Raw genomic sequence first — 57,671 nt, 5'->3', positions numbered from 1 at the left:
ACCCAGCAAAACAAATACGAAAAAGAGAATAGACTAATGAAAGTTTCAATAATCACCGCTACATATAATAGTGAAAAAACTATAGAGGATTGTTTAAAATCTGTTTTAAATCAGGATTATGATAGTATAGAATATATTATAATAGATGGTGCATCTACAGATGACACGTTAAATATTATTGAAAAATTTAAACAAAAGCATGACAACGTAATTAGCATATCAGAGCCGGATAAAGGTATTTATGATGCCTTAAACAAAGGAATAGAAAAAGCGACTGGAGACGTTGTAGGCTTTTTGCATTCTGATGATTTTTTTGCTTCCAATGAGACTATTAGTCATATCGTTGAAGCTTTTGGTACGACTAAAGTAGATGGTGTTTATGGTGATTTACATTATATAAACTCTACAAACTCAGATAAGATTGTTCGTAATTGGAAGAGTAAACCTTTTTCAGATAAATTATTAAAGCAAGGTTGGATGCCAGCTCATCCAACTTTGTTTTTAAAGAAAAAAGTTTATAATACACATGGCTTGTTTAATATAAAATTTAAAATAGCAGCAGATTATGATTTGATGTTAAGGATATTTAAAGACAAAAAATTACACTTTAATTATTTGCCGGAAGTGATTACTAAAATGCGTGTTGGTGGTGCAAGTAATAGAAGTTTAAAGAATATTTGGTTAAAAACTAGGGAAGACTATATGGCTGTAAAAGGCAATAATATTAGTCATCCAGCCTTAGTTATTTGTTCCAAAAACTTATCTAAAATTCCTCAGTTATTTAAAAAGTAAAAACTATTTTTACAACTTGAACATATATAGGGGGTTATATTAAACCTAGTTCTTGAATCTATTTATATCACGCTATTTTTTAGTAATGTAATTGTTTCATAACCCTATAATTGTTCCTGTTTTTATTATACATTTTGACCCAAAATCGCTATTAATGAATTTAATCAACCAAATTATTCAAAATGGGAACGGAACTGCGTTATTGTTTTTTCCTTTTCTTCTAGCTTTAGTTACTGCTTTTTTAGCTTTTCCTACAATTATTTTTATTGCTCATGCAAAGCAATTAGTAGATGTCCCGGATAAACGAAGTGTGCACTCTAAAACAGTTCCTACCTTAGGAGGAATTGGAATCTTCTTTGCCGTGGCCATAGTGCTAACTTTATGTGGTGCTTTTTTAGATGCAAAATTATTAATGCCGGTAGTTGGGGCTCTAATAATTCTATTCTTTTTAGGCGTTAAGGATGATATTTTAATTCTTTCACCCAAGAAAAAAATGTTAGGACAGATCATCGCTGCGCTTATGGTTATTCTAATAACCGATATAAGAATTACCACTTTTTCCGGCATTCTAGGCCTAGAAGATTTGCCATATTTTATTTCTATAGGATTTACTTTATTTGTTTTTATATTAATTATTAATGCCTACAATTTAATTGACGGCTTGGATGGTTTAGCCGGTTCTGTAGGGTTATTAGTTTCGATGTTTTATGGATTCTTGTTTTTTAATATGCAAGAAATGTCATTAACAGTAGTGTCTTTAGCACTTGTAGGTTCTTTAATTGCTTTTTTGTATTTTAATTTTTCCAAGGTCAGAAAAATATTTATGGGGGATACAGGTTCTATGGTTGTTGGCTTTTTACTGGCTTTCCAATCCGTTGCTTTTATTAGTATTAACCAACTAAATCCGATGGCTCAATTTCATTTGAACGCTCCTATAATTGTATTAGCTATATTGTTTTTTCCGCTTTTAGATACACTTAGAATTTTTTATGTTCGGGTTGTTATTCTTAAAAAACATCCGTTTAGTCCTGATAAGAATCACATACATCACCATATGTTACAACTTGGGTTAAAGCATTGGCAAGTTACTTTAGTGATTTCAATAGCGTCTACATCTGTTTTAATTAGTGCTTTATTATCACAAAGTTTTAATGTTAATCTTCAATTAGTAATTGTGATTTTTGCAGGACTTGTCATGTTTTCTTTGCCGTTTTTTATAAATTATAGCGTGTTTAAGCAACGCATTAAAATGAATAAATTTTTAAAAAAATTACACCTAATTAATTAATAAAAAGTAAATTATAAAAGTATTCAATACAATTGTAGTTGTCTATATTCAACTTATATTTGTAAATTAAATAAAAACATATTTTAATGAAGTTATTTAGATTATTGGGTTTGATATTATTTTTGGGAATATTAAATTCTTGTTCTACTAAGAAGGAAATACTTTATTTTCAAGATTACGAGAATATACCAAAAGATGTTATTAACATTTCACCCGAAATACAAATTAATGATATTCTGACTATTAATGTAAATTCATTAATTCCTGAGGCTGCCACTCCGTATAATAGAAATGTTACGACTGGTAGATCTCAAGTTGCTGTGTCCTTGAAATCTATGGGATATTTAGTGTCTAGTGATGGAACTATTACTTTTCCAATATTAGGTAGTATTGTTGCGACAAATAAAACGACTAAGGAGTTAGAATCCTATATCACGAGAATTTTAGTAGATGAGGGGCATTTAAAAGATCCAACTGTTATTGTGAGTATTATTAATGCAAAAATTACGGTTCTTGGAGAAGTTGGAAATCCTGGTACAATAACCTTTGAAGAAGAAACGATTACTTTGCCTCAAGCATTAGGTTTGGCAGGAGATTTAACTTATAATGGGGTTCGTGAGGACATAATAATAATAAGAGAGGTTAATGGCGTTAGGACGGTTGGTCATGTAGATATGACAAAAACCGATTGGTTTACAAGTCCTTTTTATACTGTAAAACAAAATGATATAATACTTGTTAATCCAAATGGCCCAGCTGTTAAAAAAGCTGGTTATATTACAAATATTGCAGGGGTATTTGGTGTAGTATCTTTTATTCTTACCCTTGTATTATTATTAAAGAGCTAAACTAATGAGTGAAGAATTTTTAGACAATAATACCGAAAATGATGCTTCTGGTATTAACATAAAAGATGAGATTTTAAAATATTTACACTATTGGAAATGGTTTTTCCTTTCGGTTAGTATAGCATTATTAGCCGTATTCTTATATTTGAGATATACTCCGGAAACTTTCATGTCTAATGCTAAAATTAAAATTTTAGACGAATCCAAAGGACTTGAAATATCAACTCAAAGAGGTGGTTTGTTTAGGGATTCTAAGAATCTTGATAATGAAATAGCTATAATTAAATCTAACCGTTTATTAGAAAAAGTGGTAGATAGTTTAGATCTTCATATAAGATATTTTGTAAAAGGTCAGTTTACCGAGAAGGAGTTGTGGAAAAGTCCATTAAAACTTGTTTATTTAAAACCGAATAATCAAATCCCTTATTTAAGTTTTAGTATTGAGATTACTGAGGATGGCTTGGTTGTAAGTAAAGATGATAGTGAAGATATTATGTTTACGGTAAAGGGGTATAGTTTAAATTCTCCAAAACCAGATTTTCCTTTTTTAATTCAATCAGAATCATGGATTAAAAAATATATTGGATTATCTTTTAAGGTCACTGTAAAACCATTATCAGCAGAAGCTGGTAGTCTTTCTAATTCTATTTCTGTAAGTAGATCGGGAACTACTGACATTTTAATTTTGTCTATGGTTGGAGAAAATAGAAAGAGGTCAGAAGATGCTTTAAATAAGATTGTAGAACAATTTAATCTTGATGGTGTAACAGATAGACAGTTAGTTTTTCAGCGTACAATTGATTTCGTTAATGAGCGATTCATGTATCTCGCTAATGAACTTGATTCTATAGAAGTTGACAAGAAAGAATTTCAGCAAAATAATAATTTAGTGTCTTTTAGTTCTGATGCGGCTTATAGTATGTCTAAGAGAAGCAGTTCTGAAAACGCAGTTTTACAGCTAGAAAATCAAATCGCCTTATCTAAATTACTGGATAGCCCTTTATCAAATAATGATTTAGGGACTTTGATGCCTGAAAATGTAGGACTTGAAAGCGCTAGTACCAATGGTGTTATTTCTGATTATAATAGTATAGTATTAGAGAGAGAAAATTTAATAGCAGGTGCGGGTGAAAATAATCCGATGGTCGTTGCTCTTGATAAGACACTTATAGATCTTAGAAGCAATTTAAAAAGTTCTCTTGATGCTTATTATGAACAATTAAATTTGTCTCTAAACCGATTGGTTAATGAAGAAAATTCTGCTAAAGAATTAGTGAGGAGAATGCCTCAAAAAGAAAAAATATTAAGATCAATTGAACGTCAGCAAAATATAAAAGAAAATTTATATTTATTATTTATGCAGAAAAGAGAAGAAGCAGCTATTAATCTAGCAATTACTTCTCCATCTGTTAAAGTGGTAGAGTATGCAGCAAGTTCTAGTTTACCCGTAAGTCCCGATTCGAAAGGGATGTATATTAAGGGACTATTAGCGGGATTACTTGTTCCATTTGGAATTTTATTTTTGATGTTTAAATCAGATAATAAAATTCATGATAAATCGGATATTTTAAACTTTACGAGAAGAGTTCCTATCGTTGGTGAGGTTCCTGAAGTAAAGACTGAAGATAAATTTTTCCAAAATCCACATGATCGAACAATTCTAGCAGAGTCCTTTAGAATATTAAGTACAAATTTAAAATATATTTTAAATCCCCATACGGGTAAATCTGGTCATGTTATATATGTAACTTCTACAATAAAAGGTGAAGGGAAAACATTTGTTTCTATTAATTTGGCTTTAGCATTTTCAAGTATAAATAAGAAAGTTTTATTAGTTGGTGCGGATTTAAGAAATCCTAAAATTACTATCTCAGGCGGTGACAAGAAAGCAAAAGGTTTATCCGATTTTCTTTTCCAGTCGTCTCTTAACTGGAAAGATTATTTACAAAAAAGTAAATTTAATGGTGATTTTTTAGATGTTTTAACTGCGGGTAATATACCTCCAAATCCCTCTGAATTATTATCAAATGGTAAATTGGAGCAACTTCTGGAGGATGCAAAACAGGTTTATGATTATATTATCGTTGATACCGCTCCTATAATACTTGTCACGGATACGTTATTAATTTCGCAATATGCAGATGCTACTGTTTATGTTACACGAGCAGGGTTTACAGATAAAAAGTTATTAGGATTTTCAAGTGAATTGTATCGTGATAAAAAACTTAATAACATGGTCTATGTCGTTAATAATATTACCGATGCTAAAACGTCTAAAGGTTATGGTTATAATTATGGATATGGATATGGATATAATAATGAAAAAGTGACCTTAAAAAAGTATTCTTGGGGTTGGTTTAAAGATTCGATAAAACAAACCATTAGAAAATTTTAATTATAGTATTTCATTATATTATAAAAGCTCAGGTTATAAATAATAATCTGAGCTTTTTAATTTTTCACTCTCTTGAAACATACTGTTTATTTAGAGGAAAAACTTTTGTTGAAAGTTAACAATGTGATGGAGTATATCTTCCATTTAGAGTGTTACGAAAAAATTGGTGTCGAAATATTCCATTTAAAGCATTGTAATTAATCGTGTAGATTGATGATACTGTATTTAAGATTAGTTAAAGTTTAAAAATAATTTACAAGGAGTTCTATTTCGTTGGTATGATTATCGAGTGTGTAATATAGTCCATGGTCTATGGTGCTGTATAATTTGATCCTTGGCCTTTTGGATAAGGGGTTTTAGTCTTTAGGGTATGAAAAAACATATGACCACCGAATCACGACTACTGGTGATTAAAATGGTTGTGTAGAAATTAATCCCTTACTCTATCAAATTACCGCGTATTGTTTTTTCAATTGGAAGAACCTTGTTACTACGCGATCTTAATGGCTAAAATGAATTAACTCACTATAAGAGTAATTAGTTACTACGCTCCAAAAAGAAGTTGTTAAACAATGCTTAAAGGTGTTCAAAATCAGATATTAGTCTTGTTATGTTATCAGAAGTTTAGAAATTAATTATGCTCTCATTAAATTGGTATTACTACTAATTCGCTAAAATGCTAACGAACAGATAATTCCTTTCATCAATTGAGTAGGTGTCTTATATAACATATTTGATACTAAGTTATAATCTATAATTAACTTAACCTCGAAGTTTTGAATCCACATACTTTCTGGGGTATGGTTATAAAAAAAGAGCCGAATTATAAATTCGGCTCTTTTTCTTATAATCTTGGTATATTTTGCTATTGCGTATTAAAATCTATATAATACCTCTAAACTATGTATAAAATTATTATTAGCGTATACTTTATCATCGTCAAATGCAAATTTAGCTAAACTTTGCAGTCTAAGCCCCCATTGACTCGAAAACCAATATCTTAAACCTAGAGCTACGTTTCCTGATCCGTTAGATTCATCGGCAACATTGAAGTATCCAGCACCTAAACCTACATAAGCATCTATTTTGTCATTTTCAGCAATGTATTTATCAAAATAAAATTTTGCATTCACATCAAATGAAAAGTAAGTTCCTCCTTCTATTATTCCTCTTCCGCCATGAGCTTCGTCCTCATAAACTTCATCAACACTGTTAAAGCTTAACATTGGACTAATAGTGAAATCTTCATCAAATCGATATTCGGCACCGAAAGTAAAAGGGGTATTAAAACTCCACTTTTCAGTTCCTTTTAATGGATCTTGAAATGCACTATTGTCTAATACATTAATACCTGCACTAAAGACCCAAGTTTCACGACCTCTAAATTGGCTGTAGGCTAATGTGCTAAACATTAGAAAAAAAAGTATAAAAGTAGTTTTTTTCATAATCAAAATTTTTATTAAAAATAATATTTAAATGTTTATAATTGGGGTTAATTTATTTTTTATTGATTACTTGCTTGTTTTTTATTTTAATTACAATTATACAATTGTAGAGCTAACATAATCAAAATTTATTTATCGTTAAACTATCAATTCAATAATTAAATATTAAGAATTAATATCTGTTTTTAATTCAGATATTGTTTTTAATTGATCTTTGCTTTTAAACACATAACTTCCTGCTACTAAAACATCTGCACCACTTTCAATTAATCCTTTAGCATTCTTATCTGTCACTCCACCGTCTATTTCAATTAGTGTTGTGGCTCCTTTTGTGCGTATAAGTTGCTTTAATTGTTTAATTTTATTATAGGTGTTTTCTATAAAGCTTTGCCCCCCAAATCCTGGGTTAACACTCATTATTAAAACAAGGTCGAGGTCATTAATTATATCTTCTAAAACATTAATGTTGGTATGCGGATTTAACGCGACACCAGCTTTCATTCCTTCAGCTTTTATAGCTTGTATTGTGCGATGAAGATGTGTACAAGCTTCATAATGTACAGTTAGAATATCACTCCCTAATTCTGCGAAGGTTTTAATATATCTGTCCGGGTCTACAATCATTAAATGGACATCTATAGTTTTTTTTGCATGTTTAGATATGGCTTCTAATACAGGCATTCCGTAAGATATATTTGGTACAAATACACCATCCATTATGTCAATATGAAACCAGTCTGCTTCGCTATTATTAACCATTTCAACATCACGTTGTAGGTTTCCAAAATCGGCGGCTAAAATAGAGGGAGCAATTAATTTTGAAGTCATTATGCTTATTTTTTTGGTAAATGTAATACAAAAAAATGAACCTTCGGTAATCAGCCGAAGGTTCTTTCATCAATCAAAAAACGAACAGTTTTTATGCTCCTTAAGAGCTTTAACTGTTTGTTGCTTTCTTTAGGTTAACCTAAATATGTTTTTAATATTTTGCTACGAGACGTATGTTTCAATCTTCGGATAGCTTTTTCTTTAATTTGTCTTACGCGTTCACGAGTTAAATCGAATGTTTCACCAATTTCTTCCAAGGTCATTGGGTGTTGGTTTGCTAGTCCGAAATATAAACGAATAACATCAGCTTCACGTGGTGTTAAGGTCTCTAATGCACGTTCTATTTCAGTACGTAAAGATTCGTGTAATAATTCACGATCAGGGTTTGGAGACTCTCCACTGTTTAATACATCGTATAAGTTGGAATCTTCACCTTGAACAAGTGGTGCGTCCATACTAACGTGACGGCCAGAATTTTTCAATGACTCTTTAACATCGTTAATCGTCATATCTAATTCTTTGGCAATTTCTTCAGGACTTGGCGGACGCTCATGAGATTGTTCTAAAAAAGCAAAAGTCTTATTGATTTTGTTAATAGAACCAATCTTGTTTAATGGTAAACGCACAATTCTAGATTGTTCTGCTAATGCTTGTAAGATCGATTGACGAATCCACCATACGGCATAAGAGATGAATTTAAACCCACGTGTCTCATCAAAACGTTGTCCTGCTTTTATCAGCCCTAAGTTACCTTCATTAATTAAATCGGGTAATGTTAAGCCTTGATTTTGATATTGCTTTGCTACCGAAACCACAAAACGTAGGTTAGCTTTTGTCAATTTCTCTAAAGCCAATTGATCTCCAGCCTTTATACGTTGTGCTAATTCTACTTCTTCGTCTGCGGTAATTAAGTCAACTTTTCCAATTTCTTGAAGATATTTATCTAGCGAAGCTGTTTCTCTGTTTGTAACCTGCTTCGTAATTTTAAGTTGTCTCATTGTAAAGTTCTCCTGTAAATTAAGTGAATACTCCTTTGTCTTTAGTTATACGTAAGGTCGATTATAAATGTTACAAAAGTTTTGAATTATTTTAAATATTAAGATCTTTTTATATCTTAATTAATTTTCAGGTTGGATGTCTATCTTATATTTTTATAGATGATGCGTTATTATTTATATACATCAAACTGATTGTAAGTTTTGAAATACCTTTCTGATTTTAGATTATTATGTTTAGTTTCTTTCAAACTTAAATTCAAATTTTCTAGTGTTTCCAAAAGAAAAAGCCAACCTTGAATACACAAGGTTGGCTTTTTATATGATTAAAAAAACTGAAATTAATCGTCTTTTCTTTCTCTAGGTTTTCTATCGTCACGTCTGTTGTCGCGACCTCTACTATCTCTAGGTTTTCTATCATCACGATCGCGTGGTGGTCTTGCTACATAACCTTCTGGTTTTGGCAAAATCGCTTTACGAGATACTTTTTCTTTACGTGTTTTTGGATCTGTACCGAAATATTTCACATCGAAAACATCACCCATATTTACAACATCAGATACATTTTCTGTGCGTTCCCAAGCTAATTCGCTTACGTGTAATAAAACTTCGTTTCCTGGTGCGTCCATATATTCTACAACAGCTCCAAAATCCAACATTTTAATAACCTTTACTTCGTAAACGCTACCAACTGTTGGTTTAAATAATAAAGAATCAATTTTTGCCATTACAGCATCAATACCTTCACTACCTACACCTAAAATTTCAACAATACCTTCTTCAGTTACTGGATCTTCGTTAATTACGATAGTCGTTCCAGTTTCTTTTTGCATTTCCTGAATAACTTTTCCTCCAGGTCCGATTAATGCACCAATAAATTCGTTAGGAACTCTACGCGTTACCATTGTAGGCGCATGTTCTTTAACACTTTCATTAGGAGTCGCGATAGTATCGGTAATTTTACCTAAGATATGTAAACGACCATCACGTGCTTGTTTTAGTGCATTCACTAAGATCTCGTATGATAATCCTTTAATTTTAATATCCATTTGGCAAGCTGTAATCCCTTCAGTAGTACCAGTTACTTTAAAATCCATATCTCCTAAATGATCTTCATCACCTAAAATATCAGATAATACTGCATAACGGTCACCATCAGAAATTAATCCCATAGCAATACCAGAAACAGGTCTTGTCATTTTAACACCAGCATCCATCATTGCCATTGTACCAGCACAAACAGTTGCCATAGAAGACGAACCGTTAGATTCTAATACTTCAGATACCACACGTACTGTGTAAGGGCAATCTGCAGGAATCATACCCTTTAAAGCACGTTGCGCTAAGTTACCATGACCAACTTCTCTACGAGATGTTCCTCTTAATGGTCTAGCTTCACCTGTACAAAAAGGTGGGAAGTTGTAGTGTAAATAGAAATTTTCTTCGCCTTCGTAAGATGGCATATCTATTTTGTTAGCGTCTCTAGATGTTCCTAAAGTTACTGTAGCTAAAGCTTGAGTTTCTCCACGAGTAAAGATTGCAGAACCATGAGTAGATGGTAAATAATCTACCTCACACCAAATTGGTCTAATTTCGTCAGTCTTTCTTCCGTCTAAACGTAAACCTTCGCTTAAAGTTAATTCACGAACAGCTTCTTTTTCTGCTTTGCTGTAGTATCCGCCAACAAGATGACCAAATTCAGCCATTTCTTCTTCTGTAAAAGATGCTTTAACTTCTTCTTTTACTTCAGCAAATGCTGTAGTACGCTCTACTTTAGAAGTTCCCTTCTTAGCAATAGCGTAACATTTATCGTAAGCTAAATCGTGTATTCTTTTTTCTAATTCTTCGTTAACTTCTGCAGGTGCATATTCGCGAGTTTCTTTTTTACCAAAAGCCTCTGCTAAACGCACTTGAGCTTCAATCTGAAGTTTAATCGCTTCGTGAGCAAATTTGATAGCGTCTGCCATCTCTTCCTCAGAAATTTCATCCATTTCACCTTCAACCATCATTACAGAATCGTAAGACGCTCCAATCATCATTTCGATGTCAGATTCTGCTAATTGTGCACGGGTTGGGTTAATAACAAATTCACCATTTACACGACCAACTCTAGCTTCAGAGATAGGGCATTCAAAAGGGAAGTCTGATAATTGTATAGCAGCAGAAGCAGCTAATCCAGCCATAGCTTCTGGCATAACATCATCGTCATGAGACATTAACTGAATCATAACTTGAGTTTCTGCGTGATAATCTTTTGGGAATAACGGACGTAAAACACGGTCTACTAAACGCATAGTTAATACTTCTCCGTCACTTGGTCTTGCTTCTCTCTTAAAGAAACCACCTGGATAACGTCCAGCAGCAGCAAATTTTTCACGATAATCTACCGTTAATGGTAAGAAGTCGACATCTGATTGTTTGTAATTTGAAACAACTGTACATAATAACATACATTTTCCAGATTGTACAACAACGGATCCATGAGCTTGTTTAGCTAATTTTCCGGTTTCGATGGTAATTTCTCTTCCATCACCAAGGTCTATAACCTCTTTAAAAACTTTTGGAATCATAAATTTTTTTATTCTAATTAAACAATGGTCGTTGTGTTGTAGTTGTTGTGTGGGTGACCAATGAAAAACTAAGTATAGCTTTTTATCTTATCTCTTACGAGACGTGTAAACTAAAAAAAGAGGCATAAAGCCTCTCTTTTCTTATTTTCTTAATCCTAATTCTTTAACAATAGCACGATATCTTAAGACATCTTTCTTTGTTAAATAATCTAGTAAGCTTCTTCTCTTACCTACTAACATTACTAAAGAACGCTCAGTATTATAATCTTTACGATTCTTTTTTAAGTGTTCTGTTAAGTGATTAATTCTTTGCGTAAACAAAGCAATTTGTCCTTCTGCTGAACCAGTATCGTTTTTCCCTTTACCGTGTTTAGCAAACATCTCTTGCTTTTCTTCTTTTGATAAATACATTCTAATATTATTGTAAATGATTGTTATGTACACGAAAGCTTATCTTTCGAGCTGCAAATATAACAATATTATATAATTTAATACTGTATTTGTTATCTTTTATGAAGACGCTAAAAAAAGGAGCGGGCTCCTCGCTTTCTCGTTATTAAGCTCTTATAGGCTGATTTGTGATTAAATCGATATATAAGTTTACTCTGTTTTTTAATTCTTTACGGTGTGTTATGAAGTCTAGGAAACCATGTTCTAATAAGAATTCTGCAGTTTGAAATCCTTCAGGAAGTTCTTTTCCTGTCGTATCTCTTACAATTCTTGGTCCTGCAAAACCGATTAAGGCTCCTGGTTCACTAATATTTATATCTCCTAGCATGGCAAAAGAAGCAGTTGTTCCTCCTGTTGTAGGATCTGTACATAAAGAAATATAAGGAATTCCAGCTTCGGCTAATTGTGCCAATTTTACAGATGTTTTTGCTAGTTGCATTAAAGATAATGCGGCTTCCATCATACGAGCTCCTCCTGATTTTGAAATAATCATTAAAGGAATTTTGTTTTTGATAGAATAATTGGCGGCACGTGCAATTTTTTCTCCAACGACACTTCCCATAGATCCTCCAATAAAGCTGAAGTCCATACAGGCAATAACTATATCTTTACCTTTAGATTTACCAACACCTGTTCTAACAGCATCTTTAAGATGTGTTTTGTCTTGGGCGGCTTTTAAACGATCAGGATATTTTTTTGTGTCCTCGAATTTTAGAGGGTCTTTAGATGTCAGATTTGCATCTAATTCTTTAAAAGTATTATCGTCGAAAAGAATTTCGAAGTATTCTTTACTCCCTATTCTAACGTGATATCCATCTTCTGGACTCACATAAAAATTCTCTTCTAATTCATCGGTATCTACAATTTTACCTGTTGGAGATTTGTACCAGAGCCCTTTAGGGATGTCCTTTTTCTCGTTGGTTGTGGTCGTAATACCTTTTGTTTTTCTTTTAAACCAAGACATATTGATTTTATTTTATTTATTCGGAGGATATATACTTCCGAATTGTTTTGTTTAGCGTTAGTCTAAAAGACATAGAAATATAGGTTCCTATGTCTTTTAGAGAGAATAATGTGTAAATATAACAGAAAAATAAACAAGAATAGTATTTGGTTAATTCCGTTTTTACTAAGCTATATTCTTGCCAAAATTAAAATTTTGTTTTTAATAATAGCAAAACGCTACGATTTTTTTATAATGTATTTACATTATTTAAATCCTCAAATGCCTTTTTTAAGCGTGCTACAAAGGTTTCTTCTCCTTTTCTTAGCCATACTCTAGGGTCATAATATTTTTTGTTTGGAGAGTCAGATCCATCAGGACTTCCAATTTGAGTCTGTAAATAGTCCTCTTTTTCTTTCATGTAATCACGAATACCTGTCATAAATGCATATTGCATATCTGTATCGATATTCATTTTAATTACACCGTAGCTAATTCCTTCTCTAATTTCTTCAACTGTAGAACCTGATCCACCATGGAATACAAAATCGATATGGTTATCTTCTACACCGTATTTTTTAGAAATGTATTCTTGAGAATTTTTTAAGATTTTTGGAGTTAATTTTACGTTACCTGGTTTGTAAACACCATGTACATTTCCAAAAGCCGCTGCAATTGTAAATTGGTCACTAACTTTACTTAATTCTTCGTAGGCATATGCTACTTCTTCTGGTTGTGTATATAATTTAGAATCGTCTACATCTGTATTGTCAACACCGTCTTCTTCTCCTCCAGTAATACCTAATTCAATTTCTAAAGTCATACCCATTTTACTCATACGTTCTAGGTAAGATTTACAAATCTCCATGTTCTCTTCTAAAGATTCTTCAGAAAGGTCAATCATATGCGAACTGAATAATGGTTTTCCTGTTTCAGCAAAATGTTTTTCACTCGCATCTAACATACCGTCTATCCAAGGTAATAATTTTTTAGCACAATGGTCTGTATGTAAAATTACAGGTACTCCATAAGCTACAGATAGTTCGTGTACGTGTTTTGCACCTGCAACGGCACCTGCTACTGCTGCTTTTTGATTTTCATTACTTAACGCTTTTCCTGCATTAAAAACAGCACCTCCATTAGAGAACTGAATAATTACTGGAGCATTTAATGCTGCTGCAGTTTCTAAAACACCATTAATAGTATCAGATCCAATTACATTTACAGCTGGAAGAGCAAATCCCTTTTCTTTAGCAAGTTTAAAAATTTCTTGTACTTCTTTCCCAGTTGCAACTCCAGGTTTAATATTATGTCCCATAGTAATTATTTTTAATTATTGTGATTGTTGATTATTACCAAATGTAATACTTTTATGTGTTTTTTTTTAGTTTTGAAGTCTTTAACTAGGCGAAAATCTCCGAAAACGATGTATATTTTAATATTTTAAAATGGATAGTTAATTCCCACATTATAGACTGCATTCCCAAAATTATAATCTTTAAACCATCTATCGCCTTCAGAATATGAAGGGTCGTAAGTTTTAAAACCAACATCGAATCTAAAGACTAAAAAACTAAAATCGTAACGCAGTCCTATTCCTGATCCTATAGCCGCGTCTTTTAGTGAATTGAAACTATCGAAAGTAGAAGCTTCGTCTTCAATATTATCATACACATTCCAAATGTTTCCAATATCCACAAATAGTGCACCGTATAAATCTTCAAAAACATTAAATCGATGTTCAATATTTAAAGCTAATTTTAGGTTGGCTTCATTAAAGTCGTCATTGCTTTGTGAGCTACCTGGCCCTAAGTCGTAGGCCGTCCATGCCCTGTTATCGTTAGCTCCACCGGCAAAGAAACTCTTCGCAAACGGTATGTTGTCTGAGTTTCCATAGGGTATAGCAATTCCAAAAAAGCTACGGACAGCTAATATGTTTTGATGTCCTAAATCCCAATGCTTTGTGAAGTCTAATTCCGTTTTAATATATTGAGAGTATGCAACATTAAATAGCTCGTATTGGTCGTCTTCATTTTTCGGGGCGTTAGCAAGTTTAGAACCGAAGGCCGTTAAGTTACCAGCAGATTCAAGTTTAAATCTGAAAATAAAAAAATCTTCATCAGAGACATTTCTACGGCTGTCTTTAATAAAGGTATAAGCTGTGGATATTATTAAGTTGTTTTCGGTTAGACGAATCATACGTTCATCAATGTTATTAACCGTTTGTATGTCGTCGTCCGAAATGTTATTCGGAGGGTTTGACCCCAGAACTTCATCTATAAATTCATTTGTGCCATCAGGAATAGATAAGTCTTCGTCGTCTTGTATATAGTCAATATCGTGAGCGATGTCGTCTAGAGTATCATAAGACGTACTATAGACATTAAAATAATTATCCGGATTTAAATTTCGTACGTATTGTACGTTAAATATATCTAGAGCTTGAGTTATACCGCGCTTAGGCCTCCAATTGTAATTTAGTGTTCCTGTAAAGGACCGTTTGTCTAAACCTACGTTTTTCTGACTCGCGATAGATAACCCCACACGCGTGGTAGGAGACATGGTTTTAGGTATAAGACTATCTGTTTTTATTGGAAAAAAGATTCTTGGTATTGTAAGTTTTAAATCTGCTCCTATTTCATTAATATCAAAAAATACATCTTTATCATTACTTGCATCTTTAGAAGCGCCTATCGAAGCAAATCCAGAAAGTTCTAGAGTTTCTGCTCCTTTAAAAATATTTCTAGCCAATAAACTAGGGTTTACCGAAAACCCAATAACCTGAATATTACTTGTCGATACTTCGGTCGCAAATCCTAAATTAAACTTCTTTAAAGGCGTTAAATAGATATTTGTGGTAAGGGTAGAGTCTGGGTTTTCTACATATTTAATATCTGGATATTTAAATGTTTTTAATTCACTTAAATGCTTATATGTACGCGTTCTGTCGATGTCCCTAAACACATTTCCAGGATTTATAAAAACGGCATCAGTAAGTGCTTTTGGTCTAAAAACAATTTTATCTGTACTGTACAAATTAAAGCCATTATAGGTAGTTGAATCCTGAATTGTAGAATTTCTGTTTTCATGAGATGAATCGGTGAAAATGTTTACATCTTTAATTTTATAAACTTTGAACGGTTCTCGGTACGTTGAATCTGTTCCTTGATTGCTGAAATTTTTAATCTGAACTTCAACATTCATTTTTTTATTTGTGTTTATAGTATCTACCTGAAAAATAACATAATCCTGACTAAACTGATAGATTCCTTGATTTCTTAAGCTTGAAGTAATTCGGTCACGTTCAGCTTCGAAATTATCGGTAGTATAACGTTCGCCTTTTTTTATAAAAGATCTTCTTTTAAACTGATTGTAGATCGTATCTACAACTGGTGACATTATTTTAGTAGAAATACTGTCGATTTTATATGGAGTACCTAGGTTTACCTGATAGTTAACTTCTACCTTATTTTTCGGTTTTATAATCGTGTCGTAACTTGCGGTTACATCGAACCAACCGTTATTAATATAATAATCTTCTAATCGTTTTACCGATTTAAGAGCGCGGGGTTCGCTAATTAGTGTAGGCGATTCTCCAGTAGTTTTTAACCAAGAATTTAAATTTTTTCTAGAATTTATATATTGAAACAATTGCTTTTTAGATAAAAAGCGTTCCAAACGTTCTCGATGCTTTGCGGTTTTATTTAGTCGGGCATCTATTATAGAGTCTATATTTGGACGCGCTAAATTATAAATATATAAACGAATAGGTAATCCAAGCATGGTCTTGTTTGGATCTTGATAAATAAGGTTGTCTATCTGTTCTGAAGTGTTTTTAACGCTGTCTACATAAATGGTGTTATTCACCAAAAGCAGATCGTTATCTCCGACGTTCTTAACCGAGTTACAAGCCGTAATTAAACCTGTTATTAAAATAAATAATACTATTTTTGAGAACCTTTGTTTCAAGTATATTCTAGAAATTAAAAACATTTAAAAGACTTGTGTTATGTTTGCAATCGCATAAGGCAAACACAAATAAGTTGCTTACGAAATCAAAAATACATTATTTGAATGTTATCGAAAAATCAAATAAAACTAATTAATAAATTAAAACTTAAAAAGCACAGGTTAGAGTCGAATGTGTTTGTTGCTGAAGGGATTAAAACAATTAAAGAATTGTTGCAATCCGACTTAAAACTACAGCATTTATATACAACAGAATCCTTTAATTTAGAATTGCCTTTAGAAACACTTGTTTCTGAAATCGATTTAAAGCGCATTAGCTTTTTAACGAATCCTAATCAGGCGCTCGCTGTTTTCGAAATTCCCAAAACAAAACAAATAGATGTGTCTCAATTATGTGTGGCATTAGACGATGTGCGAGATCCAGGGAATTTAGGAACAATTATTAGATTATGTGATTGGTTTGGTATTAGCGATTTGATATGTAATATTGGTACTGTAGATTGTTATAATCCTAAAGTGGTACAAGCTACAATGGGATCTATTACACGCGTAAATATTAGTTATTTAGATTTAGAGGTGTTTTTAAAGGAATCAAATGTCCCGGTTTACGGTGCTTTTATGGAAGGCGAAAACGTGTACACGCATGGCGAACTTTTAGATTCTGGTATTTTGGTAATGGGAAATGAAGCAAATGGAGTATCTAAAAATATTGAAGCTTTAATTACCGAAAAAATATCGATACCAAGATTTGGTGAATTAAAAGCTACCGAAAGTTTAAATGTGGCTACTGCAACTTCAATTCTGTTAAGCGAGTTTAAACGCCGAACTATTGAAACGTAAAGTTTATAAAAATCCCTTGTGTCTTCATACTCGCAATGTTATCGGTCCACGGACTAGGACCATTTAAAGGGTCGTCTCGAACGAGCTCATCATTCATGGCGAATACACCTCGAATAGATGGCGTGAATTTAAAGTATGGTAAATAGAAATCTATGCCAACACCTACTTCATAATAATAGGTATATCTCTTCATTCTAAATTGTCCATTACTATTATCTTCAGTATTTTCTTCGTTACTGTTTAGGTTTATAGACATCGAAGCACCACCCATAATAAAAGGTTTAAAGTTGTTTAAACGCTTAGCCGAAAATTTCACCAATAACGGTAAATGTATGTAGGTTGATCTTATTTCGCGTTCTAATACATTCTTTGGGTCATCTTGGAAATCATATGCTGTAGTAGTTGATGTTCCGAAATAGGGAACACTATTACCATCTGAGTCAATATAGTTATAGCCTTCAAAGTGATAGGCATTGTAATGTAAAACTCTGTTGGTAATATATAGTCCAGGCTCAAAGCGTAAATCTATGTAATCGTTAATCCGCATATTTCCTAATAGACCAACACTAAAACCAATACTTTTATCTATTTGTATGTCTGTTCTGTCAGCTTCTCCGGTATCGGTAGTCGCACTAATAGAATTGTTATAATCAAAATCAAATCCGTAATTATTAAAACCTAAATAATAGCCATAACTAAATCGGTCTTTATCAAAATTCTCATTGTGTAAAATCCGTTCGCGACTAAATAATTGAGCAAAACTAGATTGGGAAATCAGGATAAAAAATATAATTACAACTAATTTTCTCATATTACTGTTTAGATGATGTATAAATGGTAGCGACTCCAAATGTTTGTGGGAAATCTTTAACATTAATAAACCCAACTTTCTTTAAAATATTGTTCAAAGCTTCTCCATGTGGAAAAACAGCAGCAGAATCGCTTAGATATTTATAGGCGCTTTTGTCTTTAGAAAATAGTTTTCCAATAGCTGGCATGATGTTATTGGTGTATAATTTATACCCTTGTTTGAAAGGTGTTTTTACAGGAACCGATGTTTCTAAAATAACAAAAATTCCATTTGGTTTTAAAACGCGTAGAATTTCAGCTAACCCTTTTTCTAAAGTTTCAAAATTTCGAACACCAAAAGCAACTGTAATCGCATCGAAAGCATTGTCTTCAAAAGGCATGTTTTCAGAATCTCCCAAAATCATTTCAATTGTACCTTCTAATTTTTTGGCGTTAACTTTTTGTACTCCAACTTCAAGCATTCCAGGGCTAATGTCTAGTCCTACAATTTTCTCAGCATCAGTTTCTGCTAAATTGATTGCCAGATCACCAGTTCCTGTAGCGATATCTAAAATCGAATTAGGATTGGTGCTTTTAACCAATTCAACTACTTTTTTACGCCATTTAATATCAATACCAAAAGAAATTACACGGTTTAAATCGTCGTAAGTGCCTGAAATATTATCAAACATTTTAGTGACTTGCTCCTTTTTACCAAGGTCGCTGTCTTTATATGGGTTTACTTTTGTCAAATCAAAAATTTTGAACAAATATAAGTTATTCACTATGCATTAGGAAACTTGGAAACAAATAATTATATTAATTGTAAAAGCATACAAGAATTATAAATTCTAGTATCTTTGTTTTACTTTTTACGATAGACTACACATGAAAATTATCATTGCAGGCGCTGGTGAAGTTGGGTTTCATTTAGCTAAACTTTTATCTTACGAAGCTCAAGAAATTACTTTAATAGATGTAAATAAGGAAAGCTTAACTAAAGCCGATACTCATTTAGACATAAAAGTAATTAAAGGAGATTCTACATCCATTTCAATTTTGAAAGATGCTAGAGTTGCCGAAAGCGACCTTGTTATTGCGGTTACTTCTTCCGAAACCACCAATATTACGGTTTGCGTTTTGGCTAAGCAACTTGGGGCTAAAAAGACCATTGCAAGAATTTCTAATACCGAATTTATTAATCATAAAGAAGAAGTTGGGTTTACCAAATTCGGAATTGATGAATTGATTTCTCCGGAAGCTTTAGCAGCATCGGAGATAAAGTTATTATTAGACCAATCGGCATTTAACGATAGTTACGAGTTTGAAGGAGGTGCATTAACCATGGTGGGTATAAACTTATCTAGCAGAATGACCTTCGTTGGTAAAACCGTAAAAGAAGCTGCTCAGATATTTCCTGAAATTCACTTTGTTCCTATTGCAATTCAGCGTTTCGGAACACAATATACATTAATACCTAGAGGAGATACTATCTTTAAACAAGGCGATAATGTGGTGTTTATAACCTCTGAAGGTGGTGCAGAAGAACTTTGTAAATTGACAGGGAAAGAAAATACTGAAGTTAAAAATGTAATGATTTTAGGCGGAAGTAAAATCGGATATAAAGCTGCTCGCGATTTAAGTAATTCTTCGACGCGTGTTAAACTGATCGAAAAAGATAAAGAACGTGCTTTTGATGTTGCAGATGAGTTGCCTAAAGTTTTAGTGATTAATGGTGATGGCAGAAATGTAGATTTACTTGAAGAAGAAAATCTTAGCGATATGGATGCATTTATTGCGGTAACAGGAAATTCTGAAACCAATATAATGTCATGTCTAGTGGCTAAATCTAAAGGAGTAAGAAAGACAATTGCTTTAGTCGAGAATATGGATTATTTCGAATTGTCGCAATCTATAGGTATTGATACTCTTATTAATAAGAAGCTTTTAGCCGCAAATAATATTTTTAGATATATAAGAAAAGGAGATGTTGTGGCGATGACTAAACTTAACAATATGCACGCCGAGTTATTGGAGTTTAAAGTGAAGTCTAAATCCTTAATTTGTAATAAAATTATTAAAGAAATAGATTTTCCGCGTTCTGCTATTATTGGCGGAATTATTAGAGATGGAGAAGGGATTATTGCTTTAGGGGATTTTAAAATTAGTCAAGGAGACCGTGTGGTTGTATGTTGTTTACCGCAATCTATAAAACAAGTAGAAAAACTTTTTCGTTAGCATATGAAACTTAATTATAAAATTATTTTTCATTTTTTAGGACTACTATTGTTGTTTAATGGTGGATTTATGTTGTTGTCTGCATTAGTTAGTTTTCTATACGACGACGGTGTAACGTTGCAATTATTCTACTCAGGAATGATTCCTATTGTTTTGGGTGTAGTCATGATGTTTGCAACCAAAGATCATAAAAAGGAAATGAATAAGCGTGAAGGTTATATTGTAGTAACTTTTGGATGGCTTGTCATGACCTTGTCTGGAACGCTACCTTATATTTTAACGCAAAGTATACCTAATTTTACCGATGCCTTTTTCGAAACCATGTCTGGTTTTACCACCACGGGATCTTCAATTATACACGATATAGAAATTATTCCGTATGGCGTTTTGTTTTGGAGAAGTTTAACGCACTGGATTGGTGGAATGGGTATTATTGTTCTTGCCGTGGCTATTCTACCGTTATTAGGAATAGGAGGTATGCAACTTTTTGCTGCGGAAGCACCAGGACCAAGCGGTGATAAATTGCATCCTAGAATTACTGATACAGCAAAACGTTTATGGTTAATATATTTCGGATATACATTAGCCGAAACCTTATTACTGTGGCTCGCTGGTATGACATTTTTTGATGCTATAAATCATGCTATGGCAACCTTGTCTACTGGAGGGTTTTCAACTAAAAATGCAAGTGTAGCGTATTGGAACCACCAGCCCATTATTCAATATATTATTATTACTTTCATGTTTTTGGCAGGTGCTAATTTCGTGCTGAGCTATTTTGCTTTTAAGGGGAAAATTCAGAAAATATATAAAGACGAAGAGTTTAAACTGTACAGTTGGTTTATCGCTATTTTTACTACAATTGTGGCATTCATCATTTATTTTAGAGCAGATTTAAGCATGTCGTCTATAACACACCCTATGGTTTGGGGACAAGCAGAAAGTGCATTTAGACATGGGTTGTTTCAAGTGTTATCTATAATTACAACTACAGGGTTTGTTTCGGCAGATTATACCTTGTGGACTCACTTTTTGGTTGTGTTTTTCTTCGGATTAATGTTCTTAGGAGGTTCTGCAGGAAGTACAGCTGGAGGTGTAAAAGTTGTACGTCATTTAATTATGATTAAAAACGGGTTTATAGAGTTTAAACGTTCGCTTCATCCCAATGCAGTCTTACCGGTACGCTACAATTCTAAAGCGGTGTCTGGAGATATTGTATTTAATGTATTAGCCTTCTTTATATTATATATGTTGTCCTTTATTATAGGGGCCTTGGTATTTTCTATGCTTGGTATTAATTTTGAATCAGCAGTCGGATTATCAGCCTCAAGTTTAGGAAACGTAGGTCCTGCTTTAGGGAATTTTGGTCCTGTTACCAACTATGCTGCTTTACCCGCTTTTGGTAAGTGGTGGTGCAGTTTCTTAATGCTTATCGGGCGTTTAGAACTGTTTACTGTTTTAGTATTGTTAACACCGTTCTTTTGGCGGAATAGGTAAGCTTACAGGTGGTATAATCTATGATTGGAATCCTTTTTAATCTGAGTATCGGCTAATATAATTGAGTTGTGGTTAGGTTCAACTAAAATAATAATATTCTCTATCTTATTTTGAAAATATTTCTTGTTAAAACATGTATAAGCGATCAATTATACATGTTTAATTCAACTTTTTATCTTACAATAGAATCTAATATTTTTTTAGAAATATATGGTTGAAAATGTTTGCGGTCAGGAAAATTATAAGGATCAATTGTAAAGCTGTTAATTCCAGAAAAGTCAAACACCCTATCAGGAAATATAGTATTTAAAATAGTTAAATCATCTTTATGAAACTTGTACTGATCATATAAGGGGGTTACAACAATATAATAATTGGTGTTATGCTTTTTAAAAAGTTCTGCAATTTTTTCTAAATATTTTTTTTCAATGGTTGATATTTGAGGGATTTGTTGCTTTTGAACAGCTTCCCTTTTATACATAAAACCTGATTCAATCAAAGAATCCATTTTTTTTAGATAAGGTATATCTTTTTTTACTTTAGCATAATTTTTAATAACTGTAATATCATTACACCTATGATAAGCGTCATTAGTAACAGGATCTGAATCTCTATTCGGAAAATTTTCACCACTAATTGAATTGCCAAGTAGAATATCAAATTTATCTAAGCTAAAATTTTCATAATAGGTTTTAAAATGATTATGGAGATAACTAAACCTATTTTCTCCTGTTATTAGATAATGATCATATTCATGCTCTTTGCCATCTCCCTCAAACGTATAATCTGTATCCAAATATATTATTGTATTATCTAAACTATACCCAAGTGAGTCTATTAATTTAATTTTTTTATAAATACCTCCTATAGATTCACTCCAATTAGCAAAATGATAAAATTCAGAATCAGGTATTTTTTGTTCTAAATAACAGCCATATACACCTGTTGTCCTACTACTACCAAATATAAAAGAATTATAATCTGAATCTGAATGTATTAATTTTTTGGTAGATAAATCTCCTAACATTTGAAATCTATAAATCCAAGAATAATTATTTTTTTTAAAAAAATCAAAATATGGATCCGCATTAATATAGGGCACAATAAATAGTAAAGAAAAACACATTACCGATATTGCAAAAATAAAAATACTTTTTAAAAATTTTTTCATGAATTAAAATTGAAAATAAATAAATTCTTGTTCACTACCACTAAAGAAATAAATACATACTATAATTACATTATAAAAAATAAATCTTAGTGGTCTGCTCCATCTCAAACCTAATTCTGCAATAGCAAATTCGCCCTCTCTTCCAAGCCATTCAATGAGAAGAAAAACAGTTAACAAAATAAGTACCGTTTGGTATTTAAGATAGATACTTAATAGAAGGAAGGACCCTGGATGCTTAAAAATATCTGAAATATATTGGAAAGCATGTCCTAAATTATCTGCTCTAAAAAATATCCAAGCAAACACAGTTAAGCCAAATGTGGTTAGCATCATAAATAATTCGTTAAATGATGGTAGTATTTTGCCTTTAGCCACAGTATCTAAATGATTTCTATTGTTATTAGTTAACATAAGTGGGAGAAAATATGCAGCATTAAGAGCGCCCCAAACTATAAATGTCCAATTTGCACCATGCCAAAATCCACTCACTATAAATATAATGAAGGTGTTGCGTATTTTCATTGAAGTGCCACCACGACTTCCACCTAGTGGAATATATAAATAATCTCTAAACCACGTGTTCAAAGAAATATGCCAACGTCTCCAAAACTCTCCTATATTTCTAGAAAAATAAGGGAATGAAAAATTCTTCATTAAATCAAATCCAAACAAACGCGAAGTACCTATTGCAATATCTGAGTACCCTGAAAAATCACCATAAATTTGGAACGTAAAGAATATTGCTCCTAAAACCAATGTACTCCCTGAATAGCTTTCTGAATTATTAAAAATTTGATTGGCATACTGTGCGCAGTTATCGGCAATAACAATCTTCTTGAACAATCCCCAAAGTATTTGCCGCATACCATCTACTGCCTTGGTGTAATCAAAAGTTCTTTTTTTATAAAACTGAGGTAGTAAATGCGTTGCTCTTTCTATAGGACCAGCTACTAATTGTGGAAAGAAACTCACAAAAGCAGAGAATGCAATAAAATCTGTTGTGGGTTCTAATTTACGTTTATAAACATCTATTGTATAACTTAACGTTTGGAATGTATAAAAGCTAATTCCAACTGGTAAAACGATATCTAATGAACTTGCATTTATTTTTGTTCCAAAAAATGAAAACGCATCTACAAAACTTTCTTGAAAGAAATTGTAGTATTTAAAAAAGCCTAAAAATCCAAGATTTATTAAGATACTTGTCCAAAGATAAAGTTTCCTTTTTCCTTGATTGTCTTCAGACATTAACTGCCTTCCTATTGAGTAATCTACAAGAGTACTAAATAATATTAATGATAAAAATCGCCAATCCCACCAGCCATAAAACAGGTAACTCGCTGCAACGATTAACAGATTTTGTAATTTTAAATTAGTGTTAGTTACAAACCAATACAGTATAAATACAATTGGTAGAAAAACAGCAAAATCGATAGAATTAAAAAGCATTAAGGACCTTTAGTTTTAAAGTTAAAACTTAATTTTTTGTTAAAAGGAGTAAATATAGTTTTTTAGAGATTAACAGCTACACGTTTTTATGATTAAAAAACGTGTAGCTGTTAAAATAAAGAGAGCATTTTAATAATCAAGGCAACTGGATTGATTATTACTAAAGATTACTAATATTTTAGACTACGAAACAAAAAAAGCCACTATCGTAAAATAGTGGCTTTTTCAATTATATTAAATAGTATTAAGCGATTACTGCTGCTTTAATACGTTTAAGAGCTTCAGTTATTGTGTCTTGAGAGGCAGCATAAGAAATACGGATACAATCAGAGTTTCCAAATGCTTCTCCTGTTACAGTTGCTACGTGCGCTTCTTCTAGTAAGTATAAAGAAAAGTCTGTAGCGTTGTTTATTGTTTTTCCTCTTAATGTTTTTCCGAAATAGAAAGATACGTTAGGGAATACATAAAAAGCACCTGTAGGGATGTTTGTTTTAAATCCTTCGATGTCGTTTAATAAATCTAAAATTAAATCACGTCTAATTTTAAATTCATCAACCATAAACTGAATACGCTCAGGAGACTCATTTAAAGCAGTAACTGTAGCTTGTTGTGCGATACAGTTTGTTCCTGAAGTAATCTGTCCTTGCATTTTAGTACATGCCTTAGCGATCCAATCTGGAGCACCAATGTATCCAACTCTCCAACCTGTCATAGCAAATGCCTTAGCAACACCATTAACAGTAATTGTACGGTCGAACATACTTGGAATAGCAGCAAAACTAAAGTGTTTTACACCGTAGTTAATGTGCTCGTAAATTTCATCTGAAAGGATGAAAATATTTGGATATTTTTCTAAAACTTCGGCTAAAGCACGGTATTCAGCTTCAGTATAAATCGTTCCACTTGGATTATTTGGCGAGTTAAAAAACACCATTTTAGTTTTAGGTGTAATCGCAGCTTCTAACTGAGCTGGTGTGATTTTAAAATCATCTTCGATAGTTGAAGGGATCTCTTTGTAAGTCGCTTCACATAACGTTGCAATAGCAGAATAGCTTACCCAGTACGGTGCAGGTAATAATACTTCGTCACCTGGATTTAATAATACTTGAGCAACATTCGCAATAGATTGTTTTGCTCCTGTAGAAACTACAATCTGTGCAGGTGTATATGTTAAGTCGTTATCACGTTTAAACTTTGTAATAACAGCATCCTTTAATTCAGCGTATCCATCTACTGGAGAGTACGAATTATAGTTGTCGTTAATAGCTTGTATCGCAGCATCTTTAATATAGTCCGGAGTGTTAAAGTCAGGTTCCCCTAAACTTAATCCGATAATATCAATACCTTGTGATTTAAGTTCACGTGCTTTTGCTGCCATTGCTAAAGTAGCCGATGTAGGCAGACTTGTAATTCTGTCTGAAAGTGGATTCATTTTTAATTAATGGTTAAGATTGTAAAGCGGGTTTAACGCCCATCTCACGCAAATATCTAAAGTGAGCAGCGATGGCTTTACGGGTAGTTTTATATTCGTTGTAAGGTAAATTAAATTCTTTAGCTGTTTCTTTTACAATTTTTGAAATCTTTGTATAATGAACATGACTAATATGAGGGAAAATATGGTGTTCTACTTGATGATTTAATCCGCCAGTGTACCAGTTAATAATTCTGCTTTTAGCGCCAAAGTTAACTGTCGTTTTTAATTGATGAATCGCCCAAGTGTTTTTCATCGTACCATCCTCTTCTGGAAGTGGCATTTCAGCTTCTTCCATAACGTGAGCCAATTGAAATACTACGCTTAGAATTAATCCAGCAGTATAGTGCATGATAAAGAATCCAAGTAAAATTTTCCACCAAGCCAAGTCTAAAACAACCATCGGGATTACTATCCAGATACTGATGTATATAATTTTTGAGATGACTAATTTACTCCAGTTCGCTATCGGACTTGGAAATTTCCCGTATGATAACTTTCGTTTCATATAGCTTCTCATTTGCTTAATGTCTGTAGTAATTGCCCAATTAATAGTTAATAAACCATATAATAAAACCGAGTAGTAATGTTGAAACTTATGGTGCCATTGCCATTCAGAATGTCTTGAAAAACGTAAAACACGCCCAGCTTCTAAATCTTCGTCGTGACCATGAATATTAGTGTAGGTGTGGTGTAATACATTATGTTGTACTTGCCAATTGTAAACGTTACCGGCCAATATGTAAATACTACTTCCCATTAAACGGTTTACCCAATCTTTGTTAGAAAAGGCACCGTGATTTCCATCGTGCATAACGTTCATTCCAACACCTGCCATTCCAATTCCCATAACGATTGTTAATAGAAATTGAGCCCATTGTGGAATATCTAAAGTTAAAATTAAAAAATAAGGGGCTAAAAAGATTGTAAACATGATTATGGTTTTAACCCATAACTTCCAGTTTCCTGTACGTTTAATGTCATTCTCTTTAAAATATTCATTTACACGTTTGTTCAGCGTTCTAAAAAACTTTGCTGGATCTTGACGTGAAAAGGATAATACTTGGTTGCTCATATATTTATTATTTAACAACAACTAAATTAGGAGGTTGCTGTTTTGGACAAAGATAATTAATAATGCGGCGCAACTTATTATTTAAATCATAAAAAAATGCCATTAAAAAGCATATTTTTGCCAAAAATAAAATGAAATGGAGCTTATTTTAAAGTATTTCCCAGATTTAACAGAAGACCAAATTTCTAAGTTTCAGAAACTAGAAAGTTTATATCAAGACTGGAACTTGAAGATTAATGTCGTGTCTAGAAAGGATATTGATGAATTGTATTTACGTCATGTTTTGCATTCTTTGGGTATTGCCAAGCTTATTTCATTTAAAGATGGTACGAAATTAATGGATGTTGGAACCGGTGGTGGATTTCCTGGAATCCCTTTGGCAATCCTGTTTCCTGAGTGTACTTTTCATCTGGTAGATAGTATTGCTAAAAAATTAAAAGTAGTTGCTGAGGTTGTTGAAGGTTTAGAATTAACCAACGTAAAAATTACACATAGTCGTGTAGAGGAAATTGACGATAAATACGATTTTATTGTCAGTCGCGCCGTTGCTGCTATGCCGACTTTTGTACATTGGACCAAAGGTAAAATCGCTAAAACACAGCAAAACGAATTGAAAAACGGAATTATATATCTTAAAGGAGGTGATTTAGCCGAGGAACTTCAAGATTATAAAACAGTTTCTATTTACAACCTAAACGATTATTTCGAAGAAGAATTTTTCGACACTAAAAAAATCGTTCATCTACCAATAAAGTTTAAGGGGTAATTATTGAAATAGGATATAAGACGGTGTCGGCGATTTAATTTCGTCGGCAAAAGTTAAAAGACCTGTTTCATTATTTCTTTTAAATGATATTAAGTTATCTGAATTTCGATTGGCGACAACCACAAATTTTTCGTCTGGCGATAATGAGAAATTTCGTGGTGTTTCACCTCGAGTCGATTCATAACCTACCGTTGTTAATGATCCATCTTTAGGATCTACTTTAAAAATAGCGATGCTATTATGTCCACGATTTGAAGTGTATAGAAATAAGCCGTCAGCAGATATATGTATATCTGCACTAGTCGATGATTCTGTGTAATCTGAAGGTAAAGTGCTTGTGCTTTCTTTCTTTATATATTGCTCGTCTTCTAATCTTTCAACCTTGGTAATGGTGTTGTTTAATTCATTTAAGACAAACAGCCACTTGTTGTTTGGGTGAAATGTAAGATGTCTTGGCCCAGCTCCTTCTTCCATAGCTAATGAGGCTTCTGGTTTAGGTTCAAGTGTTTTAGTATTCTTGTTTATAGTGTACATCCATAAACTGTTAGTTCCTAAATCTATAGATATAATGTCGTTGCTATTCGGAACACTATATACCGAATGTGCATGTGGCCCCTCTTGTCTGGAAGTCGTTCCTTTTCCTTGGTGTTGTTTTATATCTAATGTGTCTGTTAAATGTCCGTTCTCATCTAATTGTAGTAAGCTCACTGTGCCACTGCCGTAATTAGCAGCTAAGACATAGTTATCTTTATTTGTAGTTACAAAGCAAGGATTCATACCTCCAGAAGGCATTATGTTATTTAATATTAACGAGTCTCCTTTAATAGTAAAAGAAGATATTGACCCTTGTTTAGGATCTAATTTATTAGCTGCGATAAGGTGTTTTTTGTCTGCTGAAAAACTTAAAAAAGAAGGACTTTCCGATAGGGTTTGTAATCCTAGTTCTGTAAATGAACCTTCGGAATCTAATTCGTATTTGTAAATCCCTTTACTGTCTTTAGTGGTGTAAGTCCCCACATAAAAAGGAATACTTTCTGTTTCTGTTTTTGGTGTTGATTTTTTTGAATTGCAGCTTAAAACAAGGCATAAGCTTAAAATTGAAAGAAACGTTTTCATGGTTGAAAAGGTGTTGGTATAAAACGAAGTATCTCTATTCTTTATTAAGAGTTAAATCGAGTTATAAATTCTAGAATGACTTAAATAAAACGTACCGTAAAATTAATTAAAATAGACCGGCTCGCAATAATGTTTTGATTAGAATTATTCGAATAAAACACAAACTGGTGTTGGTGCATTAATTTCGTCTACAAATTGTAAAGTGCCTGTTTCTGTGTCTCTTTTGAAAGATACTAGGTTGTCTGAATTTTGATTTGCCACAACTATAAAACCATTGCTAGGTGATAAGGAGAAATTTCTAGGATCTTTTCCGTGTGTCGATTCGTAACCAATAAGAGCTAGAGTTCCGTTGGTTTTATCGACTTTATAAATGGCAATACTGTTATGTCCTCGATTGGAGGTGTAAAGAAATGAACCATCATTTGAAATATGAATATCTGCACTTGTGTTTTCTTTATTATAATCTGAAGGAAGCGTAGATATACTTTCTTTGATGAGGTATTCTTTGTCTGATGATTTTTCAATTCGGGTTACTGTATTATTTAATTCATTTAAAACATAAATCCATTTAGAATTTGGATGAAATGATAAATGTCTAGGTCCTGCACCTTCAGCCATATCTAAAAGCAAGGGTTCTGTAGGCTGTAATGCATTTGTTTCAGTATCGATTTGAGAAAACCAAAGTTGGTTTGTTCCTAAATCAATCGAAATAATAGTATTGCTATGTGGTTCGAACCAAGCTGAATGCGCGTGCGGTGCTTCCTGTCTGCTAGTCGTGCCTTTTCCAATATGTTTTTGAGTTGCTAGTAAATCACTTAAAGAACCATCTTCTTTTAGACTAAGAAGTCCTACGGTTCCGCTTGAGTAGTTTGCTGCTAAGACGTAATTGTCAGAATTGGCCGCCACAAAACACGGATTTGTACCACCAGAAGGGATTGTGTTTTTAAAGATTAAAGAGTCCTTTTCTATAGCGAAAGAAGTGATTGCTCCAGAGCCATCACTATCTATTTCATTCGCGGCTATAAGATTCTTTTTATCTGAACTAAGCGTTAAAAACGAAGGGTTTTCTGCAATAGCCTTTAATCCGAGATTAGTAAAGGTTCCATCGGCATTGAGCGCGTATTTATAAATCCCTTTGCTACCTTTATTAGTATAGGTGCCCACATAAAAAGGAAAGCTGTCTGCCGTGTTTTTGGTTACAGATTTATTCGTGTTGCAACTTGTTATTAAAATAAGACTTAAAATAGATAGAACGATTTTCATAGGGTATCGATTAATTGTAAAACGAAGTAACTGTTTTTAATAGCAACTAGCAAATAAGGTGCATAAAAAAAGCCTGTCTAAAATGTAGACAGGCTTTTCGATATAATACTATATTCTAGATTATTATTCCCCTAAAAATGGGTAACGGTAATCTGTAGGCGTCACAAATGTCTCTTTTATCATTCGTGGAGAAATCCAACGTAATAAGTTTTGAGGACTTCCCGCTTTATCGTTAGTTCCTGAAGCTCTAGCGCCACCAAATGGTTGCATACCCACAACAGCACCTGTAGGTTTGTCGTTAATATAGAAGTTACCTGCAGCGTTTTGTAAAGCTGTAGTTGCTTCTATAACGGCATAACGATCTTGAGCTAAAATAGCACCTGTTAATGCATACTCACTAGTTTCGTCTACTAATTTTAATGTTTCGCTATACGCATCATCTTCATATACATAAATAGTGATTACAGGGCCAAATAACTCTGTGCTCATCGTAGTATATTTAGGATTTGTAGTTAAGATAACAGTAGGCTCAATAAAGTACCCTTTGCTCTTATCGTATCCACCACCAACTATGATTTCTGCGTCTTTATCTGCTTTCGCCTGATCTATATATTTAGCTAACTTATCGAAAGAACCTTCATGAATAACGGCTGTTACAAAGTTAGACATATCTTCTGGAGACCCTTGTTTAAAAGAATTTACATCTTCTATAACGTAACCTTTAACTTCGTCCCAAATGCTTTTTGCAACGTAAGCACGAGAAGCGGCGCTACATTTTTGTCCTTGAAATTCGAAAGCACCTCTTACAATAGCAGTAGCTACTTGTTTCGGTTTTGCTGTTTTATGTGCAACAATAAAATCTTTACCACCAGTTTCTCCTACAATTCTAGGATACGTTTTGTAGTTGTGAATGTTATTCCCAATTTTTTTCCAAAGTTCTTTAAATATATAAGTAGATCCCGTAAAGTGTAAACCAGAGAAATCTGGACTAGACATAACCACATCTGTAATCATTTCGGCATCACCAAAAACAACATTAATAACTCCTGGAGGCACACCAGCATCTTCAAAAACATCCATAATAACTTTTGCAGAATAGACTTGGCTATCACTTGGTTTCCAAACGACAACATTTCCCATCAACGCCATACAAGCAGGTAAGTTTCCGGCAATAGCAGTAAAGTTAAATGGTGTTACAGCGTATGTGAATCCTTCTAGAGGTCTGTATTCAATTTTATTCCAAGCATCACTTGTGCTTTCTGGTTGATCATGATAGATATCTGTCATGAACTGTACATTGAAACGTAAGAAGTCTATCAATTCGCAAGCGGCATCAATTTCTGCTTGGTGAATAGTTTTAGATTGGGCAATCATTGTTGCTGCATTAATTCTATCGCGGTAAGGACCTTGGATAAGTTCTGCTGCTTTTAAGAAAATTCCAGCTCTGTGTTCCCAAGGCATTTGAGACCACGCTTTTCTAGCTTCTAGAGCGGTCGCAATAGCATCCTCGACATGAGATTTTTCAGCTAAATGATATTGACCAACACTATGTTTATGGTCGTGAGGAGGAGACATGGTTCTGGTATTTCCAGTTTTTACATGTTTTCCATTAATATATAAAGGTACATCAACTTGACTATTAAAAAGGTCCTTGTAAGTCGCAAGAACAGATTCGCGTTCTGGGCTTCCTGGAGCATAACTTCTTACAGGTTCGTTAATGGCAATTGGTGTGTTAAAAAATCCTTTTCCCATAATTATTTGAGTTTTAAATTGTGTTATGTTTTATTCAAATTTACAATTTTTTAATTGGAAAAGAGGTGGCATATTTTCCTAAAACAGCGTTAAATTTGGATATTTTTTATTTTTAAAACCGAAAAATTATGAGAATGATAAAATCGTATAAAACTTAAAATCACGAGTTAATTTATAGCGAAAGGTGCGCTAAGCTTAAAACTAGGAATATATACTTTAAATTTTTTAGTACTGTTTAGGTTTATCATGTTGTAGAATCCGTGCATGGCGCCAAAAGGAGAGGTAAGCATACAGCCCGATCTATAAGTGTGAGATTCGCCTGGTTTTAGAACAGGTTTATAACCGATAACGCCTTCGCCAGAAACTGTTTCTACACTATTTAAGGCATCAAGTATGGTCCAGTGTCTAGCATTAAGCTGCACCGTGTCTTTACTTTGGTTTTCGATAGTAATCTCGTATTGAAAAGCGTATTGCATTTTATAACTTCTATAAAATGTGCCTTCAAAAGATGTTTCTACCGAAATTTTTATACCTCTTGTTACCTGTTGAACCATATATCTATGTGATAAAACGTAAATTATATAAAGTAAAAATACGAATTTAATTTGTATAACTAGAATTGTGGGATCGTCAAGTCGTAATTTGAGTGCTATTAATTCGAAATGTTGACTGAACTCGCTTCTCCAACTCCGATTATCTTATCATATCTCCCTCCAAGATCGCGGTAGTAAACAACGACTTTGTAATTGTTTTCTGTTTGGTAAAAGTTTCCGCTAATTTCGCCGTCATCAATTTTGCCTGATTCATCTTGAGTGACAAATTTATAATTGTAAAACCCTTGTTTTAATAACATGGTATTTTGGTAAATGCCTTTTTCATGATTATAGGTCATTTTAGTGCGCTCGTTAAGCGTGTAATTATTAAAATTTCCGTAAACATATACAGACTTGTTTATCGGTAATTCATCGGCTTTTAAAGAAAAATTAATCCATGCATAATCGGCTTCGATATTTGGATCGGTCGAATCGATGTTTGTAATAACAAAATTCCCATTAATATCTGGGTTGTATGTATAAGGTAAGTTTTTTCTAACAACATTCGTATACAAATAAGTATTATACAAGTCTTGCAAGTCCACGAAATTAATGCCACTATTGGCAACACGGATTTCTTTATTGTCAAAATATAGGTATTCATTCCCTGCCCAAAAAGTGGTTTCCTTATTGTATTTGTAAATTAAATCCGATCCCATAGTGTACATTGGTTTAACATTAACTATCGCCGTATTTAAATTATTATTCTGAATAATGGTTGTTTTTACAGTTTGCAGCGGATTATTAAATTCAATAGTACTTGAATTAATAATAAGATCTACGGTGTGTTTCTCGTTGAAGTATTTAACATCTCGCGATAGTTTTATGGTTACACCTACATTTGCTCCACCTTCATTTATCATAAATTTTCTAGAGAACATAAGGGCATCACTTTCATCGAAAATTTTAATCATATAGTTCCCTGATAATTTTAAACGACGCACTTGCTCGTTTGGAATAGACAGTACATAATGCGAGTAAATTTGGTAGGTATTAAATGAGTTCTCGTAATTAACAATACGTTGCTTGTCGAAACCATCTATGTATTCTGAACGCATGAGATTAGTCGAAGGTGTCCAGTCGTAATTAAAATGTTCTATGGTGTAATAATAATCGTCTTCATTTCCGTTAAGTACGTCAAACTCGAGTTGTACAGTATTGCCAAGGTCTATTATAGGAAGTATGCTAATGTCTGTTTCTCCTTTAAAAGTAATTGTACTTATGTGATTTGGAGGAGCGGTTTCATACTCAACTTGAGAGAAGACTATATTATAAATTGATGAAATTAATAGAAACAAGGTTAAATTTTTGTTCATTTTTATGCATTTATTGTAGTAAATATACATAAAATTAGAGGCTTTAATATTCTAATTATTTAGAATAATTATAAATAAACAAGATATATTGTATTTCATATGGTTTTACCTTTTTATTCTTAAATTTGCGAGGATTTTTCAAACGATAATGTGTTGAAATCAGTATAACTATTATTAATAAATAGATTTATAATATGTCAAACGACATTAAAATTACAAAAGGTCTAGACATTAAACTTAAAGGTGAGGCCGAAAAGGCTTTGGAGAGTGCTGTTATAAGCAATTCTTATACCTTAAGGCCTGAAGACTTTCATGGTGTTATTCCGAAATTAGTTGCTAGAGTTGGAGATAAAGTAAAAGCAGGAGGCCCTGTTTTTTATGATAAAGCCAACGAAACTGTTCAATTTGTTTCTCCTGTTTCTGGTGAAGTTGTTGATGTTTTACGTGGTGAAAAACGTAAGATTTTAGCAATTAAGATCCAAGCAGACAAAGCACAATCTTACCAAGAAAACGAAAAAATAAATGTAAATTCTGCAACTGCTGAAGCGATAAGTTTATACTTACAGAAAGCAGGGTGTTGGCCATTTATTAAACAACGTCCGTACGATGTTATTGCAAATCCTACAAAACAGCCAAAAGCTATTTTTGTTTCAGGTTACGATAGCGCACCTTTAGCTGTGGATTTAGATTTTGTTTTGCAAGGTAAAGAAGCCGAATTACAAGCGGCTATTACTGCTTTAGGGAAATTAACTTCAGGAGCAGTGCATGTGTCTGTTAAAAACGGATCGAATTCACCTCTTGCAGGTTTGTCAGGAGTTTCTGTTCATAAATTATCTGGACCGCATCCTATAGGAAATGTTGGAACTCAAATTAATAAAATTAATCCGGTAAATAAAGGAGAAGTGGTTTGGACTATCAACCCACAAGATCTTGTTATTATTGGAGAATTATTATTAACAGGTAAATTTAATGCAGAGCGTATTGTGGCTTTGGTTGGATCTGCAGTTAAGAAACCTAGATATTTTAAAACTAAAATAGCTAGCGAAATTTCGACAATTGTTTACGATAACGGTATCGAACAAAACGGTAATAATCGTATTATTTCTGGTAATGTATTGTCAGGAAAACAAGTAAAACCAGATGGAAACTTAGATTATTATAGTAATTTAATTACTGTAATTCCAGAAGGAGACGATTACGAGTTGTTTGGATGGAATAAGCCCGTATTTAATAAGATTTCTCAATCTAGAGCATTAACATTCTCTTGGTTAAGTCCTAATAAAAAATACGATTTAAATACAAATACAAACGGAGAGCATAGAGCTTTTGTATTAACAGGTAATTTTGAAAAGGTTTTTCCTTTAGATATTTTTCCTTTACAAATTCTTAAGTCTTGTATGTATTCAGATTTAGATGAAATGGAAGCTCTTGGTATGTACGAAGTAGCTCCAGAAGATTTTGCGTTAACAGAATTCGTTTGTGTATCTAAACAACCACATCAGGACATTATTAGAAGAGGTTTAGATGTAATGATTAAAGAAATAGGGTAATCATGAGTTTAAAAAGTAATTTACATAATTTAAAAGAAAAGTATAAGGGTACCAAGATGGCACCGGCGTTTAATGCTCTGCATACGTTTTTATACTTACCAAATGAGACTACTCACAATGGTACTCATATAAAAGTAGCCGACGATTTAAAGCGTACTATGAATACAGTTATCATGGCGATGGTGCCATGTTTAATTTTCGGTATGTTTAACGCTGGTTATCAGCATTTCTTAGCTTCTGGTGCTCCTGTAGAATTTTTATCATGGGATGCATTCTATATTGGTTTAATTAAAATTTTACCATTAGTAGTTGTGTCTTACGGAGTTGGTTTAGGTATCGAATTTATATTCGCGACCATTAACAATCACGAAGTAGAAGAAGGATATTTAGTAACAGGTATGTTAGTGCCTTTAATTGTGCCAATTGATATTCCATTATGGATGTTAGCAGTAGCAGTAGTCTTTGGTGTTGTTATTGGTAAAGAGGTTTTTGGAGGTACAGGGATGAATATTCTAAACCCTGCATTAACAATACGTGCATTCTTGTTCTTCGCATATCCAACTTGGATGTCTGGAGATAAAGTATGGGTTCACGGTGCAGTAGAACGTACTAAAGAAATAGCAGCTGGCGCAAATGTCGATGCCATTTCTGGTGAAACAATACTCGGAAGTTTGGCTCAAGGGCATCATGTAGACTATTCCATTGCAGATATGTTCTTTGGTTTTATTCCCGGATCGGTCGGCGAGACCTCCACATTATTAATTCTTTTAGGAGGTTTATTTTTAATCTTTACTAAGATTGGAAGTTGGAGAATTATGCTTTCAGCAGTTCTTGGAGCTTTAACAATGGGATTAATGTTTAATGGTGTTGTGTCTTCAGGATGGATTACTGAAACAAGTAAGTTTTATACGTTAATGAGTACCGAATTTTGGCATCACCTAATTATTGGTGGATTTGCTTTTGGAGTTGTGTTTATGGCAACAGATCCTGTAACGGCATCTCAAACAAATAAAGGAAAATGGATTTATGGGTTCTTAATCGGATTCTTATCAATTATGATTAGAGTTTTCAACCCGGCATATCCAGAAGGTGTAATGCTTGCAATATTATTAATGAATGTGTTTGCTCCAACTATCGATCATTACATCGTTCAAGGTAATGTAAAGAAAAGAATGAAACGTTTAAAAGTAAAAACGGCTTAACAATGGAAAATAGAACAGATAAAAATTCATACACTATTATATTTGCTATAGTGATGGTATTTGTTGTAGGTGCTTTATTAGCCTTTACAGCATCTTCACTAAAGCCAAGAATTGCTGAAAATCAACGTATCGAAAAGCAACAAAATATTTTGTATGCTATGGGTGTAAATGATAATACAGATGGAAGTGCTGTTTTTGTTTCGACAACAGATGCTCCTGAATTATTTGAAAAATACATTACCAAGCAGATCGTAATTCAAGATGGAGAAACTTCAGAAGATCCTGAAGCGTATTTAATGGATATTAAAAAGGAAAAAGCAGCTTCTAGAAGTGATGTTTCAAAAAGACGTTTACCAATTTTTGTTGGAGAAAAGGATGGTTCAACATTCTATGTTATTCCAATTTACGGTAAAGGTTTATGGGATGCCATTTGGGGATATGTTTCTGTAGATAAAGATATGATTGTTCAAGGTGCGTATTTCGACCATAAAGGGGAAACTCCTGGTTTAGGTGCTAACATTAAAGAACGTTTCTTTATGGACGACTTTATCGGTGAGCATTTATTAGATGATGCTGGTAACTTTAAAGGTATCACAGTATCTAAAAGTAATGCCGATCCAAAAAACGAAGATAAAACAGATAATGAGGTTGATGCAATTGCGGGTGCTACTATTACAGGTGATGGGGTAACAGCAATGATTAAAAGTGATTTAAAACTTTACAAGCCTTATTTCGATAACTTAAAAAATAATTAATTTATGGCACTTTTATCAAAAAAAGACACAAAATTAATCACCGATCCGTTAGCGGATAATAACCCGATTACCATTCAGGTATTAGGTATATGTTCTGCTTTAGCAATTACGGCGCAATTAAAAGCATCTATTGTAATGGCTGTGTCGGTAATGGCTGTGCTAGGAATAGGGAATGTTGTGATCTCTTTAATGAGAAATATTATTCCTTCAAAAATTAGAATTATCGTGCAGTTAGTTGTTGTAGCTGCCTTAGTAATTATTGTAGATCAGGTTTTAAAAGCGTTTTCTTACGAGTTAAGTAAAACACTTTCTGTATTCGTAGGTTTAATTATTACCAACTGTATTATCATGGGGCGTTTTGAAGCTTTCGCTTTGGCAAACGGACCTTGGAGATCATTCTTAGATGGTATTGGTAATGCTGCTGGTTACGGTTTAATTCTTATTATCGTAGGTTTCTTTAGAGAGTTATTAGGTTCTGGTACATTACTAGGATTTAAAGTACTTGGAGATCCAATCGAAAAAACAGGTTTATATGCTATAGGTTACGAAAACAACGGATTTATGTTGTTATCTCCAATGGCCTTAATTGTTGTTGGGATTATCATATGGGTACAACGTAGTAGAAATAAATCATTAGTAGAAGATCATTAATCAGTATAGGTTTTTTACTTAACTGAAATCTTATAAGAATATGGAACATATAGAATTATTTTTCAAATCAATATTTATAGATAACATGGTATTTGCAACATTCTTAGGAATGTGTTCTTACTTGGCTGTATCTAAAAAAGTAAGTACAGCCGTAGGTCTAGGTGCCGCGGTTATATTTGTACTTGCTATTACTGTGCCTTTAAACTGGTTATTAGATCAGTATATTCTTCAGCCAGGAGCCTTAAAATGGTTAGGAGCAGAATATGCAGATTACGATTTAAGTTTCTTATCATTTATTTTATTCATTGCTACTATTGCAACAATGGTTCAGTTGGTAGAAATAATTGTAGAGAAATTTTCTCCGTCGTTATATAATTCATTAGGTATTTTCTTACCACTTATTGCTGTAAACTGTGCGATTTTAGGAGGTTCTTTATTTATGCAATCTCGTGAGATTCCTACTTTAGGATTAGCAACAACATATGGTGTTGGTTCAGGAATTGGATGGTTTTTAGCGATTTTAGCAATTGCTGCTATTCGTGAGAAAATTAGATATTCTAATGTACCACCAGCATTAAGAGGATTAGGAATTACGTTTATTATTACTGGATTAATGGCCATCGGATTTATGAGTTTTGGTGGAATGTTAACTGGAGGTGACGAAGAAGGTGCTAAAGTGGAAAAAACTGTAAAAGTGGAAACTCCTGCAGCAGACAACGTAAAAGAGTTAGCGAATAATACAAAAGAAATCAACTAAGGGATTATGACGATTTTATTAGCAAGTACAACAGGAACAATAATCGCAACAGTAGTAGCTTTTTTAATTATTACTTTAGTTCTAGTAAGTTTATTATTGTTTGTTAAACAAAAATTATCACCATCAGGTCCAGTAAAGATCACAATTAATGGTGAACGAGAAATTGAAGTAGGTTCTGGAGGTAGTTTATTATCTACTTTAGGAGCTCAAAAAATATTCTTACCATCAGCTTGTGGTGGAGGTGGAACTTGTATACAATGTGAGTGTCACGTAATGTCTGGTGGAGGTGAAGCCTTACCTACTGAAACACCTCACTTCTCAAGAAAAGAATTAGCACATGGTGCGCGTTTATCTTGTCAGGTGAAAGTGAAACAAGACATGGAAATTACAATTCCAGAAGAAATTTTCGGAATTAAAAAATGGGAAGCGACTGTAGTATCAAACTATAACGTAGCCACATTTATTAAAGAATTTGTAGTTGAAATCCCTGAGGATATGAATTACAAAGCTGGTGGATATATCCAAATTGAAATCCCTAACTGTGAAATTAAATATTCAGAAATGGATGTTAGTGCACACCCAGGAGATCACCCAGGAGAGCCAGATAAGTTTGAAGCAGATTGGGACAAGTTTGGTTTAAGACCGTTAGTTATGAAAAATAACGAACTTGTGGAAAGAGCTTATTCAATGGCTTCTTACCCTGCAGAAGGACGTAAAATCATGCTTAATGTACGTGTAGCAACACCTCCTTTTGATCGTGCCAAAGGTGGCTGGATGGATGTAAATCCAGGTGTAGCTTCATCTTATATATTTAACCAAAAAGTTGGAGATAAAGTAACTATTTCTGGGCCTTACGGTGAATTCTTTATCAACGAATCTGAAGCAGAAATGCTTTATGTTGGTGGTGGAGCAGGTATGGCGCCAATGCGTTCTCATATTTATCACTTATTCAGAACTTTAAAAACTGGAAGAAAAGTAACATATTGGTACGGTGGACGTTCTAAAGCAGAATTATTCTACATCCATTACTTTAGAGCTTTAGAGCAAGATTTTCCAAACTTTAAATTCTTTATCGCATTATCTGATCCAACAGAAGCGGATAACTGGAAAGTTAAAGCAGATATCGACGATGTAAATGGAGATGGATTTACAGGATTTATTCACCAAGTGGTAATAGATCAGTATTTATCTAAACATGATGCACCAGAAGATTTAGAATTATATTTCTGTGGTCCTCCTTTAATGAACAAAGCCGTTCAGAAAATGGGTGAAGATTTTGGTCTTGATGACGAAAATATTAGATTTGATGATTTTGGAGGTTAATAGATCTCTTCATAAATATACAACCGACTCGAAAGAGTCGGTTTTTTTTTTGTCGTATAATAAAATTTTAAAGTTATAATGTTCATTTTATAGTGTAGCCTTTACAACCATCAATTGTCTTTTAATGTATTTGTCTTATATTCTATCAAATTGTTCGTGTTGGATTCCCCAAAGAGGTCTCAAAGCAGTTTATTTGCAACAGTCTTGTAGTTAAGTGCATTCATGAATTCGGTTGTTAGATGTATCAAATTTCATGTAAAATCATCTTTTGTTGTTGCTATTCTTGATTTGACAACTAATCAATCCTAAAATTCGGGGTTAGAGGCGAAATTGTAATTTATAATTATAGTTTGAAACATTTATATATCGTAATTTTGTGATATGAGTAAAGCCCTTTCTAAACAAGAGTTACATAATTTAGCTATGAACCACGTTGGTAAAGATTTGGAACAACGGGGATTCGAATTTGTTGCTATTAATAGTGAGCTAAAACGACATCCACAATTTGTCTGTATCGATAAGAATGCACAATATTTCTTTGTTTGTGTAAAAGCTGTGATACTTCCTGAGAATCCTAATAATTATGATGTTATTTGGATGGAAACGTTTAAAGATCATGCACGTTCTAACGCTGCTAAAGTTCTTTATGCAGGTGTTGGGTTAGGTAATCCGAAAGGGGAAGAGCTTCCTATTTATCTTAATGAAGAATATTTAATTGAATATAACGGTATTCAACTTATAGAAACTCATCTAAATTAAATGAAACAATTTTTAATAATTTCTCTAGTCGTACTTTTTGTTACGGCATGTAACGGCGATAAAGAGCACGTAAAATTATCAGGACCTGTATTTGGAACGTCTTATGCTGTGCAATATTTTTCTGAAGATGGTGCTAATTTTCAAACACAGTTTGATAGCTTATTTGCAGTTATAAATCATTCGATGTCCACGTATATTCCGGATTCTGATATTTCAAAATTGAATAGAAATGAAACCTTTACCATCGATGAGCATTTTGCTTATGTCTTTGATGCATCAAAGTCGGTTTACAAGTCTACTAATGGGGCTTTCGATCCTACAATTGGGGTTTTAGTGAATGCATGGAACTTTGGTCCAGAGAAAGAAATAATAGGTTTAGATAGTCTTAAAATAGATAGTTTAATGCTTAGTGTTGGTTTGGATAAAGTGCGAAGAAGTATTCATGAAATTATTAAACAAGACCCAAATACTTATATTGATTTTAATGCTATAGCTAAAGGGTATGGCGTAGATGTTATTGGTCGTTATTTAGAGTCACAGAATATCACAAATTACTTGGTAGAAATAGGTGGGGAAATCCGAACTAGGGGTATTAATATGGAAAAAGATAATCCATGGAAAGTTGGTGTAGAAATGCCTCATTTCGATGGTTCACAGTCTTTACTTCGTGCCATTGAATTACAAGACGAATCTATGGCGACATCTGGAACTTACCGAAAATTTAAGGTAGATTTAGAGGGAAATAAATATTCTCATATTATAGATGCGCATACCGGATATCCAAGTAAAACGAATCTATTGAGTATTTCCGTTATTGCAGAAAACTGTATGATTGCTGATGCATATGCTACAGCTTTTAAGGCGATGGGGATTGATGACGTAAAATTGCTTTTAGAGAAGCACCCTGAGCTTAAAGTTTTCTTGATTTTTGAAAATAAGAATCAGGAATTAGAAACCCTGTCTTTGAATGGTTTTCCTAAATAGTTTTAAAGTGTGTTTTTTAGATTACGTGAAGTAAAAGTAAGAACCATCCGCTAACCAAAAATAACCCGCCTATTGGAGTTATGGGACCAAGAAATCTCAACTTTTTTCCTTTAGCATCTGATAATACCAATCCGTATATACTGAAGGAAAATAGTATAATTCCAACGGTGAAACACCAATATATAGCCGGAGAAAGGGTGTCGGTTTTACTAAAACCAAGGATTAACAATACAATAGCATGATACATTTGGTATTTAACACCAACCTCAAAACTCTGTAGTTGATCTGGTGATAGAATCTTCTTTAAGGCATGCGCTCCGAAAGCTCCGAAAATAACAGATAACATACCGAATAATGCTCCTGTAGCTATAATAGTTTGTGATGTCATGAGTATTAATGTTACTTATTTATAAACAACAGGAATTACTTCTCCTTTAGCGAGACAAAATCTAGTGATATCGTCTTCGGATAGTGTTTTTGTGTAATCTACTTCTTCAACTTTAAATCCGATAGAACGTAATTTATCAAAGTAATCCTGTCCATAAATGCGCACATGGTCATATTGACCAAATATTTTAGCACGTTCCTTTTTATCTGTTATCGAGTCGTCTTCAAAAGTAAGTGTCCTAGATAAGTCTTGAGGGATTTGCAGTACGCCCATTCCTCCAGGTTTTAGTACGCGATATAATTCTTGCATGGCTTTAGTATCGTCCGGGATATGCTCTAAAACATGATTACATAGGATAATATCGAAACTATTATCTTTAAAAGGTAAATTACAGATATCTGCCTTAACATCGGCTAAAGGCGACAATAAATCTGTTGTTGTATAGTCTAAATTTTTAAGCGCTCTAAAGCGTTTGTAAAAGGCTTGTTCTGGCGCAAAATGAAGTACTTTTTTTGATGTTGTAAAAAAGTCAGTTTCATTTTTAAGGTACAGCCATAATAATCTATGACGTTCTAGAGATAGCGTAGAAGGTGATAATACGTTATTACGTTGTGTACCGTAACCATAAGGTAAAAACGATTTAAAACTTTTCCCGTCTATAGGGTCTGTGTAAGTGGATCCTTTAAGAGCACTTGCCATAATGGGACGTGCCAAATAACTTAAGCGAATAAGTATGGGTCTAGGAATTGTGTTTAAAACGAACTTAAAAGCTTTTTTCATTAAAGTACAAACGGCGTTTGTCTAAACTCGTCTTCTTCATTAGTTTCAATTCCTAAAGCTTGATGTACATAAGCAAAGGTTGAAAGTAATTCTGCTTTACCATCTACAATAGCCACATCGTGTTCAAAATGAGCACTAGGTTTATTGTCTAATGTTGTAATAGTCCAACCATCACTGTGTTGTTTTATACGTTGTGTTCCTAAATTTATCATAGGTTCTATGGCCACAACCATCCCTTCAACAAATTTCTTTCCACGACCACGTCTTCCGTAGTTTGGCATTTCGGGATCTTCATGCATATCGCGACCTACACCGTGACCTACAAGTTCTCTTACAACACCATAACCATGACCTTCACAGAAATTCTGAATCGCATAACCTACATCTCCAACGCGATTTCCAACTTTAAATTCTCGTAAACCCACGTAGATAGATTCTCTTGTAATATCAAGTAATTTTTGAGTTTCGGGAGCGATTTCACCTATAGCAAATGTATAAGCATGATCTCCGTAGAAGTCGTTTTTAAGCGCACCACAATCAATAGAAATAATATCTCCTTCTTCTAAAGGTTTATTATTTGGAATACCGTGTACGACTTGATTATTCGGACTCATACAAAGTGAGTTCGGGAAATCGTACATTCCTAAAAACCCAGGATAAGCACCGTGATCTCTTATAAAAGTTTCTGCAAGTTTATCTAGTTCTAAAGTCGTTACACCAGGTTTTAATGCTTTCGCTAATTCACCTAATGTTTTAGATACGATTAGTGCACTTTCGCGCATTAATTCTATTTCTTCTCTTGTTTTTACTATAATCATGTCAATAAAATAAGGTGCAAAGATACTTAAAAATACCTAGTTTATCTGTGTAATAGAGTAGGACTTCTAAGCTTTAATTATGTCTAGAATTTCTTTTTATTAGATGCATTAAAAAGCAATCCATTTTTCTGCTGTTTATTTATAGCAGTATGACTATTAATTTTAAAATATAGCGTTGTAAGGAGTGGGGCTTTTGAAAAAAAAATACTCTCAATCTTTAGTATAAGCATCCTAGAGATTGAGAGTATTTTATAGTTAATGAGACACTAATTATTTATTGAAAAGAGAAGCGAAAAAGCCTTTCTTTTTTTCTATTTTATTAGGGTCAAATTCAGGATCGGATAATAATTGATATATTTCTCCCCATCCTATAAATCCACCTATATTTCTATCGTCGATAAAAATATCGGCATTTATTTTTCTACTTTTTGATTCATCATAATTTTCTTCAGGAAAACTGCTATTTACTGCATAAAAATCTATTCCATTTACTTTGCAAAAAGCGACAGCTTCTTCTAAAGGTTTCCCACTGCGGTAGGTCCATAATATAAGGCGATGTCCGTCTTTCTGAAGACGCTTAAGCGTTTCAAAAGCAAATGTTTTTGGTTTCCCTATCTTCGGGTATGCATCTTCGACAACAGTACCATCGAAGTCTATGGCAAGAATTAGTTTATCTTGAAAAATCATTCAGTAAGTTTAGTATTCAAAAAAATTAATCAATTAACGAGTGTCTAGTCATTGCTTTTGGCTGTTCTACTCCAATTAATTTTAAAATAGTAGGAGCCATATCACCTAAAACACCATCTTTAATTTGTTTTAAATCATTATCGATTAAAATTAAGGGGACAGGATTTGTTGTATGTGCTGTGTTTGGAGAACCATCAGGATTAATCATAGTCTCACAGTTCCCGTGATCTGCAATTAATAAAGTTGTATATCCATTGTCTAGAGCCGTTGTAACTACTTCTTTTACGCAAGCATCTACAGCTTCACAAGCTTTAATAGCGGCATCCATTACACCTGTATGTCCAACCATATCGCCATTGGCAAAGTTTAAACATACAAAATCTACATCTCCTTTCTGTAATTCAGGAATTAAAGCATCTTTTAATTCGAAGGCACTCATTTCTGGTTGCAAATCGTAAGTTGCTACTTTTGGTGAATTTTTTAGAATACGAGATTCACCTTCAAAAGGATCTTCTTGTCCGCCAGAAAAGAAAAAGGTAACGTGAGGATACTTTTCTGTTTCTGCAATACGTATTTGTTTTTTGTTGTTTCTAGCTAATACTTCACCTAAAGTATCTTTTAAATTATCTTTATTGAATACAACTTTTACGTTTTTAAAATTTTCATCATAGTTCGTAAGCGTCACATAATATAAGTCTAACTTATGCATGTTTTGTTCGTGGTGATCTGTTTGAGATAACACTTCGGTAAGTTCACGACCTCTATCTGTTCTAAAATTGAAGAATATAACAACATCTCCAGCTTCTATTTTTCCTACAGGGTTCCCGTTTTCATCACAATTGATAATAGGTTTGATGAATTCGTCAGTAATATCATTGGCATAATTTAAAGCAATTGCACCCGCAACATCTGTAGTATGTTCTCCTTCGGCATTTACCATCCCGTCGTAAGCTAGTTTAACACGCTCCCAACGTTTATCTCTATCCATTGCATAATAGCGACCTGTAATGGATCCTATTTTTGCAGGAGTATCTTTAATATGTTCTTCTAATTGATTTACAAATCCTAATCCCGATTTTGGATCTACATCACGGCCATCTGTAAAACCGTGAACAATAGAATTTTGTACCCCAGAATCTTTTGCAGCATCTAATAATCCGAATAAATGTTTAATATGAGAGTGTACACCACCAGTACTTAATAATCCTAAAAAGTGAACAGGTTTATTATTGTCCTTGGCGTATTGAAAAGCATCTGCTAAAACTTTTTCTTTAGCTAGAGTGTGTTCTTTTACCGCTAAATTAATTTTCACTAAGTCTTGGTAAACAATTCGTCCGGCACCTAAATTCATATGTCCAACTTCGCTATTTCCCATCTGACCTTCTGGTAAGCCTACGTTTTCTCCATCTGTCCTTAATTGGGCACTTGGGTATTTCGTATATAAAGAATCGATAAAAGGAGTGTTGGCATTGTCTATAGCCGATACTTTTGGATCTGGAGATTTCCCCCAACCGTCAAGTATCATCAAGATGACTTTCTTATTCATAATAATATTTATTTAGTACGTAAAGATAAAAGTTTAAAATGGCATTTTAGAATAATTTGGCTTACAAAATGAAGCTTTTTGTGGATTTTACGATTGGTATATTTATTCTTTATTTTCTTTAATACAATATTAAGAAATTTGTTTCCAAATGGTTAATGAATGGTTATTTGAAACATCAACTGTAACAATCCATTTTATAGCTCGTCTTTATAATACAATCATTTAATCTAATCAATCAAAATCATTCATCATGAAAAAATCATTATTAATCATCGCAATCGCATTAGGAACAGTATCGAGCACAGTTTATGCTTCAAACATTACTACCAATATAGAAACCACTCTTTTGGAGTCTGCTGTAGTTAGGCCTGAGTTAAATGTATTATGTATATCTATCGCAAAAGGAGATACCGAAATCGTTAAAAAATTAATTGCAAATGGAGAAGATGTGAATAAAAAATCAAACGGATTAACTCCTGCAATGTATGCGGCTAAATACAACAGAACGGAAATTCTTCTCTTATTAATTGCAAATGGAGCGAATGTGAAAACAAAATGTAATAAAGGCTATACCGCGCTGACTTATGCTAAAGCTACGAATGCAAAAGAAGCACAACGAATTCTTGAAGCCACTTTAGCTAATTAGAATTACTATTATTTTTCTTATATAATATTTTTAGGGGTTGTCTTTATAAGGCGACCTCTTTTTTTTGTTAGTATGGAGTTCATACTAACTATTTTATAACCTGTTTGCGATTTAAAATGGAAGCATATTAAGTGAGTTTATTATCTAAAATGAGTTTTATTTCAAACGTTTTCATTAAATTTTTAAATACGAAAAATGACTATTTTTCAATGAAAATGATAGAAGGTTTTTGCAATCTCAGTAGGTGTATTAAAAGGATATATAATTGTTAAAAAAATGAGAAATACAGTTGAATTTTTCGTAAAATATGACATAAATCATTTGTTAATTTTTTTATGTTAATATTTTGTTAAATAGCTTTTTCAAGCGTTTGAAATGCAATATTCTCATTAAATTTACAATATATTATTAAATACATAAATATTATTAATTTTATTAAAAATATCGTAATCATGAAAAACCTATTATTTATCATCGCGATCGTATTTGGAGCTACTACTACAAGTGTTCAAGCTTCTAATTTTATAACAAATAACACTACTAATCCTCTAGAAATTTCAGTAGTTAAGCCAGAGGTTAATTTACTTTGTACATCTATAGCCAAAGGTGATACAGATATCGTTAGAAAATTAATTGTTAATGGAGAAGACATTAATAAAAAATCAAACGGATTAACACCTGCAATGTATGCTGCAAAATATAACAGAACAGAAATTCTTGAGTTATTAATTAACGCAGGCGCAAAATTAAAAACAAAATGTAATAAAGGGTATACTGCACTAGATTATGCAAAAGCAACTAATGCAAAAGAAGCTCAACAATTAATTGAAGAGGTCTTAGAAAAATAACAAACTAACCAATTAACCTTAGAAAAAGAGATTGTCTATCGAGATAATCTCTTTTTTTTTATCCTTTTTATTCAATTATATATCAAGAAAAAACCGTCTAGAAATAAATTTCTAGACGGTTTTTAATATTTATGTAAAAAGGATTTTTTTAGAACTTAGCAAAAAGCTTTTCCATTTTTTCCTTTTGTTCTGTAGCTAAGGCTTCATCAACTAAGATTCTACCACTATGCTCATCTGTAATAATTTTTTTACGAGAAGCAATTTCCATAATTATTTGTGGTGGGATAGTAAAGAAAGATCCTCCAGAGGCACCTCTTTCTACTGCTACAACTGCTAAACCGTTTTTAACATTCGTACGGATTCTAGTGTAAGCTTTTACTAAACGCTCTTCGATTAAAGTTTTATATTCGTTAGATTTTTCAATCAACGCTAATTCTTCTTTCTCAGTTTCAGATAAGATAGCATCTAATTCACCTTTTTTGTGTTTTAAATGCGCTTGACGTTCTTTAGTACGCTCTTTAGTCTGACCAATAATTTCTTTTTTCTGTTCGATTTGAACTTTGAATTCATTGATGTGCTTATCTGCCAATTCGATTTCTAATTCTTGAAATTCGACTTCTTTAGTAAGCGAGTTGTACTCTCTGTTATTACTAATATTCTTTAACTGTGTGTTGTATTTTTTAATTAAAGAATTAGCTTCTTCAATTATATTCTTTTTAGATTTAATTTCGTCATCTAAAAGTTCTAGACTCGCGTCTAATTTTTCCAATCTTGTCTGTAGTCCAGCAACTTCATCTTCTAAATCACTTACCTCTAAAGGTAGTTCTCCACGAACGTTTCTAATTTCATCGATTCTAGAATCGATTAGTTGTAGATCGTATAAAGCTCTTAAACGTTCTTCTACAGTTACTTCTTTACTTTTTGCCATACTTTAAAAATACTTAACAGGGTTTGTATCGGTCTTTGATAAAACGATTGCAAAATTAGTGATTTTTTTTGTAAGATGTGCTACTAAACCATTTTTTGTAAACTGTTCACTTTCAAAATGACCAATATCGGCTAATATTAATTCGTTTTCCGCCGAAAAAAAGTCATGATACTTTAAGTCGGCAGTTATAAAGGCATCAACCTTAGCGTGTTTAGCGTTGGAAATAGCGAAGCTTCCAGAACCTCCTAATACAGCGATTTTTTTTATGGGTTTTCCTAATAATTCACTATGTCGAACACATGCTGTATTCATTTTTGTTTTTATATAGTTAAGAAATTCGGTTTCGTCCATTTCAGACTCAAATTCACCGATCATTCCAATACCGATATGTTGATTCGTGTTTTCTAAGGTTGTAATTTCGTAAGCGACCTCTTCATAAGAATGTGAGGTAAACAACGCTTTCAGAATTTTAGATTCTAGGTGTTTTGCAAAAGTTACCGAAATTTGTGTTTCTTCCTCAAAATGTGTTTCTCCTTTTTTTCCTATTGAAGGATTCGAATTAGTATTCCCGTTAAAAGATCCTGTGCCTTCAATATTAAAACTACAATCCGAATAGTTTCCTATTTGTCCCGCTCCGGCTTCAAATAAAGCTTGACGTAGGGCTTCCGCTTCTTGTTTCGGTACATAAGTGGTAAGCTTCTTAATAGTGCTTTTCTGGGGTATTAAAATAGATGTATTAACCAATCCAAGCTGATTACATATCATGGCATTAACACCTTCCACATGATTATCTAAAGCTGTGTGTATCGCATAAATGGCAATATTGTGCTTAATAGCCTTTAAAACCACACGCTCAACATACGTTTTTCCGGTCAGCTTTTTTAAGCCTTTAAAAATAATTGGATGAAAGCTAACAATTAAATTACAGTTGGTTTCTATAGCTTCATCTACAACCGATTCTAAAGTGTCTAAAGTGACTAAAACGCCCGTTAATTTTTCGTTTTTATCCCCTATAAGCAAGCCGACATTATCAAAATCTTCAGCATAATTTAATGGAGCAAAATCTTCAAGATGATTTATAACGTCCTGAACAATCATAATATTTTTGGTATTAGGTTTAAAACAAAGATAAAATATTTACTTTCGTTACAATGAAATTATTGCGTTACATCTTCTTTCCGATCGTGCCCATATATTACGGTATAACGTGGTTGCGAAATAAATTATTCGATTTAGGTATTCTAGAATCTACCTCTTACAATTTTCCAGTGATTTGTGTGGGGAATTTAAGTGTGGGCGGCACAGGAAAAACACCCATGATTGAATATCTAATTAGATTGTTAAAGGACGAAAAAAAGGTTGCTACTTTAAGTCGGGGTTATAAGCGTAAAAGTGAAGGGTTTCAAATTGGAAAAAAAGGAGTTACGGCTGCTGTTTTGGGAGACGAACCGTTTCAGTTTTACTCCAAATATTCTAATAAAATTACTGTGGCGGTTGATGCGAATAGGAGGGAAGGAATTGAAAAACTTCTTGAATTAAACTCTAAGCCAGATGTTATTCTTTTAGATGATGCTTACCAACATAGAGCTGTAAAAGCGGGTTTCAATATTTTACTTACAACCTATGCAGATATTTACACTTCGGATATTGTTTTGCCAACAGGGAATTTAAGAGAACCTAAAAGCGGAGCAAAGCGTGCAGACATTATTATTGTCACTAAATGTCCGGAAGCACTTTCAGAAATAGAGAAAACAAAAATAATTAAAAGTATTTCGCCGAAATCGAATCAAAAAGTGTTTTTTAGTGCTATAAAATATGCTGAAGTTGTGGTCTCTAAATCAGAAGAAATTCCTTTAGTTAACGTTCCAAAGTTTACCTTAATTACGGGTATAGCAAATCCAAAACCTTTAGTGAATTTTCTAACTGAAAAAGGTTTAGAATTTGAACATCTTAATTTTAAGGATCATCATGATTTTACTCCTGAAGAGTTGGATGCGTTTAAACAAAAAGCATTCATTATCACGACAGAAAAAGATTTTATGCGCTTAAATCAGTTTCCGTTTTTAGATGAAAATCTATTTTATTTAAGCATTGAAGCCGTTCTAGATAGCCCTAAAGACTTTAATGATTCAATAACCGACTTTATAGATGCTTATTAAACTATTTCATCTGGGTTTCCAATAACCGCCTTATATAGTTTCTTTTCGAAATCTGCTTGCTTAAATGGTTTCGAAATAATATCGTCGAAATCTGCTTCTGCAAATTCATGCATTTTATCTTCAATAGTCACTGCAGTAAGGGCAAAAATAGTAATGTCTTTGTCGAAAGTTCTAATTATTTTAGTCGCTTCGATACCGCTAATACCAGGCATGTGGATGTCCATTAAAACAACATCGTAATGGTTGTTTTTAACTAAATCTACAGCTTCCTCACCATTATCTACAATATCACATTGTAGTTTCATTTTGCTTAGAATTTTATTCGTAATCATTTGGTTAATTTTGTTGTCTTCTACCACCAAAATTCTAATGTTACTTAACTCTAACTCGGTTACGTTTTTAAAATAATTTTTGTTTACAGGTTTAATTATTTTCTCATTAGTTTGTCTCAAAGGGATTTCAAAATAGAACGTTGTACCTTTATTTAAATTACTTTTAAGATAAATTTTACCTCCTAGGATGTCGATTAATCCTTTAACAATAGACAGACCTAAACCTGTACCTCCGTATTTTCTGTTAATCTGAATTGATCCTTGAGAGAAACTTTCGAACATATGATTTTGTTTCTCTTCGGTAATTCCGATTCCATTATCTTCAATTTCAAATTTTAGATTAAAAATATCGTTGTCATTACTTATTTTGCTAACTCTAACCCAAATGTCTCCATCTTTAGTGAATTTAATAGAATTCCCGATTAGGTTAATTAAGATTTGAGATATTTTAATTTGATCTGCTTTATAATGAGTAGGTAGGCCTTTACCGTATTCAAAATGAATTTTCACACCGTTATCGATAGCAGAATTATTTAGAGCAGAAATAACATCTGAAACTTTATTTTTTAAATCAAATACTTCATAATCAATATCTACTTTATTGGCTTCTATTTTATTTATTTGTAGAATATCATTAATAAACGTCAATAAATAATCACCAGAGAATTTCAATGATTTTAAATGCTGAATTTGTTCCGGTTTAGGGTCTTCTTCTAATAACATACTTGTTAATCCTGTAACGGCATATAGTGGCGTTCGTAGTTCGTGTGTCACCGTCGATAAAAAGTTTGCTTTAGTTTTTGATGCCAATTCGGCTTTCTCTTTAGCAAGTATTAATTCTCCATTTTTTTTATGCAACATGTTATTCGTTTTTAATCTAATGTTGTTGTTTTTATATAGAGATAGTGTGAGGAGAGATAGAATCGTGATTAATGCAATACTTAGGATTGTAGCTAATTTATTTAAGCTCTTGTCGACTTTAAGCTTTTCTAAATCGGCTTCTTTTTCTTTCTGAAATTCGGTTTGATTGTCTAAAATAAATTTTTCGCGATTTTCTGGAGATAAATTTTCGAGCTTTTGTTTTAAAAGCGCATCGGATAAGGTAATGTGTTTCTTTAAATATTGAGTAGAGACTTTAAAATTCCCTAATTTTTCATTCAACTCACTTAAAATTAAATACCCATGACTTAGTACATCTAAATAGCTGTTTGCTTCTGCAAGTTCTACACCTTGATTTCCTAATTTTAAAGCGTTTTCATCATCGTTTAAAAAATAAGATACTTTGGCTTGATAAATTAAGGCACTACTCTTAATTTTATCTAAATCGTAACGTTGTGATAAGGCTAAAGATTTATCTATTTGAACTCTCGCTTTTCTATATTGCTTTAATCCCAAGTAAGCTTTTCCTTGATTTAAAAGGACTTCTGCTTCAAATTCACTAAGGTTTTCTTGTTGGAATAAAGTTAACGAAGACCCGTAATAGGTTAAGGCTTCATCGTATTGCTCTAGGTGCATAAATACATTACCTAAAGTTTTATAGGTTTCTGCAATATTAATATCGTCCATAGCAAAACGTTGGACTTCTATAGCTTTGGTTAAGGTTTTTATGGCCGCAGATGTTTCGTCTATGCGAAATTCTAGTTTTCCGAATTTTGAAAGTATAAGACCTATACTTTTTTTATTGTCAATACTTTCTGCCAGGCTTAAAGCTTCGTCTAATTTTTTCTTAGCCGGGTAGTAGTTATTGTTATCGATGTCGTATTGCGCTTGTGTAATGCGAAAGTCGATTGTGTTTTGTATGGTTTCTGGATCATTGTTAACTGTGTCCTGAGCTTGAGAGCTTAATGCAAACAGCATGAACAGTCCACATATGTAATACTTAATATTAATCATAAAAATAAATTACTTCGAGCCTAAAGATAAGAATACCTCCTGACAATAATTATTTTTCGGATAATTTATATATTAAATCGATAATTCTACTGGAATACCCCGTCTCATTATCATACCATCCGATAATTTTTACCATATTCCCAATTACTGAAGTCATTTGAGAATCAAATATGCAAGAATGTGGATTTCCAACGATATCTATAGACACAATTGGATCGCTCGTATATTCTAAAATAGACTTAAAATGCGTCTCGGAAGCAGATTTAAAAGCTAAATTAACCTCTTCTATAGTCGCCGTTTTTTTTATGTTGAATGTAATATCTGTTAACGAACCGTTGGCAACAGGAACGCGAATACCACAACCACCTATTACTTCGGACAGTTCTGGAAATATTTTTGTTAAGGCTTTTGCGGCTCCAGTAGTAGTTGGTACAATAGATTGTCCGGCAGCACGTGCTCTGCGTAAATCGCGATGTGGCTGATCGTGTAAACTTTGATCGGTAGTATAAGAGTGAATGGTTGTAATGTATGCTTGTTCAATACCAAAATGTGCGTTTATAATCGCCATCATTGGTGCAGCATTATTTGTTGTACAAGACGCGTTAGAAATGATCTTCTCAGTACCATCTATTAAATGATCGTTAACACCAAGTACAATGGTTTTAATATCATCTTCAAGTGCAGGAACACTTAAAATTACACGTTGCGCTCCGTTGTTTATATGATGCTGAAGTTCTCCCTTGGTTTTAAACTTACCGGTAGATTCTACTACAAAATCGACATGGTATGGAGACCAATTTATGGATTTGGGATGGGTTTCGTTTAATAACGGAATGTGAACATCGTTAACAACAATATCATTTCCCTGATAAGTAATGGTTTGACTTGAAACACCATGAATACTATCGTATTTTAGCAGATGACTTAAAGTATAAGCATCTGCCAAATCGTTAATAGCAACTACATTAATGTTGGGATGGTCTTGTAACAGACGAAATACACGACGTCCAATGCGACCAAAACCATTTATAGCAACATTAATCATTAGTTAATATGTTTCTGTGCTTTGTAAGAAGAACGTACTAAAGAGCTGCTTTCTACGTGTCTAAATCCTAATTCTAAACCAATTTCTCTATATTCTGCAAATTGGTCTGGAGTTATAAATTGCTTTACAGGTAAATGCTTTTTACTAGGTTGTAAATATTGACCGATAGTAACAACATCTACATCGTTAGCTCTTAAATCGTGTAACGTTTCAATAACCTCTTCACGTAATTCACCAAGACCAAGCATAATACCAGATTTAGTTCTGCGCTGTCCTTGAGATTTTAAATATTTTAAAACGCCCAAACTGCGGTCGTATTTTGCTTGTATTCTTACATCACGAGTTAAACGTCTTACCGTTTCTATATTGTGAGATACCACTTCTGGAGCCACTTCTATAATGCGATCAATATGTTGTTCTAAACCTTGAAAATCTGGAATAAGAGTTTCTAAAGTTGTATCAGGATTCATACGTCTTACAGCTTTCACTGTTTCGGCCCACATGATGCTTCCCATATCTTTTAAATCGTCACGATCTACACTAGTAAGAACGGCGTGGTTGATCTTCATTAATTTAATTGAACGGGCAACTTTTTCAGGTTCATCCCAATCTACAGTTTCGGGTCTTCCGGTTTTTACACCGCAAAATCCACAAGATCGTGTACAAACATTTCCTAAAATCATAAATGTTGCAGTACCCTCTCCCCAGCATTCACCCATATTTGGGCAACTTCCTGATGTGCAAATGGTATTTAAACTATATTTATCTACTAGACTTCTTAGCTCGGTATATTTTTTTCCCGTAGGTAATTTTACACGTAACCATTTTGGTTTTGGTAGACGATCCGGAAGAATGTTTGAAGCAGTTTCTGAATTCATAAATTGTTTCTTTTCGAAAAGCAAAGATACAAAGTATAATCTAAAAAGTATGTTATAACCGATTAAGATAATAATCTCCGAATATTAATGAAATAATGTTGTATAACAAAAAGTAATCTAAAAATCTAAATTATTGAATGCTATGGGGTTTGAATAATCTCGGCAAGTAGTTTCTTCGCACGAAGTAATTTTACTTTTACATTATTTATAGGCTCCTTAAGCTCTACTGAAATTTCTTTGTAAGATAATTCTTGAAAATAACGAAGGTTAATCACTTCCTGGTAATGCGGTTTTAACTTCTTTATATCCCTTAGTAGTTTCGCTAAATTTTGTTCCGTTATAATTTTGTCTTCAGCAGAAGGAGATTCGTCTAAAACTTGATTAATCGCTTTTTCATCACTTTTAGTAATCTGACGAGAAATCGAGCTTTTTTCCTTCCGAAGTAAATCAATATGAAGGTTTTTAGAAATTGTAATTAGCCAAGTTTTAAAAACATATTCTTGGTTGTATGTCTCAATCTTATCGAAAGCTTTAGAAAATGTTTGTATCGTAATATCCTCGGCATCATTCTCATTTCCAATACGTTTTAACTGAAACCCATAAACATCTTCCCAATAGGTGTGAAGTAAATAATTAAACGCTTTTTGATCGTTTTGTTTTGCTTTTTGTATGGCGTGTTCTATTTCCAAGTACGGGTTTTTGATGTCTTATTAGTTATAAATATACCTAATTGTGTTAGAATAACGAAAAATTCTAAGAAAGGAATTAGGATAACTAAGTCGGATTCGTTTAGCTTTTTTGCACTTTTCCCGATAATAATCCATTGCACTAAAATACGTAAGGCAAATAGACCAACCACAATTTCCCATTTAAATAAAAGAGATAATAGCACGATTCCTAAGATCCAAAATAGAAGTTGTGAGGCGTAAAATAACCCCAATAAAAATTTATGACTTTTTTTATAATGCGCAACAGTAGACACATGTCTGCGTTTTTGTTTTATCCAGGCACTAAAAGTTTTTTTAGGCACAGATGTCGTGAAACTTTCCGGTGTAAAACAAACCGCCGTATTTTTGCTTGTTGCCATTTGGTTTACAAATAAATCGTCGTCTCCAGAACCCACTTTCATATGATTTATAAAACCGTTAGCTTCAAAAAACAAAGGCTTAGTATAGGCTAAATTTCGACCAACACCCATATAAGGCATGCCTGATTTAGCATAAGAAAAATATTGAGAAGCCGTTAATACCGTTTCAAATCGGATTAACTTGTTTAATAATGAATTCTTGATTTTTGAATATCCGCCGTAACCTAAAACAATAGCATTCTTACTTTCGAAGGCTCCTGCCATTTCCGAAATCCAAGTGTTAGTTACCGGAGTACAATCGGCATCCGTAAATAATAAATGGTTGTATTTTGATGCTTTTATTCCTAATGTTAACGCGTACTTTTTATTGGCCCAAAATGCTTCTGTATTTTTTACATCAACAATTTTAATGTTGTTGTATTGCTCAGAAAAGTGTTCGTAAACACTTAATGTGTCATCGTGAGAGGCGTCGTTAATTAATACAACTTCAAAATTTGGATAGTCCTGATTTAATATTGAAGGCAAAAACTTTTTTAAATTTTCCTCTTCATTTTTAGCACACACAATTACAGAAACCGGAATGTCTGATTTTTGAGTTTGTTTAGGTTTTAGAAACGCAAACGTTCTAAGGAAAATTAAATAATAAAATAACTGAATAAGGACAATAGCTACAAAACTGTAGAATAAAATGTCGAGTGCAACCATGAAAGGATTTAAGAGTGTTGAGGTTCGCTACAGTCTTTATATTGCTCAGGTGTTTTTCCACAAAATCCGCAAGATTCACCAGATTTGTTTAACATAGGATTCTGGCTTGCACATGTTCCTGCAAATTTACCGTCTTTTTTTGCCCATATTTTAATGGCAATTCCTGCAACTCCTAGTCCTAATAAAACTAATGTTATAATGAATAATTTCATAACCGTATATTTAATTAATAGGTCTTAGATAAATCTGATGTTTTAAAACCTATTTTAATGTTCTGCAAAGGTACTATATTTTAATAAAGCGTAAAAAAAAGTAAGCCTCACTTTTAATTAAAAGTGAGGCTTACTTCGCTAATAGTTGATTGTGTTTATTCTCTACTATTTAATTCAATTTCTGCAACAGAATTTTCTAAAGACGCATTTGTATTTCCTCCTTTAGGTTCTATAGTAATATTTAATCCAAGTGCGTTTTCTGTATATGGGATAGACTTTAATTGTCTGTCTGTTTCGTCTAGAATTCCTAAACTTATCATTTTACCATTTAATTCTGCCCATATTTGGTAACAGTGTTCTTGCGGTAATTCTGGTAAAGACACAACATCTAACATAGACGTTCTTTCTACTGGATTAATATATGCAACTGTTTTTAAGTTCTTTGCCCTATTATTTCCTTTAATTATGTACTTCTGAGTTTCCGGGTTATTCAATTGCTTAAACTGAGCCATGACATCATCAAGTTTCTGATTATTTAATTCGATATCACTCCTTAAATCGAATATCTCATCAACAACGGTTTGATTCTCTTTTTTTAAGTCTAAATTTTTAGAAAAAATAAAAGCTGAAGCACAAGCAAATAGAACCGCAACAAAACTTGCGGCGATGGCATATCCATACCACGATTTTTGTGTTTTAGGTTTTGTATCCAATTTAATTACCGGATTTTCATCATCTAAAGTTTGTAAAATATTTACTAAAACCGAAGAAGGAGCTTCAACAGCATGAAATTTAGAGGTGATTTCTAAATGATGTTGCATGGTATTGTAAGCGTTCTCTACTTCTGGGAATTTAGAGATGTAATTTTCTATTAATTCG

53 protein-coding genes (2 of these 53 running past the window's edge) are annotated in these 57,671 nt (G+C 33.0%); 20 read left to right on the top strand and 33 right to left on the bottom strand.

The features are described 5' to 3' along the window. The 5 genes from ACFFVB_RS15650 to ACFFVB_RS15630 form a co-directional block, all read left to right on the top strand. Positions 1–32, top strand: partial view of a WcaF family extracellular polysaccharide biosynthesis acetyltransferase gene (locus tag ACFFVB_RS15650; RefSeq protein ID WP_382384163.1) — the 3' portion only. The gene continues 508 nt to the left of window position 1, outside the view; 32 of the gene's 540 nt are visible here — the last part of the coding sequence; its start codon lies off the left edge, out of view; it ends in the stop codon at positions 30–32. Positions 33–36: 4 nt separating this feature from the next. Further along, positions 37–792, top strand: coding sequence for a glycosyltransferase family 2 protein (locus ACFFVB_RS15645; RefSeq protein WP_382384162.1), 756 nt, complete (start codon positions 37–39; stop codon positions 790–792). A gap of 154 nt (positions 793–946) precedes the next feature. Further along, on the top strand, positions 947–2,080 hold the full coding sequence (locus ACFFVB_RS15640) for a glycosyltransferase family 4 protein (protein ID WP_382384161.1): 1,134 nt from the start codon (positions 947–949) through the stop codon (positions 2,078–2,080). 110 nt (positions 2,081–2,190) lie between these two features. After that, positions 2,191–2,928, top strand: a complete 738-nt coding sequence (locus ACFFVB_RS15635; protein ID WP_382384160.1) for a polysaccharide biosynthesis/export family protein — start codon at positions 2,191–2,193, stop codon at positions 2,926–2,928. A gap of 4 nt (positions 2,929–2,932) precedes the next feature. Further along, positions 2,933–5,323: a GumC family protein gene (locus ACFFVB_RS15630; protein WP_382384159.1), complete on the top strand. Its 2,391-nt coding sequence runs from the start codon at positions 2,933–2,935 to the stop codon at positions 5,321–5,323. An 875-nt stretch (positions 5,324–6,198) separates the two neighbouring features. Here the strand turns inward: ACFFVB_RS15630 and ACFFVB_RS15625 are convergent. The 8 genes from ACFFVB_RS15625 to tamL all read right to left on the bottom strand — a co-directional run bounded on the left by ACFFVB_RS15625 (position 6,199) and on the right by tamL (position 16,523). Further along, the gene (locus ACFFVB_RS15625; RefSeq protein WP_382384158.1) at positions 6,199–6,768 is read right to left on the bottom strand and encodes a porin family protein; all 570 of its coding nucleotides are present in this window, start codon (positions 6,766–6,768) and stop codon (positions 6,199–6,201) included. A 165-nt stretch (positions 6,769–6,933) separates the two neighbouring features. Continuing rightward, complete coding sequence (gene rpe, locus ACFFVB_RS15620; RefSeq protein ID WP_382384157.1) at positions 6,934–7,596, bottom strand: ribulose-phosphate 3-epimerase; 663 nt, start codon at positions 7,594–7,596, stop codon at positions 6,934–6,936. 134 nt (positions 7,597–7,730) lie between these two features. Continuing rightward, on the bottom strand, positions 7,731–8,594 hold the full coding sequence (locus ACFFVB_RS15615) for a sigma-70 family RNA polymerase sigma factor (protein ID WP_382384156.1): 864 nt from the start codon (positions 8,592–8,594) through the stop codon (positions 7,731–7,733). Positions 8,595–8,932: 338 nt separating this feature from the next. Then, positions 8,933–11,161 (bottom strand): polyribonucleotide nucleotidyltransferase, encoded by a 2,229-nt coding sequence (locus tag ACFFVB_RS15610; protein WP_382384155.1) that lies wholly within the window; start codon positions 11,159–11,161, stop codon positions 8,933–8,935. Between the two features lie 141 nt (positions 11,162–11,302). Then, a complete protein-coding gene (rpsO, locus tag ACFFVB_RS15605) occupies positions 11,303–11,572 on the bottom strand; it encodes a 30S ribosomal protein S15 (protein WP_382384154.1) in 270 nt (89 codons plus the stop codon). Positions 11,573–11,717: 145 nt separating this feature from the next. Further along, the gene (gene accD, locus ACFFVB_RS15600; RefSeq protein WP_382384153.1) at positions 11,718–12,575 is read right to left on the bottom strand and encodes an acetyl-CoA carboxylase, carboxyltransferase subunit beta; all 858 of its coding nucleotides are present in this window, start codon (positions 12,573–12,575) and stop codon (positions 11,718–11,720) included. A 229-nt stretch (positions 12,576–12,804) separates the two neighbouring features. After that, positions 12,805–13,872, bottom strand: a complete 1,068-nt coding sequence (gene fbaA / locus ACFFVB_RS15595; RefSeq protein WP_382384152.1) for a class II fructose-bisphosphate aldolase — start codon at positions 13,870–13,872, stop codon at positions 12,805–12,807. Between the two features lie 125 nt (positions 13,873–13,997). Then, positions 13,998–16,523 carry a translocation and assembly module lipoprotein TamL gene (gene tamL / locus ACFFVB_RS15590; protein ID WP_382384151.1) on the bottom strand — a complete coding sequence of 842 codons (2,526 nt, stop codon included), beginning with the start codon at positions 16,521–16,523 and terminating at the stop codon, positions 13,998–14,000. A 105-nt stretch (positions 16,524–16,628) separates the two neighbouring features. On the opposite strand from tamL, the gene ACFFVB_RS15585 reads away from it, so the two are divergent. Then, positions 16,629–17,363, top strand: coding sequence for an RNA methyltransferase (locus ACFFVB_RS15585; protein ID WP_382384150.1), 735 nt, complete (start codon positions 16,629–16,631; stop codon positions 17,361–17,363). On the opposite strand, the gene porT is transcribed toward ACFFVB_RS15585, so the two are convergent. Together porT and ubiE are read right to left on the bottom strand one after the other, a co-directional pair. Then, on the bottom strand, positions 17,350–18,174 hold the full coding sequence (gene porT / locus ACFFVB_RS15580) for a type IX secretion/gliding motility protein PorT/SprT (protein ID WP_382384149.1): 825 nt from the start codon (positions 18,172–18,174) through the stop codon (positions 17,350–17,352). The two genes, ACFFVB_RS15585 and porT, sit on opposite strands and share 14 nt — an antisense overlap. Before the next feature lies 1 nt (position 18,175). Further along, a complete protein-coding gene (gene ubiE, locus ACFFVB_RS15575; RefSeq protein WP_382384148.1) occupies positions 18,176–18,904 on the bottom strand; it encodes a bifunctional demethylmenaquinone methyltransferase/2-methoxy-6-polyprenyl-1,4-benzoquinol methylase UbiE in 729 nt (242 codons plus the stop codon). 136 nt (positions 18,905–19,040) lie between these two features. On the opposite strand from ubiE, the gene trkA reads away from it, so the two are divergent. Next, entirely contained in the window at positions 19,041–20,390 is a 1,350-nt protein-coding gene (gene trkA / locus ACFFVB_RS15570) for a Trk system potassium transporter TrkA (RefSeq protein ID WP_382384147.1), read from the top strand. A gap of 3 nt (positions 20,391–20,393) precedes the next feature. Continuing rightward, a complete protein-coding gene (locus tag ACFFVB_RS15565; protein WP_382384146.1) occupies positions 20,394–21,887 on the top strand; it encodes a TrkH family potassium uptake protein in 1,494 nt (497 codons plus the stop codon). A gap of 172 nt (positions 21,888–22,059) precedes the next feature. Here the strand turns inward: ACFFVB_RS15565 and ACFFVB_RS15560 are convergent, their stop codons facing one another. From ACFFVB_RS15560 to ACFFVB_RS15545, 4 genes are all read right to left on the bottom strand, one after another. Next, complete coding sequence (locus tag ACFFVB_RS15560; RefSeq protein ID WP_382384145.1) at positions 22,060–23,058, bottom strand: hypothetical protein; 999 nt, start codon at positions 23,056–23,058, stop codon at positions 22,060–22,062. A gap of 3 nt (positions 23,059–23,061) precedes the next feature. Then, the gene (locus ACFFVB_RS15555; RefSeq protein WP_382384144.1) at positions 23,062–24,507 is read right to left on the bottom strand and encodes an MBOAT family O-acyltransferase; all 1,446 of its coding nucleotides are present in this window, start codon (positions 24,505–24,507) and stop codon (positions 23,062–23,064) included. A gap of 244 nt (positions 24,508–24,751) precedes the next feature. Beyond that, complete coding sequence (locus ACFFVB_RS15550) at positions 24,752–25,939, bottom strand: pyridoxal phosphate-dependent aminotransferase (RefSeq protein WP_382384143.1); 1,188 nt, start codon at positions 25,937–25,939, stop codon at positions 24,752–24,754. A gap of 13 nt (positions 25,940–25,952) precedes the next feature. Then, entirely contained in the window at positions 25,953–27,053 is a 1,101-nt protein-coding gene (locus ACFFVB_RS15545) for a fatty acid desaturase family protein (protein ID WP_382384142.1), read from the bottom strand. 136 nt (positions 27,054–27,189) lie between these two features. Here ACFFVB_RS15545 and rsmG point away from each other — a divergent pair, with 136 nt between their 5' ends. Beyond that, positions 27,190–27,819, top strand: coding sequence for a 16S rRNA (guanine(527)-N(7))-methyltransferase RsmG (rsmG, locus tag ACFFVB_RS15540; RefSeq protein WP_382384141.1), 630 nt, complete (start codon positions 27,190–27,192; stop codon positions 27,817–27,819). Here rsmG and ACFFVB_RS15535 read toward each other — a convergent pair whose 3' ends face one another. From ACFFVB_RS15535 to ACFFVB_RS15515, 5 genes are all read right to left on the bottom strand, one after another. Next, positions 27,820–28,935 carry a lactonase family protein gene (locus tag ACFFVB_RS15535; protein ID WP_382384140.1) on the bottom strand — a complete coding sequence of 372 codons (1,116 nt, stop codon included), beginning with the start codon at positions 28,933–28,935 and terminating at the stop codon, positions 27,820–27,822. A gap of 144 nt (positions 28,936–29,079) precedes the next feature. After that, a complete protein-coding gene (locus ACFFVB_RS15530) occupies positions 29,080–30,198 on the bottom strand; it encodes a lactonase family protein (protein ID WP_382384139.1) in 1,119 nt (372 codons plus the stop codon). Between the two features lie 123 nt (positions 30,199–30,321). Further along, positions 30,322–31,950 (bottom strand): L-glutamate gamma-semialdehyde dehydrogenase, encoded by a 1,629-nt coding sequence (gene pruA, locus ACFFVB_RS15525; RefSeq protein ID WP_382384138.1) that lies wholly within the window; start codon positions 31,948–31,950, stop codon positions 30,322–30,324. A 167-nt stretch (positions 31,951–32,117) separates the two neighbouring features. Further along, on the bottom strand, positions 32,118–32,504 hold the full coding sequence (apaG, locus tag ACFFVB_RS15520; RefSeq protein WP_382384137.1) for a Co2+/Mg2+ efflux facilitator ApaG/CorD: 387 nt from the start codon (positions 32,502–32,504) through the stop codon (positions 32,118–32,120). Between the two features lie 98 nt (positions 32,505–32,602). Then, the gene (locus ACFFVB_RS15515) at positions 32,603–33,859 is read right to left on the bottom strand and encodes a type IX secretion system plug protein (protein WP_382384136.1); all 1,257 of its coding nucleotides are present in this window, start codon (positions 33,857–33,859) and stop codon (positions 32,603–32,605) included. Between the two features lie 194 nt (positions 33,860–34,053). Between ACFFVB_RS15515 and ACFFVB_RS15510 the strand changes: the two genes are divergently transcribed. From ACFFVB_RS15510 to ACFFVB_RS15475, 8 genes are all read left to right on the top strand, one after another. Next, positions 34,054–35,409, top strand: a complete 1,356-nt coding sequence (locus ACFFVB_RS15510) for a Na(+)-translocating NADH-quinone reductase subunit A (RefSeq protein WP_382384135.1) — start codon at positions 34,054–34,056, stop codon at positions 35,407–35,409. A 2-nt stretch (positions 35,410–35,411) separates the two neighbouring features. Continuing rightward, a complete protein-coding gene (locus ACFFVB_RS15505) occupies positions 35,412–36,611 on the top strand; it encodes an NADH:ubiquinone reductase (Na(+)-transporting) subunit B (RefSeq protein WP_382384134.1) in 1,200 nt (399 codons plus the stop codon). A 2-nt stretch (positions 36,612–36,613) separates the two neighbouring features. After that, positions 36,614–37,366: a Na(+)-translocating NADH-quinone reductase subunit C gene (locus tag ACFFVB_RS15500; RefSeq protein WP_382384133.1), complete on the top strand. Its 753-nt coding sequence runs from the start codon at positions 36,614–36,616 to the stop codon at positions 37,364–37,366. Between the two features lie 3 nt (positions 37,367–37,369). Next, on the top strand, positions 37,370–38,017 hold the full coding sequence (locus tag ACFFVB_RS15495) for an NADH:ubiquinone reductase (Na(+)-transporting) subunit D (RefSeq protein WP_382384132.1): 648 nt from the start codon (positions 37,370–37,372) through the stop codon (positions 38,015–38,017). A gap of 40 nt (positions 38,018–38,057) precedes the next feature. Further along, positions 38,058–38,774, top strand: a complete 717-nt coding sequence (gene nqrE / locus ACFFVB_RS15490; RefSeq protein ID WP_382384131.1) for an NADH:ubiquinone reductase (Na(+)-transporting) subunit E — start codon at positions 38,058–38,060, stop codon at positions 38,772–38,774. Between the two features lie 6 nt (positions 38,775–38,780). Next, entirely contained in the window at positions 38,781–40,097 is a 1,317-nt protein-coding gene (nqrF, locus tag ACFFVB_RS15485) for an NADH:ubiquinone reductase (Na(+)-transporting) subunit F (protein WP_382384130.1), read from the top strand. A 381-nt stretch (positions 40,098–40,478) separates the two neighbouring features. Further along, on the top strand, positions 40,479–40,856 hold the full coding sequence (locus tag ACFFVB_RS15480; protein WP_382384129.1) for a DUF8840 domain-containing protein: 378 nt from the start codon (positions 40,479–40,481) through the stop codon (positions 40,854–40,856). Beyond that, positions 40,857–41,840: an FAD:protein FMN transferase gene (locus ACFFVB_RS15475; protein WP_382384128.1), complete on the top strand. Its 984-nt coding sequence runs from the start codon at positions 40,857–40,859 to the stop codon at positions 41,838–41,840. Positions 41,841–41,856: 16 nt separating this feature from the next. Here the strand turns inward: ACFFVB_RS15475 and ACFFVB_RS15470 are convergent, their stop codons facing one another. From ACFFVB_RS15470 to gpmI, 5 genes are all read right to left on the bottom strand, one after another. Beyond that, positions 41,857–42,228, bottom strand: coding sequence for a DUF423 domain-containing protein (locus ACFFVB_RS15470; RefSeq protein WP_382384127.1), 372 nt, complete (start codon positions 42,226–42,228; stop codon positions 41,857–41,859). A gap of 15 nt (positions 42,229–42,243) precedes the next feature. Beyond that, on the bottom strand, positions 42,244–43,008 hold the full coding sequence (locus tag ACFFVB_RS15465) for a class I SAM-dependent methyltransferase (protein WP_382384126.1): 765 nt from the start codon (positions 43,006–43,008) through the stop codon (positions 42,244–42,246). After that, a complete protein-coding gene (gene map / locus ACFFVB_RS15460) occupies positions 43,008–43,826 on the bottom strand; it encodes a type I methionyl aminopeptidase (RefSeq protein ID WP_382384125.1) in 819 nt (272 codons plus the stop codon). Before map ends, ACFFVB_RS15465 begins: the two co-directional genes overlap by 1 nt. Before the next feature lie 270 nt (positions 43,827–44,096). Beyond that, positions 44,097–44,513, bottom strand: coding sequence for a BT0820 family HAD-type phosphatase (locus ACFFVB_RS15455; RefSeq protein WP_382384124.1), 417 nt, complete (start codon positions 44,511–44,513; stop codon positions 44,097–44,099). A 25-nt stretch (positions 44,514–44,538) separates the two neighbouring features. Then, on the bottom strand, positions 44,539–46,059 hold the full coding sequence (gene gpmI, locus ACFFVB_RS15450; protein ID WP_382384123.1) for a 2,3-bisphosphoglycerate-independent phosphoglycerate mutase: 1,521 nt from the start codon (positions 46,057–46,059) through the stop codon (positions 44,539–44,541). A gap of 250 nt (positions 46,060–46,309) precedes the next feature. Here gpmI and ACFFVB_RS15445 point away from each other — a divergent pair, with 250 nt between their 5' ends. Continuing rightward, a complete protein-coding gene (locus ACFFVB_RS15445; protein ID WP_382384122.1) occupies positions 46,310–46,705 on the top strand; it encodes an ankyrin repeat domain-containing protein in 396 nt (131 codons plus the stop codon). A gap of 452 nt (positions 46,706–47,157) precedes the next feature. Beyond that, positions 47,158–47,553 carry an ankyrin repeat domain-containing protein gene (locus tag ACFFVB_RS15440; protein WP_382384121.1) on the top strand — a complete coding sequence of 132 codons (396 nt, stop codon included), beginning with the start codon at positions 47,158–47,160 and terminating at the stop codon, positions 47,551–47,553. 148 nt (positions 47,554–47,701) lie between these two features. Here the strand turns inward: ACFFVB_RS15440 and ACFFVB_RS15435 are convergent, their stop codons facing one another. Beyond that, positions 47,702–48,481, bottom strand: coding sequence for a zinc ribbon domain-containing protein (locus ACFFVB_RS15435; RefSeq protein ID WP_382384120.1), 780 nt, complete (start codon positions 48,479–48,481; stop codon positions 47,702–47,704). A gap of 3 nt (positions 48,482–48,484) precedes the next feature. Then, positions 48,485–49,579 carry a Nif3-like dinuclear metal center hexameric protein gene (locus tag ACFFVB_RS15430; protein ID WP_382384119.1) on the bottom strand — a complete coding sequence of 365 codons (1,095 nt, stop codon included), beginning with the start codon at positions 49,577–49,579 and terminating at the stop codon, positions 48,485–48,487. A 53-nt stretch (positions 49,580–49,632) separates the two neighbouring features. On the opposite strand from ACFFVB_RS15430, the gene lpxK reads away from it, so the two are divergent. Next, positions 49,633–50,640 carry a tetraacyldisaccharide 4'-kinase gene (lpxK, locus tag ACFFVB_RS15425; protein WP_382384118.1) on the top strand — a complete coding sequence of 336 codons (1,008 nt, stop codon included), beginning with the start codon at positions 49,633–49,635 and terminating at the stop codon, positions 50,638–50,640. On the opposite strand, the gene ACFFVB_RS15420 is transcribed toward lpxK, so the two are convergent. The 7 genes from ACFFVB_RS15420 to ACFFVB_RS15390 form a co-directional block, all read right to left on the bottom strand. Then, positions 50,637–52,829: an ATP-binding protein gene (locus ACFFVB_RS15420; RefSeq protein WP_382384117.1), complete on the bottom strand. Its 2,193-nt coding sequence runs from the start codon at positions 52,827–52,829 to the stop codon at positions 50,637–50,639. The two genes, lpxK and ACFFVB_RS15420, sit on opposite strands and share 4 nt — an antisense overlap. Positions 52,830–52,914: 85 nt before the next feature. Next, on the bottom strand, positions 52,915–53,910 hold the full coding sequence (gap, locus tag ACFFVB_RS15415) for a type I glyceraldehyde-3-phosphate dehydrogenase (protein ID WP_382384116.1): 996 nt from the start codon (positions 53,908–53,910) through the stop codon (positions 52,915–52,917). Beyond that, positions 53,910–54,788, bottom strand: coding sequence for a lipoyl synthase (gene lipA / locus ACFFVB_RS15410; protein WP_382384115.1), 879 nt, complete (start codon positions 54,786–54,788; stop codon positions 53,910–53,912). Before lipA ends, gap begins: the two co-directional genes overlap by 1 nt. Before the next feature lie 140 nt (positions 54,789–54,928). Beyond that, positions 54,929–55,477, bottom strand: coding sequence for an RNA polymerase sigma factor (locus tag ACFFVB_RS15405; RefSeq protein ID WP_382384114.1), 549 nt, complete (start codon positions 55,475–55,477; stop codon positions 54,929–54,931). Beyond that, positions 55,468–56,580, bottom strand: a complete 1,113-nt coding sequence (locus tag ACFFVB_RS15400; protein ID WP_382384113.1) for a glycosyltransferase — start codon at positions 56,578–56,580, stop codon at positions 55,468–55,470. The genes ACFFVB_RS15405 and ACFFVB_RS15400 overlap by 10 nt, the downstream gene beginning before the upstream one ends. Before the next feature lie 8 nt (positions 56,581–56,588). Beyond that, on the bottom strand, positions 56,589–56,792 hold the full coding sequence (locus ACFFVB_RS15395) for a membrane or secreted protein (RefSeq protein ID WP_382384112.1): 204 nt from the start codon (positions 56,790–56,792) through the stop codon (positions 56,589–56,591). Positions 56,793–56,947: 155 nt separating this feature from the next. Continuing rightward, positions 56,948–57,671, bottom strand: partial view of an anti-sigma factor domain-containing protein gene (locus ACFFVB_RS15390; RefSeq protein ID WP_382384111.1) — the 3' portion only. Its footprint extends 80 nt past the window's final position; 724 of the gene's 804 nt are visible here — the last part of the coding sequence; the start codon falls outside the window, past its right edge; its stop codon occupies positions 56,948–56,950.

The sequence above is a fragment of the Formosa undariae genome (assembly GCF_042427615.1).
Classification (GTDB): Bacteria; Bacteroidota; Bacteroidia; order Flavobacteriales; family Flavobacteriaceae; genus Formosa; species Formosa undariae.
This window is presented reverse-complemented; position numbering and strand designations above follow the sequence as displayed.

Bases quoted from the DNA above. Each gene is read 5' to 3' on its own strand.
- ACFFVB_RS15645 (WP_382384162.1), top strand. From the start codon at position 37: ATGAAAGTTTCAATAATCACCGCTACATATAATAGTGAAAAAACTATA.
- ACFFVB_RS15640 (WP_382384161.1), top strand. From the start codon at position 947: ATGAATTTAATCAACCAAATTATTCAAAATGGGAACGGAACTGCGTTA.
- ACFFVB_RS15630 (WP_382384159.1), top strand. From the start codon at position 2,933: ATGAGTGAAGAATTTTTAGACAATAATACCGAAAATGATGCTTCTGGT.
- ACFFVB_RS15625 (WP_382384158.1), bottom strand. From the start codon at position 6,768: ATGAAAAAAACTACTTTTATACTTTTTTTTCTAATGTTTAGCACATTA.
- rpe (WP_382384157.1), bottom strand. From the start codon at position 7,596: ATGACTTCAAAATTAATTGCTCCCTCTATTTTAGCCGCCGATTTTGGA.
- ACFFVB_RS15615 (WP_382384156.1), bottom strand. From the start codon at position 8,594: ATGAGACAACTTAAAATTACGAAGCAGGTTACAAACAGAGAAACAGCT.
- ACFFVB_RS15610 (WP_382384155.1), bottom strand. From the start codon at position 11,161: ATGATTCCAAAAGTTTTTAAAGAGGTTATAGACCTTGGTGATGGAAGA.
- rpsO (WP_382384154.1), bottom strand. From the start codon at position 11,572: ATGTATTTATCAAAAGAAGAAAAGCAAGAGATGTTTGCTAAACACGGT.
- accD (WP_382384153.1), bottom strand. From the start codon at position 12,575: ATGTCTTGGTTTAAAAGAAAAACAAAAGGTATTACGACCACAACCAAC.
- fbaA (WP_382384152.1), bottom strand. From the start codon at position 13,872: ATGGGACATAATATTAAACCTGGAGTTGCAACTGGGAAAGAAGTACAA.
- ACFFVB_RS15585 (WP_382384150.1), top strand. From the start codon at position 16,629: ATGTTATCGAAAAATCAAATAAAACTAATTAATAAATTAAAACTTAAA.
- porT (WP_382384149.1), bottom strand. From the start codon at position 18,174: ATGAGAAAATTAGTTGTAATTATATTTTTTATCCTGATTTCCCAATCT.
- trkA (WP_382384147.1), top strand. From the start codon at position 19,041: ATGAAAATTATCATTGCAGGCGCTGGTGAAGTTGGGTTTCATTTAGCT.
- ACFFVB_RS15565 (WP_382384146.1), top strand. From the start codon at position 20,394: ATGAAACTTAATTATAAAATTATTTTTCATTTTTTAGGACTACTATTG.
- ACFFVB_RS15560 (WP_382384145.1), bottom strand. From the start codon at position 23,058: ATGAAAAAATTTTTAAAAAGTATTTTTATTTTTGCAATATCGGTAATG.
- ACFFVB_RS15555 (WP_382384144.1), bottom strand. From the start codon at position 24,507: ATGCTTTTTAATTCTATCGATTTTGCTGTTTTTCTACCAATTGTATTT.
- ACFFVB_RS15550 (WP_382384143.1), bottom strand. From the start codon at position 25,939: ATGAATCCACTTTCAGACAGAATTACAAGTCTGCCTACATCGGCTACT.
- ACFFVB_RS15545 (WP_382384142.1), bottom strand. From the start codon at position 27,053: ATGAGCAACCAAGTATTATCCTTTTCACGTCAAGATCCAGCAAAGTTT.
- rsmG (WP_382384141.1), top strand. From the start codon at position 27,190: ATGGAGCTTATTTTAAAGTATTTCCCAGATTTAACAGAAGACCAAATT.
- ACFFVB_RS15535 (WP_382384140.1), bottom strand. From the start codon at position 28,935: ATGAAAACGTTTCTTTCAATTTTAAGCTTATGCCTTGTTTTAAGCTGC.
- ACFFVB_RS15530 (WP_382384139.1), bottom strand. From the start codon at position 30,198: ATGAAAATCGTTCTATCTATTTTAAGTCTTATTTTAATAACAAGTTGC.
- pruA (WP_382384138.1), bottom strand. From the start codon at position 31,950: ATGGGAAAAGGATTTTTTAACACACCAATTGCCATTAACGAACCTGTA.
- apaG (WP_382384137.1), bottom strand. From the start codon at position 32,504: ATGGTTCAACAGGTAACAAGAGGTATAAAAATTTCGGTAGAAACATCT.
- ACFFVB_RS15515 (WP_382384136.1), bottom strand. From the start codon at position 33,859: ATGAACAAAAATTTAACCTTGTTTCTATTAATTTCATCAATTTATAAT.
- ACFFVB_RS15510 (WP_382384135.1), top strand. From the start codon at position 34,054: ATGTCAAACGACATTAAAATTACAAAAGGTCTAGACATTAAACTTAAA.
- ACFFVB_RS15505 (WP_382384134.1), top strand. From the start codon at position 35,412: ATGAGTTTAAAAAGTAATTTACATAATTTAAAAGAAAAGTATAAGGGT.
- ACFFVB_RS15500 (WP_382384133.1), top strand. From the start codon at position 36,614: ATGGAAAATAGAACAGATAAAAATTCATACACTATTATATTTGCTATA.
- ACFFVB_RS15495 (WP_382384132.1), top strand. From the start codon at position 37,370: ATGGCACTTTTATCAAAAAAAGACACAAAATTAATCACCGATCCGTTA.
- nqrE (WP_382384131.1), top strand. From the start codon at position 38,058: ATGGAACATATAGAATTATTTTTCAAATCAATATTTATAGATAACATG.
- nqrF (WP_382384130.1), top strand. From the start codon at position 38,781: ATGACGATTTTATTAGCAAGTACAACAGGAACAATAATCGCAACAGTA.
- ACFFVB_RS15480 (WP_382384129.1), top strand. From the start codon at position 40,479: ATGAGTAAAGCCCTTTCTAAACAAGAGTTACATAATTTAGCTATGAAC.
- ACFFVB_RS15475 (WP_382384128.1), top strand. From the start codon at position 40,857: ATGAAACAATTTTTAATAATTTCTCTAGTCGTACTTTTTGTTACGGCA.
- ACFFVB_RS15470 (WP_382384127.1), bottom strand. From the start codon at position 42,228: ATGACATCACAAACTATTATAGCTACAGGAGCATTATTCGGTATGTTA.
- ACFFVB_RS15465 (WP_382384126.1), bottom strand. From the start codon at position 43,008: ATGAAAAAAGCTTTTAAGTTCGTTTTAAACACAATTCCTAGACCCATA.
- map (WP_382384125.1), bottom strand. From the start codon at position 43,826: ATGATTATAGTAAAAACAAGAGAAGAAATAGAATTAATGCGCGAAAGT.
- ACFFVB_RS15455 (WP_382384124.1), bottom strand. From the start codon at position 44,513: ATGATTTTTCAAGATAAACTAATTCTTGCCATAGACTTCGATGGTACT.
- gpmI (WP_382384123.1), bottom strand. From the start codon at position 46,059: ATGAATAAGAAAGTCATCTTGATGATACTTGACGGTTGGGGGAAATCT.
- ACFFVB_RS15445 (WP_382384122.1), top strand. From the start codon at position 46,310: ATGAAAAAATCATTATTAATCATCGCAATCGCATTAGGAACAGTATCG.
- ACFFVB_RS15440 (WP_382384121.1), top strand. From the start codon at position 47,158: ATGAAAAACCTATTATTTATCATCGCGATCGTATTTGGAGCTACTACT.
- ACFFVB_RS15435 (WP_382384120.1), bottom strand. From the start codon at position 48,481: ATGGCAAAAAGTAAAGAAGTAACTGTAGAAGAACGTTTAAGAGCTTTA.
- ACFFVB_RS15430 (WP_382384119.1), bottom strand. From the start codon at position 49,579: ATGATTGTTCAGGACGTTATAAATCATCTTGAAGATTTTGCTCCATTA.
- lpxK (WP_382384118.1), top strand. From the start codon at position 49,633: ATGAAATTATTGCGTTACATCTTCTTTCCGATCGTGCCCATATATTAC.
- ACFFVB_RS15420 (WP_382384117.1), bottom strand. From the start codon at position 52,829: ATGCTGTTTGCATTAAGCTCTCAAGCTCAGGACACAGTTAACAATGAT.
- gap (WP_382384116.1), bottom strand. From the start codon at position 53,910: ATGATTAATGTTGCTATAAATGGTTTTGGTCGCATTGGACGTCGTGTA.
- lipA (WP_382384115.1), bottom strand. From the start codon at position 54,788: ATGAATTCAGAAACTGCTTCAAACATTCTTCCGGATCGTCTACCAAAA.
- ACFFVB_RS15400 (WP_382384113.1), bottom strand. From the start codon at position 56,580: ATGGTTGCACTCGACATTTTATTCTACAGTTTTGTAGCTATTGTCCTT.
- ACFFVB_RS15395 (WP_382384112.1), bottom strand. From the start codon at position 56,792: ATGAAATTATTCATTATAACATTAGTTTTATTAGGACTAGGAGTTGCA.